This is a genomic window from Streptomyces sp. NPDC029044 (assembly GCF_040637495.1).
In the GTDB taxonomy this organism is placed as follows: Bacteria; Actinomycetota; Actinomycetes; order Streptomycetales; family Streptomycetaceae; genus Streptomyces.
The window spans coordinates 111050-168062 of record NZ_JBEZWN010000003.1 but is presented as its reverse complement, the minus strand read 5'-3'; the positions used below and the strand labels follow the sequence as shown (position 1 = coordinate 168062).

The following is a 57013-nucleotide window of genomic DNA, read 5'->3' as shown; positions in this document are numbered from 1 at the left end:
CGGTGTGAAGCCGGTGAGCAGGATCCGGTCGAGGCCGGTCATGTCCCGGCCGACCTCGGCACAGATGTCGTCGAGCCTCTCCGCCTGCCCGCGAATGGCCTGAATCGACTGTTCGGGCGTGCCGTTCTCGAACAGTTTCGGGTCGCCGGTGGTCACCCACGCCTGGCCGAACCGGGCGGCGAGCCGCATGCCCCGCGGACCGGTCGCGGCCACCGCGAACGGCAGCCGGGGCCGCTGCACACAGCCGGGGATGTTCCGGGCCTCGTGGGCGGAGTAGTAGTCACCCTCGTACGACACGGCGTCCTCGCTGAGCAGCCGGTCGAGCAGCGGGACGAACTCGGCGAAGCGGTCCGCTCGCTCGCGCGGTGTCCACGGCTCCTGGCCGAGCGCGGTGGCGTCGAAGCCCGAGCCGCCCGCGCCGATGCCCAGGGTGACCCGCCCTCCGGAGATGTCGTCGAGGGAGATCAGCTCCTTGGCGAGCGTCACGGGGTGCCGGAAGTTCGGGGAGGTCACCAGGGTGCCCAGCCGCAGCCGGTCGGTGACGCTCGCGGCGGCCGTGAGGGTCGGCACCGCGCCGAACCACGGGCCGTCCCGGAAGGTGCGCCAGGACAGGTGGTCGTAGGTGTAGGCGGTGTGGAAGCCGAGCTGCTCCGCGCGCGTCCAGGCCGCGCGGCCGCCTTCGTGCCAGCGGCGGTACGGGAGGATCACGGTGCTCAGGCGCAGACTCATGAGATCGAGCCTAAGGGAGGCCGGTGGGCCGCCCGTGTTTCACGTGAAACCAGTCACCCTGAGTGTCCGGTCACACCACTCGGTCAGTGCGGCCCGGGGAAGCGCAGGTAGTGCGGCGGGACGGCCTGGGTGAGCCACACTCCGTTGGCGCTGACGTGGAAGACGTGGCCGTCGGCGTGCATCGCGGACGCGTCCACTCCGAGTACGACCGGCTGCCCGCGGCGGGCTCCCACGCGGGTCGCCGTATCCCGGTCGGGCGAGAGATGCACGGCGTGCCGGTTCATCGGACGGAGACCTTCGGCCCGGATCGCATCCAGGTTGCGGGCGACGGTGCCGTGGTAGAGGTGCGCGGGCGGGGTCGCCGACGCCAGCCCGAGGTCGACGTCCACGCTGTGGCCCTGGCTGGCGCGGATCCGGGTGCCCTCGACGGCGAAACGCCGCTTGTCGTTGGTGGCGACGACATGGTCCAGTTCGTCGCGGGTGAACCGGAAGCCGTGCGCGGTGGCTGCGGCGATCAACGTGTCGATCTCGACCCAGCCGGCCTCGTCGAGCGTGAGCCCGATGCGTGCGGGCTGGTGGCGCAGATGCTTCGACAAGTACTTCGACACCTTCACGGTGCGTCTTTCGTCCATCTCCCCAGGGTGCGGGAGAGATGCGCATCACGCGATCGAGTTTCACCCCGGCGGTTTGATCCACAGCCAAATATGGTTATCCACAGGGGAAGGGGTGGTTCTGTGGACAACTGCCCCTCACTGCGGGGACATTGGGCCTCGCTTCACACCGGCGGCTTCAGCCGCGCGATGCTCCGCAGTGCTCCCGGCGCCCACCGTGACAGCCAGCGCGCACCCCGCGCTTCCGCTGTCACCGGCACCACCGCCTCGTTGCGCGTCACCGCCCGCAGGATCGCACGGGCGACCTTCTCCGGCGGGTAGTTGCGCAGCCCGTACAGACGGGCGGCGCGCTTCTGCAGCCGCTTCTCCTCCACGGCGTCGACTCCGGCGAAGTGCGCCGTCGAGGTGATGGCCGTGTTGACGAACCCCGGGCACACCGCCGTCACACCGATCTCCTGACCCGCCAGCTCCGCCCGCAGGCATTCACTGAGCATCAGCACGGCCGCCTTGGAGGTGCTGTAGGCGGGCAGCGCCCGGGACGGCTGGTACGCCGCGGCCGAGGCCACGTTGACGATGTGGCCGCCCTGCCCGCGCTCGGCCATCCGCCGGCCGAAGAGCCGGCAGCCGTGGATGACACCCCACAGGTTGACGTCCAGGACCTTCTTCCAGTCCTCCGGCGTGGTGTCGAAGAAGGAGCCGGACAGTCCGATCCCGGCGTTGTTCACGAGGACGTCCACCACTCCGTACTCGGTGGTGACCTTCTCGGCGAGCTTCTCCATGGACTGCTCGTCGGAGACGTCGACCGTCTCCGCCCACGCCTCGGGGGCGCCCAGCAGGCGGGAGTTCTCGGCGGTGCGGACCGCCGCCGAGGCGTTGCGGTCGACGGCCACCACGCGCGCTCCTGCCGCGGCGAACGCGAGCGCCGTCGCCCGCCCGATGCCGCTGCCCGCCCCGGTGACCAGCACGAGCTGCCCGCCGAACCGCTCGGCGTGCTCACCGCTCGCCGTCACCGTCGACCGGCTGCCCTCGACGGACGTCACGAACTCGTCGATCCAGCCGGCCAGCTGGTCCGGGCGGGTGCGCGGGATCCAGTGTCCCGCCTGGACCGTCCTGCGGGTCAGCTGCGGAACCCACTGCTCCAGATCATCGTGGAGCCGCTCCGAGAGGAACCGGTCCTCCAGGGGCGTGATGATCTGCACGGGCGCGTGGGCGTGCGCGTCCGGGCGGGGCGTGCGCAGCCGGGGCCGGACGTTGTCCCGGTACAGCCAGGCCCCGTGGGCCGCGTCCGACGGGAGCGACGCGGTGGGGTAGTCGCCCAGCGGCACCTTCTCGACGCGCTCCAGCATCCGCGGCCAGCGCTTGCCGAGCGGGCCGCGCCAGGCCAGCTCGGGCAGCGCGGGCGTGTGCAGCAGATACACGTACCAGGACCGGGCACCCTGCCCGAGCAGCTGGCCGACCCGGCGCGGGGTGGGCCGCTTCACGCGCCGGGCGATCCAGTGGCCGAAGTGGTCGAGGGACGGCCCGGACATCGAGGTGAAGGAGGCGATGCGTCCCTCGGTGCGCTGCACGGTGGTGAACTCCCAGGCCTGCACCGATCCCCAGTCGTGCCCCACCAGGTGCACCGGCGCGTCCGGACTCACCGCGTCCACGACGGCCAGGAAGTCGTCGGTCAGCTGCTCCAGCGTGAAACCGCCCCGCAGCGGCCGCGGCGCCGTCGACCGGCCGTGGCCGCGTACGTCGTAGGCCACCACGTGGAAGCGTCCGGCGAGCCGCCCTGCGACCTCGGACCACACCTCCTTGCTGTCGGGGTAGCCGTGCACCAGGACGACCGTCGGCCGCCCCGGATCACCCATCTCGGCCACGCACAGCTCGACTTCGCCGGTCCGCACCCAGCGCTCCCGCGCGCCCGTCAGCAACGTCATCCGGCGAATCTGGCAGTTGTTAGAGAGTTCGTCAATAGGGGCTTCCCGGGCGTGGTAACTCCGGAGGACCAGCTCCCCTAGGGGCCCGTAATACTCAGGGCTGATCCCAAGACAGCTCTGCGGAGTGACGACCGCCACGCGCACGGCCCCTACCTTCGAAGGGTGACTGTGATCGCGACCGAAAGCCTGAGCAAGCGGTTCCCCCGGGTGACCGCGCTTGACCGGCTCTCCGTGGACGTCGGACCCGGTGTGACCGGACTCGTCGGAGCCAACGGAGCCGGCAAGTCCACACTGATCAAGATCCTGCTGGGTCTGTCCCCCGCCACCGAGGGCCGCGCCGAAGTGCTCGGTCTCGACGTCGCCACCGACGGCGCCGCCATCCGCGAGCGTGTCGGCTACATGCCCGAGCACGACTGCCTGCCGCCGGACGTCTCGGCCACCGAGTTCGTCGTCCACATGGCGCGCATGTCGGGCCTGCCGCCCACCGCCGCGCGCGAGCGCACCGCCGACACCCTGCGCCACGTCGGGCTGTACGAGGAGCGCTACCGCCCCATCGGGGGCTACTCGACCGGCATGAAACAGCGCGTCAAGCTCGCGCAGGCCCTCGTCCACGACCCGCAGCTGGTCTTCCTGGACGAGCCGACCAACGGCCTCGACCCGGTCGGCCGCGACGAGATGCTCGGCCTGATCCGCCGCATCCACACCGACTTCGGCATCTCGGTCCTGGTCACCTCCCACCTCCTCGGCGAGCTGGAGCGCACCTGCGACCACGTCGTCGTCGTCGACGGCGGCAAGCTCCTGCGCTCCAGCTCCACCACGGACTTCACGCAGACCACCACGACCCTCGCGATCGAGGTCACCGACACCGACGAGCACCCGGACGGCACCCGCGCGGTCCGCGAGGCGCTGCACGCGCGCGGAGTGACCGCCGAGGACGGCAGCGGCCTGCCGGGCGCCGGCCACGTCCTGCTGCTCACCGCGCAGGGCGAGGAGACGTACGACCTGGTCCGCGACGTGATCGCGGACCTCGGACTCGGCCTGGTGCGCATGGAGCAGCGCCGGCACCACATCTCCGAGGTCTTCACCGGCAACGACGAGCGCGAGCAGCGGAAGGAGGCGGTCGGCCATGGCGGTTGAGCACTCCACGGGGACATCCGCCCCGGCACCGGGCGACCAGACCCGCATCCACAACATCGGCTACCGCAGCTACGACGGCCCCCGCCTCGGTCGCGCCTACGCCCGCCGCTCCCTGTACTCGCAGTCCCTGCGCGGCTCCTACGGCCTCGGCCGCTCGGTGAAGTCCAAGGTGCTGCCGATGCTGCTCTTCGTGGTGATGTGCGTGCCCGCGGCCATCATGGTCGCCGTCGCGGTCGCCACCAAGGCCAACGCCCTGCCCCTGGACTACACGCGCTACGCGATCGTCATGCAGGCGGTCATCAGCCTCTACGTCGCCTCGCAGGCGCCCCAGTCGGTCTCGCGGGACCTGCGCTTCAAGACCGTGCCGCTGTACTTCTCGCGGCCCATCGAGACCGCCGACTACGTCCGTGCCAAGTTCGCGGCACTGGCCTCGGCGCTGTTCATCCTCACCGCGGCGCCCCTGCTCGTTCTCTACGTGGGCGCGCTGCTGGCCGAACTCGATTTCGCCGACCAGACCAAGGGATTCGCACAGGGGCTGGTCTCCGTGGCACTGCTCTCACTGCTCTTCGCCGGAATCGGCCTGGTCATCGCCTCCTTCACCCCGCGCCGCGGCTTCGGCATCGCCGCCGTGATCGCCGTGCTGACCATCACCTACGGCGCGGTCTCCACCCTCCAGGCCATCGCCGACGCCCAGGGCAGCGGCGACGCCGTGCCGTGGATCGGGCTGTTCTCGCCGATCACGATCGTCGACGGTGTGCAGTCCGCGTTCCTGGGCGCGACGTCCGCCTCCCCCAGCGGGGTGGGCCCGAGCACCGCCGAGGGCGTCGTCTACGTCTTCGTCGCCCTCGGCCTCATCGCGGCGAGCTACGGCATCCTGATGCGCCGCTACAAGAAGGTGGGACTGTGACCACGCTCAACATCGACCACGTCTCCCGCTGGTTCGGCAACGTGGTCGCCGTCAACGACATCACCATGACCATCGGCCCCGGCGTCACCGGCCTGCTCGGCCCCAACGGCGCCGGCAAGTCCACCCTCATCAACATGATGGGCGGCTTCCTGGCCCCCTCCACCGGCACGGTCACCCTCGACGGCCAGGCCGTGTGGCGCAACGAACAGATCTACCGGCACATCGGCGTCGTCCCCGAGCGGGAGGCGATGTACGACTTCCTCACCGGCAAGGAGTTCGTCCTGGCCAACGCCGAGCTGCACGGGCTCGGCGCCAAGGCGGCCCAGAAGGCGCTCGCCACGGTCGAGATGGAGTACGCGCAGGACCGCAAGATTCAGACGTACTCCAAGGGCATGCGCCAGCGTGTGAAGATGGCCAGCGCCCTCGTCCACGACCCGTCGCTGCTCCTGTTGGACGAGCCGTTCAACGGCATGGACCCGCGCCAGCGCATGCAGCTGATGGACCTGCTGCGCCGCATGGGCGACGAGGGCCGCACGGTCCTGTTCTCCTCCCACATCCTCGAAGAGGTCGAGCAACTCGCCTGGCACATCGAGGTCGTCGTCGCCGGCCGGCACGCCGCCAGCGGGGACTTCCGCAAGATCCGCCGCCTGATGACCGACCGGCCGCACCGCTACCTGGTGCGCTCCAGCGACGACCGCGCCCTCGCGGCCGCGCTGATCGCCGACCCGTCGACGTCCGGCATCGAGGTCGACGTCGCCGAGGGCGCGCTGCGCATCCAGGCCGTCGACTTCGGCCGCTTCACGGCCCTTCTGCCGAAGGTCGCCAGGGACCACGGCATCCGGCTGCTCACGGTCTCGCCGTCCGACGAGTCCCTCGAGTCCGTGTTCTCGTACCTGGTCGCGGCGTAGGAGGCCCTGATGTACGACCCCACAGTCGCCCGGCTCACCTACCGGGCCCTGCTCGGCCGGCGCCGGGCCCTCATCCTGGGCGCTCTGCCCCTGCTGCTGATCGTGATCGCCGTGGCGGTGCGCGGCCTGGCCGGGGCGGACGACCAGACGGCGTCCGACCTGCTGGGCGGCCTCGCCCTCGCCACGATGGTGCCGATCATCGGCGTCATCGCCGGAACCGGCGCGATCGGCCCGGAGATCGACGACGGCTCGGTGGTGTACCTGCTGTCCAAGCCGATCAAACGGCCGACCATCATCTTCACCAAGCTGATCGTCGCGATCGCGGTGACCATGGTGTTCTCCGCGGTGCCGACGCTCATCGCCGGCTTCATCCTGAACGGCAACGGCCAGCAGGTCGCCGTCGCCTACACGGTGGCCGCCCTGGTCGCGTCCATCGCCTACGCGGCCCTCTTCCTGCTGCTCGGCACGGTCTCGCGGCACGCGGTGGTGTTCGGGCTGGTCTACGCCCTGGTCTGGGAGGCCCTGTTCGGTTCCCTGGTACCGGGTGCGCGCACGCTGAGCGTCCAGCAGTGGTCGCTGGCGGTGGCTCAGAAGGTGTCCGGCGGGGACCTGGTCTCCTCGGACGTGGGGCTGACCACGGCCACGGTGCTGCTGGTGGCGGTCACGGTGCTGGCCACCTGGTTCGCCGGACAGAAGCTGCGCTCCCTGACGCTCGCCGGCGAGGAGTGACGTGCCCCGGCCTTGACCGGGGCTTCACCTCAGTCCGGTGACACTGGGCGAACGGATCACAGGGAATCACAACGGGAGTCGGACGGCCGGGAGGGCGGGATGGCGAGCGAGAAGGACGACTTCGAGGACGTCGTACTGGACGAGGACTTCATACGCTCCGCCGGGTCTTCCGAGCCGTCCGCCCGGGCGCGGATGCTCGCCGCCAAGTGGCGGCGAGAGGAACCTCAGCCGCAGCCCTGGCGCTCCGACGAGCCGCCTGCGGGCTGGTTCTTCAGCAAGTCCCGGCGGCGCAGATGGCGCAGGAAGTAGCCGCACCACCGCGGATCCCACCGCCGATTTAATCGGTGGCGCCCTCTTCACCCGGCGGGCACAGTGGATGTCGTCACGGCCGGGCGAGGAGCCCGGCGCCACGGTCGGGGAGAGGAGCGGGACGATGTCCATGCACGGCAGTACGTCCAGCTCCCTTCAGGGCAGCCCGCGGCGGGATCCGGAGTAGTCGCTACCCTCCGTCGAACCCGCCCCACACGGGGAGCTGCCCGGGGCGGCCGCTTCGAGCACGCGAATCGCACATCGCGTGAGGCCGCCCACCCGGAGGATTGGCCGAGTGGTAAGGCACTGGCTTGCTAAGCCATGGTCGGGTCGAAAGGCCCGCGCACGTTCGATCCGTGCATCCTCCGCCGCGCACACGCTACGAAGGCTCAGCCCAGCAACCGCTCCAGCACCACCGCGATGCCGTCCTCGTCGTGGGAGGACGTCACCTCGTCGGCCACCGCCTTCAGTTCCTCGTGGGCGTCTGCCATGGCGACGCCGTAGGAGGCCCAGGCGAACATCGGTACGTCGTTCGGCATGTCGCCGAAGGCGATCGTGTAGGCCGCCTTCATCCCGAGCCGGCGGGCCGCCAGGGACAGGCCCGTGGCCTTGGACAGACCCAGGGGGAGAAGCTCCACGATGCCCGCGCCCGCCATCGTGACGGTGACGAAACCGCCGGCGGTGCGCGTCGCCACCTCGCACAGCTCGTCGTCGGAGAGCGTCGGGTGCTGGATGTACAGCTTGTTCAGGGGCGCGGTCCACAGGTCGGACGCGTCCGTGAAGGGCGTGGCGGGCAGGCTGCCGTGGACCGCGTAGCCCGGGCCCACCAGCACCTCGCCGTCCAGACCGTCGCGGCTCGCCGCCAGGTGGAGCGGGCCGACCTCCGCCTCGATCTTGGCCAGCGCCACCCCGGCCAGCTGCCGGTCCAGCGTCACCGACGTCAGCAGCCGGTGCGCGCCGGCGTCGTAGACCTGCGCGCCCTGGCCGCAGACGGCCAGACCCTGGTAGCCGAGGTCGTCGAGGATGTGCCGGGTCCACGGGACGGCACGGCCGGTGACGACGATGTGGGCGGCGCCCGCCGCGGTGGCCGCGGCGAGCGCGTCACGGGTGCGCGGCGACACCGTGTCGTCGGAGCGCAGCAGCGTCCCGTCGAGATCGGTGGCGACGAGCCGGTACGGGAAGGCGCCCGGGGAAGCCGTGTCGCTCACTTGGCCACCGGCTCCAGGACCTCCCGGCCGCCCAGGTACGGACGCAGCACCTCGGGCACGCGCACCGAACCGTCGGCCTGCTGGTGGTTCTCCAGGATCGCCACGATCGTGCGCGGGACGGCGCACAGCGTGCCGTTGAGCGTGGCCAGCGGGCGGACCTGCTTGCCCTCACGGACGCGGATCGACAGACGGCGGGACTGGAACTCGGTGCAGTCCGACGTCGAGGTCAGCTCGCGGTACTTGCCCTGGGTCGGGATCCACGCCTCGCAGTCGAACTTGCGGGAGGCCGAGGCACCGAGGTCGGCGCTCGCCACGTCGATCACGCGGTACGGCAGCTCCAGCGAGGTCAGCCACTGCTTCTCCCACTCCAGCAGGCGCTGGTGCTCGGCCTGCGAGTCCTCGGGGGCGACGTAGGAGAACATCTCGACCTTGTCGAACTGGTGCACGCGGAAGATGCCCCGGGTGTCCTTGCCGTGCGAGCCGGCCTCGCGGCGGAAGCAGGGCGAGAAGCCCGCGTAGCGCAGGGGGAGGCGGTCGGCGTCGAGGATCTCGTCCATGTGGTACGCCGCGAGCGGCACCTCGGACGTGCCGACCAGGTAGAGGTCGTCGTCGGCGAGGTGGTAGACGTCCTGCGCGGCCTGGCCGAGGAAGCCCGTGCCCGCCATGGACTGCGGACGCACCAGCGCGGGGGTCAGCATCGGGGTGAAGCCGGCCGCGGTGGCCTGCGCCATCGCCGCGTTCACCAGGGCCAGCTCCAGCAGCGCGCCCACGCCCGTCAGGAAGTAGAAGCGCGAGCCGGAGACCTTGGCGCCCCGCTCGACGTCGATCGCGCCGAGGATCTGGCCGAGCGCCAGGTGGTCCTTGGGCTCGAAGCCCTCGGCGGCGAAGTCGCGGATCGTGCCGTGCGTCTCGAGCGTGACGAAGTCCTCCTCGCCGCCCACGGGCACGTCCGGGTGGACGAGGTTGCCGAGCCTCTGGAGCAGCTCCTGGGTCTCGGTCGCGGCCGCGTCGCGGTCCGCGTCGGCCGCCTTGACGTCCGCGGCGAGCTGGCCCGCCTTCTTCAGCAGCTCCGCCTTCTCGTCACCGGCCGCCTTGGGGATGAGCTTGCCGAGTGCCTTCTGCTCGGCGCGCAGCTCGTCGAAGCGGACGCCGGACGACCTGCGCCGCTCGTCGGCAGACAGGAGGGCGTCGACGAGCGCGACGTCCTCTCCACGGGCGCGCTGCGAAGCGCGCACACGGTCGGGGTCCTCACGGAGCAGGCGAAGGTCAATCACGCGCCCAAGGCTACCGGTGTGGGGTGACCGCCTACGACTCACTATTGCCGGTGTGGCATACGTACCGTTATGGGCGAATTACGTGCAGTGTCAATAAAACGGCCCCCTGTCCCCGACGCGAGGCATCCGGCGGGCGTCGCATTGACGTGAATCCCTTGCGACAAGGGGCACTTGGCCTTGAGTTGTCCACAGGAATCCACACCCCTCGCAGAGTTATCCACAGGCTGTGTGGAAGATCTGTGGACTTCGGAATTGATCACTCCGGACGACTCGGTCACCCCTCGGAATTCCCTCCGCAAACCCGCTTTACCCTCACTTTCGAGTGGAAACGGGTCACCCCTAAGAGTTACGCAAGGGAAAACGGTGGACGAAGGGTGACCTGCCCCTTGATGGCCCCATCAAGGGCCTGTAGGGCGATTTGTCGACTGACCCATGCTTCCTTGTCGACTTGTCCCCAGGTCGAGAAGCGGACCTGTGGAAAACTTCTGTGGATAACGACAATCAGCAGGTACGACCGGCCTAGAAGCGGCCGTCCTGGCACCGCGCGACCCAGTCCGCCGCCGCCATGAACTCGTCGTCGGAGGTCCCCAGGCGCGGCGGCTGCACATCCTCCGGACGCACCTCCGCGCGCGGGTAGGAGCCGAGGTAGCGCACCTGGAGGCAGATCCGCTTCAGACCCATCAGGGCGTCGGCCATCCGGCGGTCGGAGATGTGGCCCTCGGCGTCGATGCAGAAGCAGTAGTTGCCGATACCCGCGCCGGTGGGCCGGGACTGGAGCAGCATCAGGTTGATGCCGCGGGTGGCGAACTCGCCCAGCAGGTCGCGCAGGCCGCCGGGGTGGTCGTCGCGCTGCCACAGCACGATCGAGGTCTTGTCCGCGCCGGTCGGCGCCGCGGGCCGGGCGGGCCGGCCGACCAGCACGAACCGCGTCTGGGCGTTCTCCGCGTCGTGAATCCCGGTCTCCAGGGCCTCCAGACCGTAGCGGGCGGCAGCGAACTCACCCGCGAAGGCGGCGTCGTACTGGCCCTCCTGGACCAGACGGGCGGCGTCCGCGTTCGAGGCGGCCGACTCCCAGTGCGCGTCGGGGAGGTGCTTCTTCAGCCAGTTGCGCACCTGCGGCTGCGCGGCCGGGTGGGCGGAGACGGTCTTGACGTCCGACAGCTTCGTGCCGGGCCTGACCAGCAGCGCGAAGGTGATCGACAGCAGCACCTCGCGGTAGATCATCAGCGGGGCGCCGGCGACCAGCTCGTCCAGGGTGGTGGTGATGCCGCCCTCGACGGAGTTCTCGATCGGCACGAACGCGGCCTCCGCCTCGCCGGCACGCACCGCGTCGAGGGCGGACTGGACGGACACGTACGGGACGAGTTCACGGGTGGCGGCCTCGGGAAGCGTGCGCAGGGCGACTTCGGTGAAGGTGCCCTCGGGACCGAGATACGCATAGCTCGCTGGCATGACCTCACCCTAATGGGCTTGCGGAAGCGCCATCCCCCACAAGCCCGTACAGGGCCCGCGTCTCATCCCTCCAGCAACGTCTGCCCCACGTACTCGCCCTCCGCGGCCCCGCCAGGCACCGCGAACAGCCCGCTGGACTCGTGCCGGATGAACTGCGACAGGGCGTCGCCGCGGTCGAGCTTGCGCTGTACCGGCACGAAGCCGCGCAGCGGATCGGCCTGCCAGCAGATGAAGAGCAGACCCGCGTCGGGCACCCCGTCGGTGTCGATGCCGTCGTGGAAGGAGAACGGCCGGCGGAGCATCGCCGCGCCGCCGTTCTGGTCGGGCCGGGTGATGCGGGCGTGGGCGTTGATCGGGACGACCAGGTTGCCCTTGGCGTCGGTCTTCTCCAGGTCCATCGCGGTCGTCTCCGTCCCTCCGGACAGCGCCGCCCCGTCGGACTTGCGGCGCCCGATCACGTCCTCCTGCGCCTTGCCGGAGAGCTTCTCCCAGTCGTCGAGGAGCATGCGGATGCGGCGTACGACGGCGTAGGAGCCGTTCGCCATCCAGGCCGGTTCGCCCGTCTCGGGGACGAAGATGCGCTGGTCGAAGTCGGCCTCGCTCGGCTTGGGATTGCGGGTGCCGTCGATCTGGCCCATCAGGTTGCGGGCCGTCATCGGGTGGGAGGTGGCGCCCGGGGAGCGGTTGAAGCCGTTCATCTGCCAGCGCACCGTGGCGGCCCGGCCCGCGTCCTTCTGGATCGCACGCAGGGCGTGGAAGGCGACGAGGGCGTCATTGGCGCCGATCTGCACCCAGAGATCGCCGTTGCTGCGGTTCTTGTCGAGGTGGTCCGAGGAGAACTCGGGCAGCGGGTCCAGGGCGGTGGGGCGCTGCTTCTCCAGGCCCGTCCGGGCGAAGAAGCTGTGGCCGAATCCGAAGGTGATGGTCAGCGACGAGGGCCCGGCGTCGCGGGCCACGTCGGTGTCGTCGTGAGGGCTCGGCTCGCCCGCCATCAGCCGCCGGGCCGTCTCCGACCAGCGGCGGAGCAGGGCGGCGGCCTCCTTGCGCCCGGCGCCCGCCGCCAGGTCGAAGGCGACGACGTGGCCGCGTGCCTGGAGGCCGTCGGTGATGCCGGGCTGATGTTTCCCGTGAAACATCGCCCGGTCGGTACCGAGCGAGGTGAGCGGAGCCGCGGCTTCGGAGGGAGCGGCGGCGTAACCCCCGGCGGCGCCGGCCGTGCCGAGGACGAGCCCGGTGGCACCGGCGGTGCCGAGCAGCCGCCGCCGGGAGATGCCCTCGTGGGCGGCGGCCGCTTCCCGCTCCCCCGGGGTGGCCTCGGGGGTGCGGGCCTTCGGAAGGGACTGGTCAGGCATGGTCGTTCAGCCGATCTGCGCGTTCTTGGAGACGGTCACCTCGTCGATGTCGGAGGTCCGCACGGTCACGTCGACCTGCCAGTCGCCGGCCATGGGGATCTGCACTCCGTTCGCCGACCAGTGTCCGGTAGCGATGTGGTCGGGGACGACGGGCAGGGGCCCGAGGTCCTTGGCTTTGAGGGTGAACTCGACCTTCACTTCGGGGATGTCGAAGGCCCGGCCGTTGGGCCGCTCCACGAAGACGTGCATCTCGTTGTCGCCGACGCGCGCGGGGTCGAGGTCGATCGTGACGATGCCCTTGCCGTCCTCGCCGCCGGTGTCGAACGGCATGTTCAGGGTCAGCGCCCCGGACGCGCCCGTGTCGGACGAGGCGGCCGCGGAGGACGAGGAGGCCGCCTTCGCCTCCTGCTCGGTGCGCCCCGGCTCGGTCTGCGTCAGCACGGTGGTGACGGCGAGGAGCACGACCGCGATGCCGGCCTCGGCCAGTACGGAGCGCCGTAGCCCGAAGCGGTTCGGGTCCGCGTCCCGCATCCGCTTCTGCCGTGCGGCGTCCCGGGCGGCCTGCTGCCGGGCGAGCTGCGCGGCACGTTCGGTGCCGGGACGCTCGCCGGAGCCGGAGCCGGAGCCGGAGCCGGAGCCGGAGCCGGAGCCGGAGCCGGAGCCGGAGCCGGAGTCGGAAACGGAGTCTGAGTCGGAGTCGAGGTCGCGCTCGCCTGCGGCGGGGGCGTCTCCATCGCCGGTGGCATCGGTGGCATCGGTGGCATCGGTGGCATCGGCGGCCACGTCACCGGCGGTCCCGGTCCCCGCGCCGACCCGCTCCTTCTCGCGTACCGCCGCTGCCTCCACCGGCGCCGTCTCCGCCAGCCGGCCCGTCCACCGGCGCGAGATCCACGCGACGCCGACCATGACGACGACGAGGCCGATCTTGGCCAGCAGCAACTGGCCGTAGCGGGTGTCGGTGAAGGCCGACCAGGAGCCGAGCTGGCGCCAGGACTGGTACGTGCCGGTCGCGATCAGGACGAGGACGCTGCCGAAGGCGATCTGGGAGAAGCGGCGCACGGCGGGCCGGTCGACGGGCGTGCCCGCGGGCGCGCGGTACAGGGCGACCAGGAGCGCGCCCAGTCCGCCGAGCCAGGCGGCGACGGCCAGCAGATGGAGCACGTCGACCGGCATGGCGATGCCCGCCTGGAGGCCGACCGAGGCGTGCTCGGACATCGCCCAGCTCGCCGCGAGCCCGGCCGCCACGACGACGCCGCCGACCGAGAGCCCGAAGGTCAGGTCCCGCTTCTCCTGGGCGTCCTCGCGCTTGTCGTACGCCCCGAACAGCACGGCGATGAACAGGGCCGCCGCGGCGAGCAGCAGCAGCCGGGACACCAGGGCCGCGCCGCTCTTGGTCTGGAGCACCTGCCCGAGCAGGGACAGGTCGAAGATGTCGGAGACCTTGCCGGAGCCCGTGAAGGAGCCGCGCAGGAGCAGCAGGGCGAGGGTCGACGCGGTGAGCGCGACCCACCCGGAGACGACGAACCGCTGCACCGGCCGCACCCCGGAACCGCGCCGCCAGCAGGCGAGCACGAAGGCGGCACCGCCGGCCATCACGATGAACCCGGCGTACGACACGTAGCGGCCGAAGCCGTACAGCCAGCCCACGACCCCGTCGTCGGCCGACTCCCCGGAGACCGAAACGGACGTCTTGGAGGGGGCGCCGATGGAGAAGGTGAAGGCGCCGGCGACGGGATGGCTGTCCGCCGAGACGACGTGGTAGGCCACGGTGTAGGTGCCGTCGGGCAGACCCGAGTGCAGCGGCACGGCGTACGTCGTGCCGCTGACGTTGGAGGGCTTGCCGGTGTCGACGCGCTTGCCCTCGGGGTCGAGTACGCGCAGCGAGTCGTCGGACATCGCGACCTGCTCGGAGAAGGTGAGCGAGATCCGGGCCGGGGCCTTGTCGACCACCGCCCCCTGCCCGGGGTCGCTGCCGGTCACCGCGGCGTGCGCGGAGGCCGGTCCGGCTCCGGCGAGGAGTGCGCAGGCCGCGGCCAGGAGCAGCAGCACCAGTGTCCGGACGCGGGGGGCGATGGTCAGCGTCACAGTGGTCCCTCCCTCAGTGTCCGGTCTTCGGGGTGTAGGTCGCCGGCTTGACCGGGATCTCGACCTTCACGGGATCGGAGTGGGCGAAGTGCAGCTCGACGGAGACCGTCTGGCCTTCCTTCGGCTTGCGCTTGAGCTGCTCGAACATCAGGTGGTCGCCGCCGCTCCGCAGCTCCAGCCGGCCGCCCGCGGGGATCTTCAGACTCTTGACCTCCCGCATGGCTCCGTCGACGGTCTCGTGGACGGTGACCTGCCCGGCGATGTCGCTGGTGACCGAGGTCAGGTCGTCGGCGGCACCGCCCTTGTTGGTGACGGTGAGGAAGCCCGCCGCCATCTCGTCGGACACCGGCTGCGGCATGTACGCGGAACCGACGGAGAGTTCCGCCTTCCCGGAGCCGCTGCCGCCGGAACCGCCCGAGTCCGAGCCGCCGCAGCCCGCGAGGGCCAATGCTCCGGCTATGACGAGGGCTGCCGGGCCCGTTCGCCGCCTCACGGGTTCTCCCCCTTGACGATCTTGGGGAGGTCCTTGCTGTAGTCGTCGACGGTGGCGTCCTCGCCGTAGAGCACATAGCCGCCGTCGGTCTTCGGGGAGAACGCGATGACCTGGGTGCCGTGCTCGGAGACGAGCTTGCCGTTCTTGTCCTTCGTGGTCGGCTCGATGGAGATGCCGAGGGTGCGGGCGCCGGCCTGGATGGTCGCGAAGTCGCCGGTGAGGCCGACGAAACTGGAGTCGATGCCCTTGAGCCACTTGCCGAGTTCGGCCGAGGTGTCGCGCTTGGGGTCGGTGGTGACGAACACCACGCGCAGCTCGTCCTGCTCGGCCTTGGGCAGCTGCTTCTTGGCGACGGCGATGTTGTTCATCGTCAGCGGGCAGACGTCGGGGCAGTGGGTGTAGCCGAAGTAGATCAGCGTGGGCTTGCCCTCGGTCTCCTTGCGGAGGTCGTACTTCTTGCCCTGCGTGTCGGTGAGGACCAGGTCCGGCTTCTCGAACGGCTTGTCGAGGACGGTGGCGGCCTTGTCGGTACCGGCCTCCTCCGACACCACGGCGACGGGCTTGTTGCTGTCGTCGCCGCTGCCGCAGGCGGTCAGGGTCAGGGAAGCTGCGGCGAGCAGTACGGTCGCCGCGAAGGTCTTGGTGCGCATAGAAAGATGTCCCAGATGTCGGTGACCCGGCGCGCACCGGGGCGCCCCGCCCGGGGCGGGATCCGGCGCGCGCCGTCAACGGAAGCAGCCTCAGGCGGTGGTGCGCCGGCGCCCGGCGAGCACGCCGTAGGCGACACCGGCCGCGCCGACCACGATGCCGACGACGCCCAGGACGCGGGCGGTGGTGTCGGTGCCGTCGGAGGAGGCGGAGTCGGAGGCGGCGGTGTGGGCGGAGGCCTTCTCGGCCGACTTGGCGTCGGAGTCCTCGTCGGCCGCCGAGCCGTGGTGCCCGTTCTCGGAGGCCGCGGACAGCTCCAGCACAGGGGCCGGGTTGTCGGGCTCCTCCTGGCCCTTCTGCGGCACCTCGATCCAGCGGACGACCTCCTTGTTGGAGTACGTCTGCAGGGCCTTGAAGACCAGCTGGTCGGTGTCCTCGGGCAGCTGGCCGACGGAGAGCGGGAACTTCTCGAAGTAGCCGGGTTCGATGCCCTTGCCGTCGGCGGTCCAGGTGACCTTGGTGACGGCCTCGGTGATCTTCTCGCCGTGCATCTCCAGCGGCTTGTCCAGCTTGGACTTGGTGACCTCGATCTTCCAGCCGGGCATGGGCTCCGGCATGACGGAGGCCAGCGGGTGGTCGGTCGGGAAGGTGACCTCGAGCTTGGTGGTCGAGGCGTTGTCACGCTCGTTGGGGACCTTGAAGTCCACGACCGCGTAGCCGCCCTTGGCGGCCGTGCCCTCGGGCTGCACGGTGACGTGCGCGAAGGCGGGGGCGGACAGGGCGAGGACGGTGATACCGGCGGCGGCACCGGCCGCGGCGATACGGGAAGCCTTCATGGAAGGAGCACTCCGCTGTGATTCGGTCTGGATGTGGAAGGAGGGGTGCGCACGCGCGGGACGCACGACGGCGGCCCCTCCTCCGCGGGAGCGGAGTGGTGGTGGTCGCGTCGCGTCAGGCGGCGAGGACGAGTGCGGCTGCGGAAGCCGTGGCGGTCGGCGGGCCGCGCCGGATCACCGAGTGCTGGAGTGCCAGGGTGCGGGGCATCGGGGGCGCGGGCCGCGCGGCGCACGCCGGTCGGGAGCGGACCTCGGGGGCTGCCGGGAGCCCGGCGCGCAGGGCGCAGACCAGCGCGAGAGCGGCCCGCAGGGAGCGCATGAGGGCCCCCTCGGCGACTCCGTGGGCCGACAGTTCGGTGAGCCGCAGCAGCGCCAGATCGCCGTGGCGCAGCAGCCATCCGGCGGCGAGCGCCGCAAGCACGTGGCCGAGCAGCATCGGCAGGGACGGCCACAGCGATGCGGACTCGGACAGGGTGTCCGCGGGCAGATGTGTGTGCGCCCCCGGAGACGGCTGGACCCGGGCTTCGGCGAGGATCCTGTGGGCCTGCGCCGGGCTGATCGCCGCCGCTGTCGTGCCGCACACGAACCGGGCGGCCTGCTGGACCAGCGCTGCGTCGCTTCCTCCCGCCGGCACCGAGGACGTGACGGCGGCCGTACCGTGCTGGCCGAGGCCGAACAACATGTGCAGCACCGTCTGGCCGACCGCGAGCATCCCGGTGATCCCCGCCAGCGAGCGCACGCGCCCGGCGAGCGGAGCCGCTACCGCGGCCACCCCGAGGAACCCGGCGCCCAGCGTCCACAGCGGAATGCCGTCGCAGGAGGCGAGCGCATGACCTGCCCCGGCCAGCACGACGCAGACCGCGGCGAACACCGCGGCCCGCAGGATCCGGAGCGTGTGTCCGGAGCGCGTCGCGCGCGCGTGGGGGGCAGTCATGGCGGGCTCATCATCGCACTGGCCCCGCAGGCCCCGTGCGGCAGGTCCACAAGATGCCCTACGACCGGAACGTCATGCTCTGGCCCCGCACGCCCCCGGATGCGCCGGTGTCTGCCCCCACATACACCGATCAGGACCAGCGCGCATCCGCCGTATGGGCGGCGTCACGTCAACTTCACGCTTACACACGGGCACTGAGGGCAATACGTAACGGTATGTCGAGCCGCAGCCAGGAGGCTGGAGCATGAGCATCTGGTGGTCACTCCATCTGCGGCGCGAGGCTGCGAGCGTGCCGCTCGCCCGCCGTCTGCTGATCGGCACGATGGAGACCGCGGGCGTCGACCCCGACATCTCCTACGACCTTTCCGTCGCCCTCAGTGAGGCGTGCGCGAACGCCGTGGAGCACGGCGGGGACACGGGGCGTGGCCCCGGCTCGGAGGCGTACCGGGTCACCGCCTACCTCGACGGCGAGAAGTGCCGGATCGAGGTCGCCGACGCGGGGCCGGGGTTCCCCGCGGCCTCCGCCGGGCGGTCCCGTCCGCAGATCCGCCCCGCGCACTCCGACGCGGAGAACGGCAGGGGGCTGTGTCTCATCGAGGAGCTCGCCGACCACGTCCACATCGGCAACAAGCCGGGTCGGGGCGGAGCCGTGGTGAGCTTCGACAAGGTCCTGAAGTGGCGTTCCGACGCACCGCTGATGGCGGTCTGACCTGCCCGGCGGGGCGGTGTTTCACGTGAAACACCGCCCGTGACCGGTCCGGTGGGCGTCCTTACAGCGCGCCCCAGTCCAGCGTCGTACGCGCCAGCCCCGCCACCTCCGTCAGCAGCGCCAGCCGCGCCGCCCGGACCGCCGGGTCGGGGTCCATGACCAGCACCTCGTCGAAGAAGGCGCCGACGGCCTCGACCAGCGGGGCGGAGACCTCGATCAGCGCGCCGAGATCGTCCTCCCGGCCCTGGAGCGCCTGCCGCACGGCCTGTGCGCTCTCGGCGAGACGCAGTTCCGCGGGCGCGGTCAGCAGGGACGCGTCCGCCGCCTCGACACCGCCCTCGGGCAGGATGCGCACCACTCGCTGGAACGCGGCGGCGAGCGCCTCGAACGCCTCGCTGCCGACGTGCCCCTCCAGCGTGGCCAGCGTGCGATCGCCGTGGGCGGGCCGGTCGGCCCACACCAGCACGGCTTGGACGAGCCGGTGTTCGTGCCCGGCGTCGGTGAGCTGCTGCTCATAGCGCCGGGTGATGAGCTCGGCGGCCTCGGCGACCCGCTCGGCGGGCACCTCGACGCCCTGCGCGGCATACCGTACGGCCGCCGCGCGCAGCCCCTCGCTCACCCGCACCCCGGCCACGGCGGGCAGGCTCCGCAGCACGTTGAGCAGCCCGATCGCGGCCCGGCGCACCCCGTACGGGTCGGAGCTCCCGGTCGGTGCGGCGCCGATCAGGAACATGCCCGTCACCAGGTCGAACCGGTCGGCCAGGGACAGCACGGCGCCCGCGTCCCCGGCGGGCAGGGTGCCACCGGCGGAGCGGGGCAGCTCCATCTCGGCCAGCGCCCGGGCGACCTCGGTGGACTCCCCGGCCCGGCGGGCGTACTCCTCCGCCATGACCCCGGCCAGCCCGGAGAACTCGATCACCATCTGCGAGGCCAGGTCGAACTTGGCCAGCGCACCGGCCCGCCGTACGACCTCCACCGACTCCTCCGGGAGCCCGGCCCGCCCGGCCAGGTCCTGGGCGAGGGAGGCGAGCCGGACCGCGCGGTCGGCGACGGTGCCCAGCCGGTCCTCGAAGGTCAGCTTGTCCAGACGCCGCCGGAACTCCTCCGGCGCCACCTTCAGGTCCGCCCGCCAGAAGAACGCGGCGTCCTCGTAACGGGCCCGCAGCACCGCCTCGTTACCGGCCCGCACCACGTCGTCGTCGCACAGGGCGTTGGCGAAGGTCACGAAGTGCGGGATGAGCCGCTCCCCGTCCAGCACCGGCAGATAGCGCTGGTGCTTGCGCATCACGGTGGTCAGGACGCTCGCGGGCAGTTCGAGGTAGCGCTCGTCGAACGAGCCCCGCACGGCGTACGGGAACTCCAGGATGTCGGTGATCTCGTCGATCAGCCCGGCCTGGCCCTCGACGTCGATGCGCCCGCCCACCTCGGCGGCGGCCTCCAGGGCACCGCGCACGACCGCGCCGCGCCGGGCCTCGCGGTCGAGCAGGATGCCGTGCATGTGCAGGAAGTGCGGATAGCCCTCGGCGGAGGTCACCCGGACCTCCGGGTAAGGGGCCTGCCGCTGCACCCGCGTCGTGTCGCTCGCGGAGAGGGAGGAGACCACCACGGGCAGGGGAGTACGGCCGAGCAGCGCGAGCAGCCAGCGCACGGGACGCGAGAACGACAGTCCGGGATCGCTCCAGCGCATGTTGCGCCCGGCCCGCAGCCCGGAGACGACCTCGGCCAGCAGGTCACTGAGCACCTCGACGGCCGGGCGGCCCTCCTCGTGCCGGGTCAGGGCCACGTACTCGACCCCGTTGACCTCGACGATCCGCACGTCCGTCGGCTCGGCGCCCTGGCTGCGGGCGAAACCCAGCAACGCGGGGGTGGGCGCGCCGTCCTTGAAGGCGGCGGCCACCTTGGGCCCGCGCACGGTCCGCATGGTGTCCCGCTCGCGCGGCTGCACCCCGTCGACCGTGATCACGATCCGGCGGGGCGTGGCCATCACGGTGATCGCGCCGTGCCCCAGCCGGGTCGCGGCGAGCTTGGCGGTGACCGACTCGCGCACCGCTTCCGTGGTGGCGGGGACGTCGGCGTAGGGCAGTTCCTCCACGCCGATCTCGAACAGCAGCGTCTCGGCGCCGGGCACCTTGGGGAGCACGGCCCGCTCGGCCGGAGCCGGGGCCGCCGCCCGTCCGAGCGGATGCTCCAGCGCGGCCCGCCGCCGCTCCCACAGTTTGGCCGTCTCATGCGTCAGGCCGCGCATCAGCGAGAACGCCTTGGCGCGCTCGGTGGTGCTGATCGCGCCGCGCGCGTCGAGCACGTTGAAGGTGTGGCTGCACTTCAGCACGTAGGTGTACGCGGGGACGGGCAGTTCCAGGTCCAGCAGGCGCCGGGCCTCGGCCGCGTACGACTCGAACAGCCGGTGGTTGGTCTCGATGTCGGCGTCGTCGAGGTAGTAGCGGCTCATCTCGTACTCGTTCTGCCCGAACACCTCGCCATAGGTGATGCCCGGCGCGTACGCGATGTCCTTGAAGTGCGACACGCCCTGAAGGTTCATCAGGATGCGTTCGAGGCCGTACGTGATCTCCACGGACACCGGGTCCAGGGCGACACCGCCGACCTGCTGGAAGTAGGTGAACTGGGTGATCTCCATGCCGTCCAGCCAGACCTCCCAGCCCAGCCCCCAGGCGCCGAGGGCGGGCGAGGCCCAGTTGTCCTCGACGAACCGCACGTCGTGGGCGTTCAGGTCGACACCCAGGGCGCGGAGGCTGCCCAGGTAGAGCTCCTGCGGGTTGCCCGGGTCGGGCTTGAGGATCACCTGGAACTGGGTGTGGGTCTGGAGCCGGTTGGGGTTCTCGCCGTAGCGCGAGTCGTCCGGCCGCACGCTCGGCTCCACGTAGGCGACGCTCCACGGCTCGGGACCGAGCACCCGCAGTGCCGTGGCCGGGTTGGCCGTACCCGCTCCGACCTCGGTGTTCAGCGGCTGCGTGATCATGCAGCCGTTGTCGCTCCAGTACTTCTGCAGGGTGAGGATGGCGTCCTGCATGGTCAGCGCCGTCGATACGTTCTTCATGGTGATCGCGCCCGTTCCCCGAGTCGGCCCGGCAAGGTCGGTCATGATCTCATACGTCAACTAGCGCTGACCTGCTGTTTCTTGACCGACCGGTCGGACACCCCGCCGTCGACGCCCTGGTCGGCCGGCCGGCCGGCGCCGGCGCCCAAGCCGGGCCTGCCCGACCCGCGCGACCTGACGTCCCGCGCGACCTGACGACCCGGTCATCCGCCGGGACCACGGCGCGCCCTGTGCTGGTCGACGAGGGCCCTGCTGCCCGGCCTCACGGCGATGGCCGCCACGGCCCGCGCACCGGCGCACCCAGCGCCCGGCTCCGGGCGGACCCGGGCGCGATCGGCCGCTCCACGGAACGCACGGTGGCGCTGACGGGCGGCGGCCACCGCTGCGCCCTGTGGGCGCTCGGGTTGCTGGTGGCGGCCGCGGCGCTGCGACCGGGAGCCGGACCGGCCGCCACGACGGCTCTGGCCGAACCACTGGCCGCCCACCCGGGCCTGGGGTTCGGTGGCGCCCTGGCCGCGGGCCGCGGCAACGCGGCCGGCCACCGAAGGGCTCAGCGCCCTGGACACCGAGCTGACCAACCGTGCCTGGAGTCCGAGCGGAAGCACCTCTCTCCTGGCAGGCGCGCTGTTCCTGGACGCCCCGGGTTGGCCAGGGGCGCGGGGAACTGCGCGACCAGCCCCCACGCACCCGCACCGGGACTCAGCCCTTGACGGACGCCATCCAGGCCTCGACCTCATCCGACCGCCGGGGCAGCGCGGCGCTCAGGTTCCGGTTGCCGTCCTCGGTGACGAGAATGTCGTCCTCGATCCGCACCCCGATACCCCGGTACTCCTCCGGCACCGTCAGGTCGTCCGCCTGGAAGTACAGCCCGGGCTCGACGGTCAGGCACATCCCCGGCTCCAGGACACCGTCGACGTACGCCTCGACCCGCGCGGCAGCACAGTCGTGCACGTCCATGCCGAGCATGTGCCCGGTCCCGTGCAGGGTCCAGCGGCGCTGGAGCCCGAGCTCCAGTACCCGCTCCACCGGCCCCTCGACGAGCCCCCACTCGACGAGCTTCTCGGCCAGCACGCGCTGCGCGGCGTCGTGGAAGTCGCGGTACTTCGCACCCGGCTTCACCGCAGCGATCCCGGCCTCCTGGGCCTCGTACACGGCGTCGTAGATCTTGCGCTGGGTCGCGTCGAACCGCCCGTTGATCGGCAGCGTGCGGGTGACGTCGGCCGTGTAGTACGTGTGCGTCTCCACGCCCGCGTCGAGCAGCAGCAGCTCGCCCGAGCGCACGGCCCCGTCGTTGCGCACCCAGTGCAGTGTGCAGGCGTGCGGTCCGGCGGCGGCGATCGTGCCGTAGCCGACGTCGTTGCCCTCCACGCGCGCGCGGAGGAAGAACGTGCCCTCGATGTACCGCTCGGAGGTCGCCTCGGCCTTGTCGAGGACCTTCACCACGTCCTCGAAGCCGCGCACGGTCGAGTCGACGGCCTTCTGGAGCTCGCCGATCTCGAACTCGTCCTTGACCAGGCGCGCCTCGGAGAGGAAGACCCGCAGCTCCTCGTCGCGCTCGGCGGTGACCTTGTCGGTCAGGGCCGCCTCGATGCCGGCGTCGTAGCCACGCACGACCCGCACCGGCCCGGTGGCCTCGCGCAGGGCGCCGGCCAGCTCACGCACGTCGGAGGCGGGGATGCCGTACAGCGTCCCGGCCTCGGTGAGGGAGTGCCGGCGTCCGACCCACAGCTCGCCCTGGCCGTCCAGCCAGAACTCGCCGTTCTCGCGGTCGGAGCGCGGCAGGAGGTAGATCGTCGCCTCGTGGCCCTCACCCGCGGGTTCCAGGACCAGGACGCCGTCCTCGGTCTGGTTGCCGGTGAGGTAGGCGTACTCGACGGAGGCGCGGAAGGCGTACTCGGTGTCGTTCGAGCGGGTCTTCAGGTTGCCCGCGGGGATCACCAGGCGCTCGCCCGGGAAGCGCGCGGAGAGCGCGGCCCGGCGGGCGGCGGTCTCGGCGGCCTGGGCGATCGGCTCCAGGTCGCGCAGCTCGGTGTCGGCCCAGCCGCTCTTCATGTTCTCGGCCAGCTCGTTCGACACGCCCGGGTACAGTCCGTTCTTCCGCTGCTTGATCGGCTCTTCGCTCTCGTCCGGGCCCGCTGCGTCAGCAGAATCAGGCACTGCCGGGGTGAGCTCCTCCGCCACGGTCATCCTCCTCGATACGGCACTGGACCGTCCTCCACTGTACGGCGGCGCGGAAGCGGGCCCGGGCCCATGACGAGGGACGACGAGGAGGCCTACTCGAACCGGACCGCCAGCAGGACGACGTCCTCCGCACCCTCCGCGGCGTCCAGTCCGTCCGGCAGCACGCTCCGCAGGACGTGGTCGGCGATCGCGCCGGGGTCGCCGCGCAGGGCCCGGGGCACTCCCGCCGCGGCCGCGTGCAGCCGGGCGAAGGCGCGGTCCGTGGCCTCGCCCGTGCGGTGCAGCAGACCGTCGGTGTAGAGCAGAACCGTCTCCCCGGGCTCGGCGAGGATCTCCACGCTGGGCGCCTCCCAGCAGGCGAGCATACCGAGCGGGGCCGAGACGGACGTCTCCACGAACTCGGTGCGGCGCTGTCCGATCAGCAGCGGCGGGCTGTGCCCGGCACCGGCCAGCGTGATCTTGCGCGCGGCCGGTTCGCAGTAGCCGAACAGGGCCGTGGCCGAGCGGGCCGGTTCGGTCAGCCGCAGCAGCAGCTCCAGGTCGGACAGGACGGCGACCGGGTCCTCCCCCTCCATCACGGTGTAGGCGCGCAGCGACGCCCGCAGCCGCCCCATCGCGGCGACCGCGCTCGGGCCCGAGCCGGTCACGGACCCGACGGCCAGGCCGAGGGCGGCTTCGGGCAGTGGCAGCGCGTCGTACCAGTCGCCTCCGCCGCGCGGGCCGGTGCGGTGCCGGGCGGCGAGCTGGACGCCGGCGACCCGGGGCAGCCGGGCGGGCAGCAGCTCGTCCGACATCGTCGCCATGGACGTGCGGGTGCGTTCCAGTTCCAGGAGGCGGGCCAGGTGCTCGGCGGCGTACCGCGCGTAGAGGCCGACGAGGTGGCGCTGCCGCTCGCCCGGTTCGGCGGGCTCGTCGTAGAGCCACACGGCGACGCCGAGGCGGCCCGTGGTGTCGGTGGTCAGGGGGAGGGCGTAGCTGGCGGCGTAGCCGAGACGGGCAGCGACCTCGCGGTGGCGCGGGTCCAGCCCCTCCACGGCGAACAGGTCCGGTTCGGCGATGCCGCCCTCGACGGTGGTCAGCCCGTCGAGGATCCGGCCGTAGGACAGGGCGCTGCGCGGCACCGTCTCGAGATGGCCGAGGTCGGCGCGGGCGAGGCCGAGGCCGATGGTGGTGTCCGGCCCGAGTCCGTCGCCCGGTTCCAGGACGACGAGGCCGCGTCGGGCGCCCACCAGGGCGGCGCCGGCTCTCAGCAGTTCCTGGAGCGCCTCGTCGAGCGCGGCCGTGCGGGCCAGGCGTTCGGTGAGTTCGTGCAGGGTGGTGAGGTCGGAGACCCAGCCGGCGAGGCGGTCCTGGAGCACCGCGCCGGGAGGGATCGGGGGGTTCGCGGGAGCGGCCGGGGACGCACCCGCCGCGATGGGCGCGACAGTGTGTGCGGGTGCTGGAACCGTTGAATCGATTCCAGCCACTTTCGGAGGGTGCGGAGCGTTCATGGCGTCCGGCCTTCCAACCGGTACGTACTGCTCAAAAGCATCGCAAACCCCCATGTCATTCTGCGTCGCTAGCAGTGTCTCCACATGTACACGCACTCGTGAGGAGATGTCCAGCATTGTCCTGCCGGGATTCCTGGTGTCCATGAGGACCGAGAGAACAACTCCCCTTCCTCTTGCGGAAATGCAAAGTTGGCTTAAAACTGCCTCAGGGGACGGCTTATTGCGGTCGACTGGGCTTGCTCGACGGAGCGTCACAACGGTCGTGATGGGTACGTACTCGGTGAAGGCCAGGGGTGGTTGGGAACCACCCGGAACCTGGTGACGGAACCGGGCGTCCTATCCACCGACGACCGTGCCCCATCCTCCCGTGGCGGAGGCGGAGAGAAATACGCGCGACGGCAAACGCCATACTTCGCCACCCCTACGCCACGCCCGTGCTTTCGGTAGACGCAGTATGGGCGGGACGGCCGCGGAGGCAGCCCGAAGCTCGACCCATAGGGGTTCCCCTTGCTTTCAGCAGGGGTGTGATGCGCCAACAGGTACGCACAGTGAAGTGATCGACACATGATGTGATGTGGACCACGGTGTTGCCAGGCGTGCAACGGAAAGGAACGAGCGCTCATGCGCGAGATCCTCGGAAGGCGACGCAGGCTCCTGTCCCAGCGCAGCGACGGGAGGCCTGAGCTGATCGGCGCGGCCCTGACCTACGCGACGCAATGGCAGTGGCCCGTACTCCCGGGTGTGGCGGCGGACCCGCAGGGGCACTCCCGCTGCAGCTGCCCCGACCCCGACTGCACGGTGCCCGGCGCCCACCCCTTCGACCCCGGCCTCCTCGCGGCCACCACCGACGAACGCATGGTGCGCTGGTGGTGGGGCAACCGGCCGACGGCGCCGATCGTCCTGGCCACCGGCGGCCACGCGCCCTGCGCGGTCTCGCTGCCGGCCGTGCCGGCCGCCCGCGCCCTCAAGGCGCTCGACCAGATGGGCATGCGGCTCGGCCCGGTCGTCGCCTCCCCCGCCCGCTGGGCGATCCTCGTCAAGCCGTACTCCATGGAGCAGCTCGGCGAACTGCTCTACGCCAAGGACTTCGTGCCCGGCTCCCTCCGCTTCCACAGCGAGGGCGGCTACCTGGCCCTGCCCCCGTCCGAGACGGGCCAGGGCGAGATCCGCTGGGAGCGCGCGCCGCTGCCCGGCTCGGCATCGCCGTGGGTGCCCGATGTCGAGGCCGTGGTGGACGCCGTGGTCGAAGCCCTCACTCGTACGGGTGTGAGCGCGCCCGAGTTGTAGGGCTGTCGGGCGCGCCGAGCCCGGCGCCCGCCCCGGCGCGTTAAGTTCCGGAGCCATGCGGCGTCATGCCCGGGGCCGCTCCCGGGACCCCCGAAAGACCAGACTGTTCGCCCTCGCGGGCGTCGTGGCGGCGTGCGCGGCCGCACTGCCACTGGCGGTGGCGTCCGCGGGGCCCGTGGGCTCCAAGGGCTCCGTGGGCTCCCCGGGTTCCAAGGGCTCTGTGGGGGTTTCGGGGCCCAAGGGAGCTGCGGGGGCGGTGGATGCCGATGGCCGTGCGTCCGGTTCCGGTCCCCTGCGTACCGCCCCGGGCGCCGACGACGAGGCACCCGGTGCGCCCGTCCCCGGCCGCCCCGTGTTCGGCCCGGGGCCGTCGACCGTCGTGCGCTGCGGCCCCGGGCTCTCCTCGCCCGACGGCATCGAGGCCCAGACCTGTGTGGTGACGCAGGGTGCCGAGACCTGGGCGCGGACCTACTACCGCAACACGACGGGCGAGGCGCTGGACGCCGTACTGAGCCTGATGGGTCCTGACGACCGGAGCGTGCGGATGACGTGCGCCGTGCGGGCGGAGGACGAGCCGGGGACGTGTGAGACGCCCCGGGAGCCGACGCGCGGGAATCCGGCGCAGTACACGGCTGTCGCGGAGTTCGCCGAACGGGGCGGGCGCGGCCCGCTGCTGCTGCGCTCGGGGAGCAACTCGCCCGAGTGAACGGGCAGTTGAGGAGCTGCTGCTTTCCGCGAACGGAAGCGGATACGAAAAGGACCCGGTTGCTGGCGACGGGGGATGCACCAGCAACCGGGCTACAGGAACGGTAACAAGAGATCGGCGGTTCGCAAATTCGAACTCGCCTTTCCGGTCACCGACTGGCTTGTCCCGGCCGGGAGTTGTGAGCTTTCCGGACGGGACGACCGGCCGGCCGGTGGACCGGCCGACCGGGCGCCGGGGCGGGCTTCAGCTGAGCGTGACCTGCCGGTTGGTGAGACCGCCGCGGGCGCGGCGCTCCTCCGCGGTGAGCGGCGCGTCCGTCGCCAGGGCGGCGGCGAGGCGCTCGGCGAACTCCGCCGCGGGCTTCTCCACATCCTCGGCCGTGACCCCGCTCGGCAGGTCCCAGACCGGCACCGTGAGCCCGTGAGCGCGGAAGGAGCCCACCAGGCGGGTGCCCTCGCCGAGGCTGGAGCGGCCCGCGGCGTGCAGCCGCGCGAGGGCGTCCAGAAGCAGCTCCTCTGCGTGCGGCATGACCCACCGGAGATGGTTCTTCTCCGGCGTCTCGCACCAGTACGCGGCGTCCACGCCCTGGAGCTTGACGGTCGGGATGGCCGCGGCGTTGGCCCGCTCCAGGGAGGCGGTCACGTCGGGCGTGGCGTTCTCCGGGTCCGGGACCCAGAACTCGAAGCCGCTGTGCACTTCTGGCTCGAACGCGCCCTCGGGATCGAGCAGATCCTGCAACCGCGGACTGTCGGCCGGGGCGCGGCGGCCCTGGACGGGCGTGCCGGGCTGGGCCTCCAGGGCGCGCTGGAGCGTGTCGGCGAGGTCGCGGCTGATGTCGCCGGAGGAGGTGTCGTTCTGGAGGCCGATCAGGACCGAGCCGTCGTCGCGGCGCAGGGCGGGCCAGGCCATCGGCAGGACCGTGGCGAGCGTGACCGCGGGGACGCCCTCGGGGAGGCCGTCCTTGAGGGTCAGCTCGACCGTGGCCGCCGGGACCAGTTCGCGCAGGGCCACCCAGTCGCACTCGCCGGGCAGGCCCTCGAAGGGGCGGTGCACCAGCTCGGTCGCGGCGTGGGAGGCGGCCCGGCCGTGACAGGCCTTGTAGCGGCGGCCGCTGCCGCAGGGGCAGGGTTCGCGGGCGCCGACGACCGGAACGTCTCCATCAGCGCCTGCGGTGCGGGCTCCGCCCGTGGTCTGCGGGCGCTTGGCCTTCGTCTGGGGTCGCTTCTTGGCCATCGATGGGTCTCCCGGTTACGGCTCGTCTCGTACGGTCGCGAGCCTAGCCGTTCGTACGCCGGGTCACCGGGCCCTGTGGACAACACCCTCTCAGCGCGGCGTACGCGCTCAGTCTGTGTCGTCGTGCACGTCAGTCCGTGTTGTCGTGTACGTGAGTCCGTGTCGTCGTGAACGTGAGTCCATGTCGTCGTGCACGTGAGTCCGTGCCGTCGTGCACGTCAGTCCATGTCGTCGAAGGCGTCCGCGAAATCCAGCCCGGGTATCCGGGAGACCGCGGGGGCGGCGACCCGCGTCGCGAAGTCGTCGCGGCGGTGGCCCGCGTCCGGGTCGTGGACGTCCTCGTGGACGATGACCCACACGGTGACCTCGCCGCGGATGTCGTCGCGTACGCCCCAGTCGTCGGCGAGCGCGGTGATGATGTTCAGCCCGCGGCCGCCGTGCGCCGTGACCGACGGGGTCGCGGGGGCGGGGCGGGTCGGGCCGCCGCCGTCCGTGACCTCGACGATGAGCCGGCCTGCCGGGTCCACGCGCCAGGCGGCACGGACGTCTCCATCACCGGACAGCGCGTCGCCCAAGGGCCTGCCGTGCTTGCACGCGTTGCTCAAGAGTTCGGAAAGGATCAGTACGGCGTCGTCGATGACCGATTCCGCGACTCCGCCTCCGCGCAACTGCGTACGCATCCGGTGTCGCGCTTCCCCCACGCCCGCAGGGCCATGGGGTACGGCCATGCTCGACGACGTGGGCACCTCCTGTGCCACCACCAACGCCACCCCCGAGACCTCCTTCGCCCCACGCCACGGTGTGGATGCCCCATTGGCCTGTACCGGAAACCGGCCAATCCACGTCCCATGACGCATTCACCACGACCGAATACGGATCGAACGCGCCGGAGCACTCCCTGTAACCAACTGGCCGGAAACCGTCGGTGTGGCCGAGATGGGAGGATCCCGTTCGCCAGGGCGTGGGGTCAAGAGGTGTGCGTGGGTCTGGTGTGACTTGAGAGGTTGGCGAGGTCGCGTCGGCCTGAGACGGACGTCAGCGGCCGAGCTGCTCCAGTACCGCGCGCGGGCGGTTCGTGATGATGGCGTCGACGCCCAGCCCGACGCAGAGATCCACGTCCGCGGGCTCGTTCACGGTCCACACGTGCACCCGGTGCCCCGACTGCTTCAGGCGCTCGATGCAGGTGGGGTGGTTGCGCACGATCCGGATGGAGGGGCCCGCGATCCGCACGCCCGGGGGGAGCCGCCCGTCGCGCAGCCGGGGTGAGAGGAACTGCGTCAGATGGACCGTCGGAAGCGTCGGCGAGGCGGCGCGCACGCGGTGCAGGGAGCGGGCCGAGAAGCTCATGACCCGCACCTGGGACTCCTCCGTGGAGGCCGGGGCGTCGAGGCCGAACCGCTTCAGAAGGGCCAGCAGCCGGTCCTCGACCTGCCCCGCCCAGCGGGTGGGGTGCTTGGTCTCGATGGCCAGTTCCACGCGGCGCCCGGCGTCGGCGACGAGTTCCAGCAGCCGCTCCAGGGTGAGGACGGAGGTCGCCTCGCGGTCCTCCGGGCGGTGCTCCCAGTCGGGCTCCTCGTCGCGTCCCCGCCAGGCCTCGCCCGTCTTCCAGGAGCCGAAGTCCAGGGCGGCGAGGTCGGCGAGCTCCAGCGCGGAGACCGCTCCGCGGCCGTTGGACGTACGGTTGATCCGGCGGTCGTGTACGCACACCAGGTGGCCGTCGGCGGTGAGGCGCACATCGCATTCGAGGGCGTCCGCCCCGTCCTCGATCGCCTTCGTGTACGCGGCCAGGGTGTGTTCCGGGGCGTCCTCGGAGGCCCCGCGGTGGGCGACGACTTGAATCACGTGCTGTCGTGCGTGGGTCACCGCGTCATGGTGCCACCGAGTGCGGGTACGCGTCCGGTCGGACGGACTCGGCGGATGCGCAGGTCCGGACGGAGGCATTGGGATTGCATCCTTTTCGCCAGTAATGACCTATATAAAGAATGGCCCCGGACGCACAGCCACCGCTTATGGTGCTCTGACGGCCGGTGGGAAAAGCTGACGGCATACAAAGGGACAAGCACAGCTCCGTCGCGCCGGACCCGTCGACCGGCGTGAAAAAAGCGTGACCGAGTGCGACCCGGAAACCAGCCGTGGATCTAGGAGAGAAGCTGTGAGCACCGAGAACGAGGGCACCGCGGTACCCCCCGCCCCGTCCGCACCCCCCGTGCCGGTGGACGCTCCCGCTGCTCCGGCGCCCCAGGCACAGGCTCCCCAGGGGCCGTACGGGCAGGACGCCCGGGGGCAGGCCCCTCAGGGTCCGGGCGGATCCGGTGACGCCGGTCACCCCGGCGCCTCCTCCTCCGCCCCCGACCCGTCCTGGCCCCCGCCCCCGCCCCCGACCGCCCCCTACGGCGACGGCGGTTCGGGTTCCGGTCCGGGCGGCTGGGGTTCGTCGTACCAGCAGCCGGCGCCCAAGTCCGGCCGCGGACGCGGTGGTCTGGTCGCCGCGGTCCTGGTGGCCGCGCTCGTCGCGGGCGGCCTGGGCGGCGGGCTCGGTTACGTGCTGGCGAAGGACAACGACGAGAGCACCGGCTCCACGACGGTCTCGGCCTCCGCGAACGGCGGCGACGTCAAGCGTGACCCGGGCACGACCGCGGGCGTCGCCGCCAAGGCGCTGCCGAGCACGGTCACGATCGAGGCCGAGAGCAACAGCGGCGAGGGCGGCACCGGCACGGGCTTCGTCTTCGACAAGCAGGGCCACATCGTCACCAACAACCACGTCGTGGCGGACGCGGTGGACGGCGGCAAGCTCACGGCGACCTTCCCCACCGGCAAGAAGTACGACGCCGAGGTGGTCGGTCACGCGCAGGGTTACGACGTGGCGGTCATCAAGCTCAAGGACGCCCCCTCCGACCTGAAGCCGCTCACCCTCGGCGACTCGGACAAGGTGGCCGTCGGCGACTCGACCATCGCCATCGGTGCCCCGTTCGGCCTGTCCGACACGGTGACGACGGGCATCATCAGCGCCAAGAACCGCCCGGTGGCCTCCAGCGACGGCAGCGGCAGCCAGGCGTCCTACATGAGCGCCCTGCAGACCGACGCCTCGATCAACCCGGGCAACTCCGGCGGTCCGCTGCTGGACGCGCGGGGCAACGTCATCGGCATCAACTCCGCCATCCAGTCGACCGGCAACGGCGGCTTCGGCACCGGCCAGTCGGGCTCGATCGGCCTGGGCTTCGCCATCCCGATCAACCAGGCCAAGTACGTCGCCCAGGAGCTGATCAAGAACGGCAAGCCGGTCTACGCGAAGATCGGCGCGTCCGTCTCCCTGGACGACGGCTCCGACGGCGCGCAGATCACCGACCAGGGCGCGGGCGGCGCGGCACCGGTCGAGCCGGGCGGCCCCGCCGCGAAGGCGGGCCTCAAGCCGGGCGACGTCATCATCAAGCTGGACGACCGGGTCATCGACTCCGGCCCCACCCTGATCGGCGAGATCTGGACCCACCAGCCCGGCGACAAGGTCACGATCACCTACGAACGCGACGGCAAGCAGCGTACGGCCGAGGTCACCCTGGGATCCCGCGTCGGCGACAACTGACCCCCACCCGCCCGCACCGACCCGTTACCCTTGTCCCCGCGCCGCCGATCACGGCCGGCGCGGGGAGGCGTGCCCGAGCGGCCGAAGGGAACGGTCTTGAAAACCGTCGTGGCAGCGATGTCACCGTGGGTTCAAATCCCACCGCCTCCGCGTGGTGAGCAGTAAGAACGGCCCCTGACCAGCCAACTTGGTCTGGGGCTGTTCTCGTGTGATCGCACCGCGATTGCCCGTAGTTCCCCGTAGTTTCCCGCTCGATCGGGCACGTGAGGGGCACGGTAGCCTCACGGCATGACCGCACAGCCACGGATCGGCTCCGTCTGGGCTCGACGCGTCCCGGATTACCCGCAGTACGACCGCGACTTTCGTGTGACTGGGGTGTTCATCAAGGGAGATGTCACTTACGTCGAGGTTGAGGATCTCGATGGCGGCTCACTGAGTAGCGGACTGCTTGAGTACATGCTCGACTACGCGAAGCCCGTGACTGGCGAGGACGGCACGGCGTATTGATCCTCAGCCTGTACCTCGTCGAGACTCCCTTAACCCACCACGCAGCCCGGGAGCTCCCCGCGCACGCCACCAGTCGGCCGGCACACGCGAACGGCGCCCCCGCCATCTCGGAGCCTGAGCGCCCCCGCCGGAGGCATGCTTTGAGCGCTGCCGCGCTCCGCGGTTCCCGACTCATGGCACCGGCCCTATCCACATGTGGGCGCGCGTCGGCGCAGCCCGGGCGGAGCGGGCCGAAGGCAGGAGCGGCGCCCGGAGCGGAGCCGGGAAGCGCGCCCGGCGGAGCGGAGCGCAGCCGGGGCTTGATGAGGTAGAGAAACTTGTAACAGCTTGCGCTTGGGCCTACGCGTCGAAGTCGTACTCGGGGCGGTGCGTCTGAGTATCCGGGCTCATGTGCCGGGTCCGCTGGATCGCCATGCTGACCTCATGCACTCGGCAGACCGCCACCCGACGACGGGACGGCAGAGGACGTGAGACGGGCGAATGATCCATCGACGGGCGGGCAGGCAGGGGTCAGCGCCGTGCTGCTCGTCATCGACTTCCTGGTCATCGCCTTGATGGTGTACGGCTACGGGATGGCGGGATGGGCCGACGGCTACGAGAGCGACGGTGTCATGCCGACGGCGGCCTCGCAGGCGGCGTCGGAGGCGGCGTGGCTGCTGGGAGGCGGCGCGGTGCTCACGGGCGGCGGCCTTCTCGCCGTGGGGTGGCGTATCCCGGGCGTCGTGCAGTTGGTCGTCCTGGGAGTCGCCGCGGCGAGCTTCTCCTCGATGGCCGCGGGCTGACAGGGCTCGCCCGCGGAGCCGGACAGGGCCACCGCTTACGCTGAGCGGGCCGGCAGGGTGACACTTCCGCATGGGGCAACGACCAGCGGCTCTCCACCGTCTTCAGCCCTGAGTCCCCACGACGCAGGAGTGCCATGACGAACACCAAGGCGCGGACGGCCGCGCTCATCACCCCCGTCGGGCAGGAAGCCCAGGACGAGGCGAGGGCGTTGGCCGTGGACGGTCGTACGGGGAAGGCCGCGCGGCGGCTGCGCAGGGGGTCCTGGCTCAAGCGGGGCCCGGCCCGGGAGGCCGTGGAACTGCTGGTCGACGGGCACGCGTTGCCCACGAGCAATGCCCAGGGGCTGGCCGCCCTGCGTGAACTCGACGCCGGGCTGGTCGGGGAGCTGACGGCTCTGCTCGACGACGGCCAGCAGATCGCCGCGGTCAAGCTGCTCCGCGAGCGGACGGGTATCGACCTGGCCGGTGGCTATCACCTCGTCCTGGAACTGGGGGGTCCGCCGGGGGAGGACTGAGCACCACGATCACTCCGGCGGTGGAGGCGCCGTCGGTGTCAGGTCGTGGCAGGTGTACCACTCCGTGCCGAGCAGCCGTTCCCGCTCCGGCGCGGAGAGGGCGGCGATCAGGCCCGGCGCGGCTCCCCGTGCCACCTCCGTGCGGTGGGCCAGGACCGCGGCGACCTTCCGGTCCAGCCAGGGGGTGACGTCGACGGTGGCGGAGACGCGTTCGTCGGGGACCGTGCGCATCGCTTTTCCCGTGGGTGCCCAGTGCCCGCCCCACGCCCGCAGGGCCGAGTGCGGGTGGGTGGCCAGGTACAGGGCGCTCGGCTGCCAGGGCTCTCCGGCGTCCGGGAAGAGGCGTTCCAGACCGGCGGCGTGGACCGCGAGCGTGGTCATGCGGTGGGTGTGCACATGGTCCTCGTGGCCGGTCAGCCCGCCGTAGGCGTCGTGGGTGACGACGATCTCCGGGCGAACCTCGCGGAGGTGTGCGACCAGTTCCCCCACCGCCTCGTCCAGCGGGGCGTCGCACCAGCGCGGTCGGCCCGGGGCCGAGCGCGGGACGCGGGAGTCGGCGTAGCCCAGCATGCGGGGCGGGCCGGCGCCCAGGATGCGGAGCGCCTCGGCCAGTTCGGCGGCGCGCGGGGTGTCCGCCGACCAGGTCGGCGTGACGACGGCCGTGCGAGCGCCCGCGCAGGCGGAGCGGGCGAGGATGCCGCCCGCCGACAGGGACTCGTCATCGGGGTGGGCGAAGACCGCGAGGAGGCTCGGCGCCGGCATCAACCCTCCCTACGGCAGGTCCGGCAGGTCCGGCAGGTCCGGCAAGTCCGGCCGGTCCGGCGGTGCGTGCGGTGACTCGGTGATGCTGATCGCCTGGCTCGGGCACTTCTCCACCGCCTCCAGGAGCTCCGGGTCCGCGCCCGCCTGCTCGCGGCCCGGGCGGACGACTCCGAAGCCGTCGACGAACTCGAAGACGGCCGGCACCCGGTGGGCGCACTCGGCGGAGCCGTAGCAGAGATCGCGGTCGACAGAGACCTTCATGCCGCTTTGTCCCCCTCCTGACGGCGTCGGGAGCCGGTGGCCGTCGGGAGTCTGCCTGCCCAGCGCGAAGTCGGCTGAACCGGCCCGGCTACCGCGTGCCGCCGGCGGTCGTCAGCCAGTGGGCGATCCGGCGTACGGCGGCCTCGTCGAGCCGTTCGACCAGGGCCTGGACGGTCGTGTCGTCCTCGGAGGAGAGGTCGTAGAGGCCGGCGTTGGTCAGGCCGGCCATGAGGACCTGGTGGCGGCGGCCGGTCATCCGTTCCGTCAGGGTGGCCGGTTCGCCGGGGGAGGGCTCAGAATCCGGCCGGTACACGGCGGCCTGCGGCTGCGGGGTGTCGTACCGGTGCCACGCGCCGTCCTTCGGCCCCCACAGGGCCACCGTCACCTCGTCGCCCCGGGCCCGCACGGCCCGGGTCATCTCGCCGAGGGCGTACAGGACGGGCGAGCGGTGGGGCGACTGTGCTGCCATGTGCCAGGAGCCCGCGGCCGGCCGGTGGAACAGCGCGACCCAGCGCGGAGCACCCTGCGGCTGTGGGCTCTCGGGACGTGACTCCACTGCGCTCACCCCTGTACATCGCTCCGAAGCGGTACGGCAGGGGCGACCATAGCTGACGGGTCGTCAGTTATCCAGGGTCCGAGAGCAAGGCCGGCCGGGGTGGAAGAGGACGGTCCGCCGGGGTTGCGGGGCGGGGTTCGCCGGGGAGGATCACCACGTCGTCCGGCACCGGTCCCTCCCCTCGTGGGGACCGGTACCGAACGGTGGGGCTGTCGCCGTCCGGCTCGGACGGCAGCTGACCGGATGAACCCGCTGGTGCGTCCGGATCCTGCCATTTTCGGCCACCGGGGAGGAGGTTCCGGCGTTCAGCGGGCGGTATTACCGCAGGTCAGCCATATAAAGTGAGCTTTCCGGTCCGGACGTCCAGGCGTGGGAAGTAAGGAGCTGAGACCTTGAGTTCCGACTCGGGGGCACGCACCGCCTTCGCGGAACGCCTCGCACTGCTGTACAAGGAAGCCGGCAACCCTCCTCTCAAACGGGTGTCCGAAGCGGTCGTCCGGCTCCAGCGGGTCGACGAACGCGGGCGGCCCGTGCGGGTGTCCGCCCAGCGCATCAGTGACTGGCGGCGGGCCCGGAACGTACCGGCCCAGTTCCCCGCTCTCGCGGCCGTGCTGCACGTGCTGATCCCCGAGGCGCGGCGATCGCGGCCCACGCCGGTCTCCCCTGGCCTGTACGACCTCGGCCGGTGGCAGCGGCTGTGGGAACGCGCGGTGGCCGACCCGGTCGGTGAGCGGCCCGCCGCGTCCGCGGGCGGGGAACGCTCCGCGGACGGGACCGCGTCCGCGCCCGGCGGGGTGTGCCCGTACCGCGGGCTGGCCTCCTATCGCCGGCAGGACGCCCGGTGGTTCTTCGGCCGGGAGCGGAGCACGGACGCGCTCGTCACCCAGCTCGGGGCCGCCGCGGACACGGGCGGCCTGGTGATGCTCGTGGGTGCGTCGGGAGCGGGGAAGTCCTCGCTGCTGAACGCCGGTCTGGTACCTGCCCTGCGGGGCGGTGCGCCGGGCGGGGGCGACGGCGACGGCGGCGGCAGTGGCCGGGCGCGGCACGTCGTGCAGCTCGTGCCGGGGGGTGATCCGCTCGCGGAGCTGTGCCGCCGCATCCCCGAGCTGGCGTCCGTCGTGTCGGCCCGGACGGCGGCCCCGGCCGGGGGAGCCTCGCCCCGGCCGGAAGCGGCGCGATCCGCCGGGTCTCCCCGGCGATTCCCGGAGTCCTCTCCCGGTGGAGTCGCCGGTTCCTCTCCCGGTGGAGTCGCCGGTTCCCCTCCCGTAGGTGGTTCCGGACCGTCCTCCGCAGAGGACCCCGCCGCGCCGGATCCCACTGCCGGACCTGCGGCGCAGGGTCCCGCTGCCCGGCCTGGGGCGCAGGGTCCCGCTGCCCGGCCTGGGGCGCAGGGTCCCGCTGCCCGGCCTGCCGCGCAGGAGTCTGCCGCCGGACCTGCCGCGAAGGAGTCTGCCGCCCGGCCTGCCGCGAAGGATCCTGCTGCCGGACCTGCCGCGCAGGAGCCCGCGGCCCGCCCGACCCCGGCACCCACCACCCGCCCGACCCCACCACCCGACGACCGACCACCCCCGGCCCCCGCCGCCCGGCCGACCCCGGCCCCCGCCGCCCGCCCGACCCCAACACCCACCACCCGCCCGACCCCACCACCCGACGACCGACCACCCCCGGCCCCCACCACCCGCCCGGCCCCGGAACACGACGCCGCCCGTGCCGCCGTCGCCGCCTGGGCCCGGCGCGTGGCTCCCTCCGGGGTCCGTCCGGTCGTGATCGTGGACCAGTTCGAGGAAACGTTCACGCTCTGTCCCGACGAGGCGGACCGGCGTGCCTTCATCGAGGTCCTGCACGCCGCCTGCTCGTCCGCCGGTCCCGGCGACCCGGCCCCGGCGGTCGTGGTGCTGGGCATCCGCGCCGACTTCTACTACCGCTGCCTGAGATACCCGGAGCTGGCCGACGCGCTCCAGCACCGGCACATGGTGCTCGGGCCGCTGACCACCGCCGAGCTGCGCGAGGCGGTGACCGGCCCGGCCAAGGCCGTCGGCCTGGAGCTGGAACCGGGCCTCGCGGAGCTGATCGTCCGGGAGGTCAGTGCCGACGGCCTGCGCCCGGCGCACGACGCCGGCGTGCTGCCGCTCCTCTCGCACGCCCTGCTCGCCACGTGGCAGCGCAGGAAGGGGGGCCGGCTCACGCTGGCCGGCTACCGCGCCGCCGGCGGCATCCAGGGCGCGGTAGCCGCGACCGCCGAACGGGCCTGGGCCGGCCTCGACCCGGCCGCGCGCACGGCCGCCCGGCTGCTCCTGCTCCGCCTGGTCCGGCTGGGCGAGGACACCCAGGCCACGCGCCGCCGCGGAACCCGGGATCAGCTGGCACAGGAGTCGGCCGATCCGGGCAAGACCGAGGAGTCCCTGGAAGCCTTGGTCCGCGCCCGGCTGGTGACGCTTGACGCGGAGACCGTGGAGATCACCCACGAGGCGCTGCTGCACGCCTGGCCGCGGCTGCGCGACTGGATCGACGAGGACCGGCAGGGCAATCTGCTGCGCCAGCGCCTGGAGGAGGACGGCCGGGCCTGGGAGGAGTCGCACCGCGACACCTCCCTGCTCTACCGGGGCTCCCGGCTGGAGCAGGCCCACGGGTGGGCGAGATCGGCCGGGGACCGGTTCCTGACCCGCAGCGCGGTGGAGTTCCTGGCCGCGTCCGTCCGGCTGCGCAGACGGATCACCTGGATCAGCCGGGGCGCGGTGGCGGCGCTGGTCGTGCTGGCGCTGCTGGCCGGCGGGTCGGCCGTCGTGGCCTGGAAGCAGCGGGACGCGGCCGTCTTCGAGCAGGTGCTCGCCCAGTCCGACCGCGTCCAGCACACCGACCCGTCGCTGTCCGCGCAGCTCGACCTCGTGGCGCACGGGCTGCGGCCCGACGACAAAGGCGCGAACAGCCGGCTGATCTCCATCGTGAACGCCCCGCTCTCCACCCCCCTCACCGGCCACACGGGCGCCGTCTACCTCACGACCTTCAGCCCGGACGGACAGGTCCTGGCCACCGCCAGCTACGACCGGACCGTACGGCTGTGGGACGTTCGCGACCCCAGGCGACCGAAGCCACTGGGAGGGCCTCTCACCGGCCATACGAGCTGGGTGAGCAGCGCGGTCTTCAGCCCGGACGGCCGGACGCTGGCCAGTGCGTCCGACGACGGCACGATCCGGCTGTGGGACGTGACCGACCCCGAGCACCCGAAGGCGCTCGGCGAGCCCCTGACCGGCCACGACGGCACGATCTACCTGATCGCCTTCAGCCCGGACGGGCGCACGCTGGCCTCCGCCGGGGACGACCGCACCGTCCGGCTGTGGAACGTGGCCGACACCAGCCGGCCGCGGGCCCGGGGTGAGCCCCTGACCGGGCACACGGCAGCCGTGCGGTCGGTGGCGTTCGGCCCGGACGGCCGGACGCTGGCCGCGGGGGGCGACGACGGCACGATCCGGCTGTGGGACGTCTCCGGCCCGGGGCACCCGGAGCCGGCCGGGGCGCCGCTGACCGGCCACACCGCCACCGTGCACTCCGTGGCCTTCAGCCCCGACGGGCGCACCCTCGCCAGCGGCAGCGCGGACGGGACCGTACACCTGTGGGACATGGCCGGTCCGGGCCGCCCGGCCGCGGTCGGCGCGCCGCTCACCGGCCACACCGCGCCGGTCTGGTCCGTGGCGTTCAGCCCGGACGGGAACATGCTCGCCGCGGCCAGCGCGGACAGCACCGCGAGCCTGTGGAAGGTCAGCGATCCGGAGCACGCGTCGCAGGTCGGAGGGCCCCTGGCGGGCAGCAGCGGCGAGATGTACGCGCTCGGCTTCAGTCCCGACGGGCGCACGCTCGCCACCGGGGCGGGCGACAACAAGGTCCGCCTGTGGTCGCTGCCCACGTCGGACATGACCGGCCGGACCGGAGTGTTCCGGCCGGACGGGCGGCTTCTCGCGACGGCGGCCCGGGACGGGCGGATCCGGCTGTGGGACGTGCGGACGCCCGGCAGGCCGATCCGGATAGGAGAACCGTTTCGCCCTGGCAGGGGCGACGTGCGTTCCCTGGAGTTCTCCCCGAACGGCCGCACCCTTGCGGTGGTGACGGGCGACCGGGTGGTGGAGCTGTGGAACCTCGGCGACCCCGAGCGCCCGGTCCGCCACGGCTCCCCGGCACCCTTGCGCATCCGGTACGCGGACCCGCTGGCCTTCAGCCCCGACGGGCAGATCCTGGCCACCGCCTACGACGACCGCACCATCCGGCTGTGGAACATCGGCGACCCGGCCCGGCCGCGCCCGCTCGGCACCCCCCTCACCGGCCACAAGGGCTACATCAACCACCTCGTGTTCAGCCCGGACGGCCGCACGCTCGCCAGCGGCAGCGCGGACGGCACGATCCGGCTGTGGAACGCGACCGACCCCGGCCGGGTGACCCTCCTCGGAGCGCCTCTGCGCGGCCACCTCGGAGCGGTCAACGCGCTCGCCCACAGCCGCGACGGCCGCGTCCTGGCCAGCGCCGGCGACGACAACTCGGTGCGCCTCTGGGACATCACGGACCCCGCCGAGGCCTCCGAGCAGGCGCGGCTCACCGGTCACACGGAGGCGGTCGTATCGCTGACGTTCAGCCGGGACGGCCGCACCCTGGCCAGCGGCGGCAACGACAGCACCGTCCGGCTGTGGAACGTCTCCGACCCCCCGCACGCCACCGCGATCGGCCCGTCGATGAGCCCCAACGCCAAGACCGGCACCTTCCTGGCGTTCAGCCCGAACAGCCACATGCTGGGGGTGTCGAGCGGCGCGGACACGATCCGGCTCTGGGACCTCGACGTCGACACGGCCGTCCGCCGCATCTGCTCGCTGACCCGGGGCGTGCTGACGCCGGACACCTGGCGGGAGTACCTGCCCCGGCTCTCCTACGATCCGCCGTGCGACGACTGACGAGACCGTCTGGGCCAACGGGCCCGGGAATCACGGTAGTTCAGTGATACCAGTCACAACCGGGGTTTCCTGACGGTCAGTCGGCTCGTGGTGGGCAAGCGCTTGTTACCCTTGGCCATAGCTCGACCGCTGGTGCATCCCCCGTCGCCAGCGGTCGAGCCTTTTTCAGCGCAGGTCGAGGCGCATCAGAATGCGGGGGTGACCGGCCAGCACCGAGGTCGTGTCCGCCGCGTGCGCGAAGCCGGCGCGCTCGAAGTTCTTCCGCAGACCCGCGTACGCCATCGTCAGATCGACCTTGGCGTCGCCGTTGTCCAACGGGTACGCCTCGATCGCCGGTTCGCCCCGGTCGCGGGCGAACTCGACCGCGCCGGCGATGAGGGCGTGCGAGATGCCCTGCTTGCGGTGGCCGGGGCGGACCCGGACGCACCAGAGCGACCACACCGGCAGGTCGTCGAGGTGCGGGATCTTGCGGTTGCGGGCGAAGGAGGTGTCCGCGCGCGGGGCGACGGCGGCCCAGCCGACCGGCTCGGCACCGTCGTAGGCGAGGACGCCCGGGGGCGGTTCCGCCCGGCACAACTCGGCGACGTACGCGCCGCGGGCCGGGCCGCGCAGTTCGTTGTTGAGCCGGGAGGGGATCCGGTAGCTCAGGCACCAGCAGACGTTCGCCGTGGGCGACTTCGGCCCGAGCACGGCACGGACGTCCTCGAAGGCCGTGGCCGGGCGAACGTCGATGCTCATGCCCCCACGATGTCACGCCCCGGGCGGCCGCGCCCCGGAAGCCGGGGACACGGCCTGGCTGAACGCCTCGTAGAACGGCTGGGCCATCCCGGCGAGTACCGAGGCGCCCTGCGCGAACGGGGTGATGGGGTCGATCGCCCCCGACCGTCCGCCGCCCCCTCCGCCGCTCCCCCCTCCCCCCTCGGCGGCCAGCGCGGACGAACCGCCCTGAAGGACGACGAGCGCGACGAGGAGAGCAGCGGCACGAGAGAGCAGACGGAGTCGCATGCATGCTTCAACGAACCGCATCGCGGCAGGTCACAGGCGTGCCGTTAGTGATGTAGACGTACCGGTGGGCCTGGGCGCGGTCTAGGCGGACGCCGCCCGCAGCATCCGCAGCTGGCCGATCTCGCTCACGTTCTTCATCAGCTCAGCGTTCACCCAGGCCACCATGTGCTCGACGGTGTGCCCGGGATCGTTCGGCCAGGGGAACGGGGCCGTGGCGTCCAGGTCCTCGTCGGTGAGGTCGTCCAGGACCTTCAGCCACTGCGTACGCAGGCCCCGCAGCCACTCGACCGTCGGGGCGCCCTCTCCGGGCCAGACGATGTCCGCCCGGTCGCGGGGCGGGCGGCCCTGCGCGTGGTCGAGGGTGACGCTCCACCACCATCCGATGTGCCAGCTCACCCACCCGAGGGTGGGTACGGGGACCGGGTCGGGCTCGGTGTCCGCCCAGTCCGGGACCCAGGTGCCGTCGGGGCCCCGGCGCATCGTCCAGCAGAGCTCCGCGGGCTCCCAGAGGAAGTCCCCGGGCTCCAGCCGCTCCAGGTGGTACTCGAACAGTGTCCAGGTGAACTCGAACTGCCAGCGCGGCAGTTCCGTACGGGAAGCGCTCATCGGCCGACCCTACGGGGGCGCCGGGGCGTCCCGGGCCAGCACGGCCCAGTCGAGGTCGCGCAGCGCGGGCTCGGCGTCGCAGTCCGACGGCAGGCGGGGCGTGGACTGGAACCAGACGACGGTCAGGCGCGAGCGGCAGGCGACCGGGTCGCGGGCCGGGTCCAGGGCCGCCGAGTGGAACGTGCCGAGGCAGGCCACGGCGGGCAGCACCTCGACCGGCCCGAGGCCGCCCGCGTACTGGTCGGGGTACTCGCGCCGGGGCGGGACGAGGTGCACCGGCGTGCCCGGGCGGGACCGCTCGGCGGCGTGCAGGAGGCTGCGGATGCGCAGGTCGTTCAGCGGCTTGCAGGGGTAGCCGTCGAGCAGGTCGCCGTACGTCGACGAGAACCGCAGCTCGGCGAGGTCCACCGGGCGGCCGGAGGCCAGGACGAGGCGGGCGAGCGCCAGGGCCGGCCTTTTCGCGTGGAGTTGCATCGAGGTCTTTCGGTGGTGGTCAGGGACGGAGCCGGGTTCACGGCCGGTGCCCGGTCATCCGTGCCGCCGAGGCGATCGTCGCCCGGGCCTCCCGTTCGGACAGTCCGGTGGCCCGGGCCGCGTCGGCCAGCGGATCCACGAGCGCCGGGCCGATGCCGTCCTCGTAGGCCCGGCAGGCCGCCCAGAACAGGCGGGTGTTGCGCTGGCCCTCGTGGGCGGCCAGGACGAACTGGACCAGGCCCTGGCCGTGCCCGCCGGCCGCGGGAGGCACCGCGTGGTGGGCGCGGGGTGGCGGCAGGAGCAGCCGCAGGAGGGAGCGGGGGCAGGGGGCGGGGGCCAGGTGCGCGGTACCGGGGGCGGCGGCGTACACGCCCTGGCCCGTGCGGGAGCCGGGGCCGACCAGGTAGCCGCCCGCGCCCCGGATGTCGATACCGGGGGCGAGGCGGCCCGCCGAGTTGGGGACGACCACCTCGGACGGTCCGCTCAGCCACAGGTGCCGCCCGCCGGACGGGGTCACCACGACCACGGTCGGCGGGATCGTGAAGAGGTGCCGCAGCGCCAGCTCGCGCAGGGCGGCCGAGGAGTCCGTGCCGGTCTTCACGTCCAGGTCGAGGCCGATCAGGTGGTGCGGGGGCAGGCCGCAGGCGATGCCGTAGCCGGTCGCCCAGGGCGCGGCGGCGAACAGCTCGCGGATGCGGTCCGGGTCGCTGGAGGCGTCATAGACCCCGTGTCCGAGGCGGCCGCAGGCGCCGTGGCAGGGGGAGGGCGCGGGGTCGTCGCGGTGCGGGGAGCGCAGTGCCGGGAGCTTGGAGCGGGACAGGGGGAGGACGGCCAGTCCGCGTTCGGCGGCTGACAGGGCGTGTGCGAGGGCCAGCGTCGTGGCCTGCCGGTCGGTGGTGGCCATGCCTCTAGTTTCGTACGTACGTTCGAAAAAGGAAAGAGGGAACGGGTGCGACGCGCCGGGGCCGGGCGGCGGCCGGAGAAGCTGCTGGAACGCTTCATCCCTTGCGGCACCCGGGTTCGAACGCCCCCTTTCGCTCCCATCCGGTACGGAAGTGACGCATAGGGGTTTATCGACTTGTCCTCACGCTTGCGTGCGAATAGCGGCTTCCGGTGTGGTTCGCCGGGGATTCGGTGGGCAACTCTGGACTCGCGACGTCGAGCACCGCACCGGGGCGGTCGGCCAACCTCCCTGGTGACAGCAGTGGTTCACGCACGAAACGGCCATGAGCCGGTGCGTCCTCGATTCCGAGAAGTCCTGGAGGGACAAGAACATGGCAAGCATCCGTACCGCCCGCGTCATCGCAGCCGTCTCCGCGCTTCCGCTCGCCGCCGCCCTCTTCACCGGCGTCGCGACGGCGGACAACGGCGCCTTCGCGGACAACGGATCCATCGCGGCCGTCACGGAGGCCGAGCAGGGCAACCTCGGCAGCGGCGTCGGCGGCGACAACTTCGGCACCGCGGCCACCACCCAGCAGCAGGCCGTCGGTGACGGCGCCTCGAACCAGAGCAACACCGCCCAGGTCAACGGCTCGGAGTTCACGGCCGTCAACCAGGGCAACGCCAACACCGCCATCAGCTTCGCCCCGCTGTGGTGGTGAGCTGAACGGGACGGTGCGGCGGCACCGTCCCGGGCGCCGTGGGGGGTGTGCTTCGTGGGGTCACAACGTCTGAGCGGCGGTACTCCGGTATCGCCGCGCAGGCGTTTTTCGCGCGTCTGCCGGGTCTTGACGGCGCAGCCGATCTGACGGACAGTCAGAAACCGTGAGAGGTGAGCCGGAGGTCCACGAGGAATTCGAGGCGCGCCTGAAGGCCTACGAGGGCCTCCCGGCCGCCGCCACCGGGGTCGGGCGCGACCCGGTCAACGAGCCGATGATCAGGCACTGGTGCGAGGCCATGGGCGACACCAGCCCCGCGTACACGGGACCGGACGCCATCGCTCCGCCCACCATGCTCCAGGCGTGGACCATGGCCGGCCTCACCCGCCGTCCCGAGCGCACGGCCGCGTACGACGAACTGCTCACGCTGCTCGACGCGTCGGGCCACGACGCCGTCGTCGCCACCGACTGCGAACAGGACTACCTGCGCCCCCTGCGCCCGGGCGACCGGATCACCTTCGACTCCGTGATTGAGTCGGTGTCCGCCCGCAAGACCACGAAACTCGGCACCGGCTACTTCATCACCACCCGCACGGACGTCCGGGCCGGGGGCGAGCTCGCCGGCACCCACCGCTTCCGCATCCTCAAGTACGCCCCCGCACACCGGCCTTCGCGACCGGCGGAACGCCGCCCCCGCCCGGTCGTCAACCGCGACAACGCAGGCTTCTGGGAGGGCGTCGCCCGCCACGAACTGCTCATCCAGCGCTGCACGGCCTGCCGCACCCTGCGCTTCCCCTGGCTGCCCGGGTGCAACGCGTGCGGCTCCCCGGACTGGGACACCGTGCCGGCGAGCGGCGAGGGCAGCGTCTACTCGTACGTCGTCATGCACCACCCGCCCTTCCCGGCCTTCGAACCGCCCTACGCAGTCGGCCTCATCGAACTCGCGGAGGGCGTGCGGATCGTCAGCAACGTGGTCGGAGTGCCGTACGACGAGGTACGGATCGGCATGCCGGTGCGGCTGGAGTTCCGGCGCTACGACGAGGAGCTGGAGCTGCCGGTGTTCCAGGGGGTGGGCCCGTGAAGGCCGGTGACCGCCTCCCGCCGCTGGAGATCCCCGTGACCCGGACCCTGATCGTCGCCGGGGCGATCGCCTCCCGGGACTACCAGGACGTCCACCACGACCCGGAGCTCGCCCGGCGCAAGGGCTCCCCGGACATCTTCATGAACATCCTGACGACCAACGGCCTGGTCGGCCGCTACATCACCGACCACTTCGGCCCGCGGGCGGAGCTGCGCCGGGTCGCCATCCGGCTGGGTGCGCCCAACCACCCCGGCGACACGATGGTGCTCACGGGCACGGTCGAGGAGGTCGACGGCGACCTGGTGACCGTCCGGGTCGTCGGCGCGAACGGCATCGGCAAGCACGTCACCGGCACCGTGACGGTGAGGATCCCGGCATGAGCCTCAGAGGGCGGGACGGTCTCGGCGGGCGCGCGGCCGTCGTCGGGGTGGGGGCCACCGCCTTCACCAAGGACTCCGGCCGCAGCGAACTGCGCCTCGCCGTCGAGGCGGTGCGCGCGGCCCTGGCGGACGCCGGGCTGACCCCGGCCGACGTCGACGGCATGGTCACCTTCACCATGGACACCAGCCCCGAGATCACCGTCGCCCAGGCGGCCGGCATCGGGGAGCTGTCCTTCTTCTCCCGCGTCCACTACGGCGGCGGCGCGGCCTGCGCCACCGTCCAGCAGGCCGCCCTGGCGGTCGCGGCGGGCGTCGCGGACGTGGTCGTCTGCTATCGCGCCTTCAACGAGCGCTCGGGCCGCCGCTTCGGCTCCGGGGTGCGGCAGCGGGAGCCGTCGGCGGAGGGCGCGGCCCTCGGCTGGTCCCTGCCGTTCGGCCTGCTCACCCCGGCCTCGTGGGTGGCGATGGCGGCCCGGCGCTACCTCCACACCTACGGGCTGACCCCGGAGGCGTTCGGGCACGTGGCCGTCGTCGGCCGGAAGTACGCGGCGACCAACCCGGCGGCGCACTTCCACGGCCGGCCCATCACCCTGGCCGATCACGCCGCCTCGCGCTGGATCGTCGAACCGCTGCGGCTGCTCGACTGCTGCCAGGAGACGGACGGCGGCCAGGCCCTGGTCGTCACCTCCGTCGAACGGGCCCGCGACCTGCCCCACCCGCCCGCGGTGATCGCCGCGGCGGCCCAGGGTGCCGGACGCGCCCAGGAGCAGATGACGAGCTTCTACCGCGACGACCTGACCGGCCTGCCCGAGGCCGCGGTGGTCGCCCGGCAGCTGTGGCGCGCCTCGGGGCTCTCACCGGCCGACATCGATGTGGGGATCCTCTACGACCACTTCACGCCGTTCGTGCTGACGCAGCTGGAGGAGTTCGGCTTCTGCGGCCCCGGTGAGGCGGCGGACTTCGTGGCCGGGGAGCACCTGCCGCTCAACACGCACGGCGGTCAGCTGGGGGAGGCGTACCTGCACGGCATGAACGGCATCGCGGAGGCCGTCCGGCAGATCAGGGGGACGGCGGTGAACCAGGTGCCCGGGGCGCAGCGGGTCCTGGTGACGGCGGGGACGGGCGTGCCTACGTCGGGACTCGTACTGACCGCCGCCCCTCAGGGGTGAACCCGCAGTACCCCGGGTCCACCGCTCCACCTACAGGAGGTGCGGCGGACCCTACCCCTACAACCTGAGGGGGACCTCGCTTCGGGACCTGCGGCCGATCCGCTCGGGGTGCCCCCGCTCCTAGCGTTGAGCCATGACCACACTCGTCTGCACGAGCGCTTCGAAGGCGGCCGGACCAGCGGCGCAGACCCTTCCGTACCCGTCGTTCTCGTCGTACGTCAGGGCCCGCCAGCCGGTGCTGCTGCGTACCGCCCGCTCGCTCACCGGCAACCCGAGCGACGCGGAGGACCTGCTGCAGACCGCCCTCACCAAGACGTACGTCGCCTGGGAGCGCATCGAGGACCACCGCGCCCTCGACGGCTATGTGCGCCGGGCGCTGCTGAACACCCGGACCTCGCAGTGGCGCAAGCGCAAGGTCGACGAGTTCGCCTGCGACGAGCTGCCCGAGCCGGACCCCGTGCCCGGCGGTGACGACCCGGCCGAGCAGCAGGCGCTGCGCGACGCGATGTGGCGGGCGATCATGCGGCTGCCCGACCGGCAGCGGGCGATGGTGGTCCTCAGGTACTACGAGGACCTCAGTGAGGTCCAGACGGCCGAGGTGCTCGGCGTCTCGGTCGGCACGGTGAAGTCGGCCGTCTCCCGGGCGATCGGCAAGCTCCGCGAGGACGCTGAGCTGGGACTTGTCCGCCGGTGAGGCGGTGCCCCGCCCGCTTGTGAGACGCCCCTCCGGCATGGCGTGATCTGATCGATCACCCGGTCCTAGTGACATACCACGCGGTATGTGCGCAGAATCAGCGCAACCTTTACCACCGCGTAGGCAAAGTCGCCCCCGGGAGGACGCCGTGCTGAGCACCATGCAGGACGTACCGCTGCTGATCTCAAGGATCCTGACCCACGGGTCGACGATCCACGGGACATCACAGGTGACCACCTGGACCGGTGAGGACGAGCCGCACCGCCGCTCCTTCGCGGAGATCGGCGCCCGCGCGGCCCAGCTGGCGCACGCGCTGAAGGACGACCTGGGCGTCACCGGCGACGAGCGCGTCGCGACCCTCGCCTGGAACAACGCGGAACACGTCGAGGCCTACTTTGCGATCCCGTCGATGGGCGCGGTCCTGCACACCCTGAACCTCCGCCTCCCGCCCGAGCAGCTGGCCTGGATCGTCAACCACGCCGCCGACCGCGTGATCATCGCCAACGGTTCGCTGCTCCCCCTGCTCGCTCCGCTGCTGCCGCACCTGAAGCCGGTCGAGCACGTGGTCGTCACGGGCCCCGGAGACCGCTCCCTCCTCGACGGCGCGGCCGCCGGTGGCATCCACGTTCACGAGTACGAGGACCTGATCGCCGGCAAGCCGACCTCGTACGACTGGCCCGAGCTGGACGAACGCCAGGCCGCCGCGATGTGCTACACCTCCGGCACCACCGGCGACCCCAAGGGCGTGGTCTACAGCCACCGTTCGGTCTACCTGCACTCCATGCAGGTCAACATGGCCCAGTCGATGGGCCTGACCGACGAGGACACCTCCCTGGTCGTGGTCCCGCAGTTCCACGTGAACGCCTGGGGCCTGCCGCACGCGACCTTCATGACCGGCGTGAACATGCTGATGCCGGACCGTTTCCTCCAGCCGGTCCCGCTCGCCGCGATGATCGAGAGCGAGCGGCCGACCCACGCCGCCGCCGTCCCCACCATCTGGCAGGGCCTGCTCGCCGAGCTGACCGCGAACCCGCGCGACGTCTCCTGCCTCGGCCAGGTCACCATCGGCGGCTCGGCCTGTCCGCCCTCGCTGATGGAGGCCTTCGACAAGCTGGGCATGCGGGTCTGCCACGCCTGGGGCATGACGGAGACGTCCCCGCTGGGCACGATCGCCCGTCCGCCGGCCGGAGTGGCGGCCGGCTCGGAGGAGGAGTTCGCCTACCGCCTCACCCAGGGCCGTTTCCCGGCCGGTGTCGAGGGCCGCCTGACCGGCCCCGGCGGCGAACGCCTCCCCTGGGACGGGGAGTCGGCCGGCGAGCTGGAGGTGCGCGGCCCCTGGATCGCCGGTGCCTACTACAACGGCCCCGACGGCGAACCCCTGCGCCCCGCCGACAAGTTCAGCGAGGACGGCTGGCTCAAGACGGGCGACGTCGGCACGATCTCCGCCGACGGCTACCTCACCCTCACCGACCGGGCCAAGGACGTCATCAAGTCCGGCGGCGAGTGGATCTCGTCGGTGGAGCTGGAGAACGCGCTGATGTCCCACCCGGACGTCGCCGAGGCGGCCGTGGTGGCCGTCCCCGACGACAAGTGGGGCGAGCGCCCCCTGGCCACGGTCGTCCTCAAGGAGGGCTCCACCGCCACCTTCGACACCCTGCGCGCCTTCCTCGCCGACGAGGGGAAGATCGCCAAGTGGCAGCTTCCCGAGCGGTGGACGATCGTCGAGGCGGTCCCGAAGACGAGCGTAGGCAAGTTCGACAAGAAGGTCCTGCGCAGGCAGTACGCGGAGGGGGAGCTGGACGTCACCAGCCTCTGACCCGCCCCGGACCGCCGTACGGCAGCACTTCACCGTCGTACGGCGGTCACGCCCCACCCGAGCACCAGCCACACCCCCGCGACGACGCACACCCCGCCCCACCCGAAGTGGCTGTAGGCGGTTCCCGCGAGGGCCGATGCGGCCGCGCCGCCCGCGAAACCGGCGACCACGTAGGCGGTGTTGGCCGTGGCGGGGGTGGAGGTCGCGGTCAGGGCCAGGGTCTGGTTGGCGACGTGGGAGGCGACCAGGGCCGCGTGCACGGCGACCGCGGCGGCGAACAGCGCCCAGAGCACGTGCCCGCCCAGCCAGAACAGCGGCACCGAAACAGCGGCGATCAGATACGCGGAGCGCACGACCCGGGCGGCCCCGAACCGGTCCACCAGCCCGCCCGCCAGCGGCGCCACCGCACTCGCGGTCAGCCCGAACAGGCCGAACAGCCCGGCGGTCGCGATGGACAGGCCGTACTCCGGACCGGTCAGCAGCAGCGCCAGTGAGGTCCACAGCGCGCTCCACGCACCGAACATCCCGGCCTGCCGCACGCACGCCCGCCACAGCTCGGGCGAGCTCCGCAGCACCGACGGCAGCGCGAGAAGCCCCGCGAACAGCGGGCCCTCCCGGCGCCGCCGCGACGGCAGGACCACCGCGGTCGCGAGGCCCAGGGCGAGGGTGAGCACGGCCGCGCCCGCGAACACCCACCGCCAGCCGAACGCCTGCCCGGCCGGCCCGCCCACGACCCGGGCCGCGACGATGCCGGCGAACAGGCCCGCGATGACCGCCGCGACATGCCTGGCCCGCCGCTCGGCGGGAGCACGCTCGGCGACCAGCGGGACGAGCAGCTGGGGGATCACGGTCGCCGCCGAGGCGACGAACACCGCGGCCGCGAGGGCGGCGGCGCCCGGGGCGGCCGCACTGGCACCCAGCGCGAGCGCGGTGACGAGCGTGAGCCCGGCGACCAGCCGGCGCCGGTTCACGCTGTCGCCGAGCGGGGCGAAGAACAGCAGCCCGACCGCGTAGCCGAGCTGGGCGACCGAGGCGATCCAGGCGATGGCCGAGGGCGCCGTGCCGAAGTCGCGGGCCATGAGCGGGAGCAGCGGCGCGGCGAGGTAGATGTTGGCGGCGGTCACCGCGCTGCACACGGCGAGCAGCGTGAGGAAGAGGCCGGGGGCGGGTGTACGGGCCTGCCGCACCGGGGCCGTGGCCCGGGCGGCGGTGGCGGTCGCTGACGGCATGGGAGGGGACTCCTTGGAGTCGGCTCTAACAACTAACTGGTTGGTTGGCTGACGGGGGAACAGTGTGAGCCGCCCCTTCATTCCCTGTCAACCAAACAGTTGGTTACCCGGCGCGCTACCCTCTCCCCCATGGCAGCAAGGGACCCCGAGGCCACCAAGGCCCGGATCTTCGAGGCGGCGGTCGCCGAGTTCGCCCGGCACGGCATCGCCGGCGCCCGCATCGACCGCATCGCCGGCGCGGCGAAGGCCAACAAGCAGCTCATCTACGCCTACTTCGGCAACAAGGCCGAGCTGTTCGCGATCGTCCTGGAGAAGAAGATGCTCCACCTCGCCGAGGCCGTCCCCGTCGACCCGGACGACATCGAGAGCTGGGTCGACCGCCTGATGGACTACCACGCCGCCCACCCCGAGCTGCTGCGCCTGCTCTTCTGGGAGGGCCTGGAGTACGGCAGCACCGAGCTGCCCCACGAGTCCCACCGGCAGGAGCACTACGCCCGCAAGGTCGCCGCCCTCCGCGAGGGGCAGCGGCGCGGAGCCGTCACGGACGCCATTCCGGCGGCCGACCTGCTGTTCCTGCTGACCGCCCTGGCCAACTGGACCGCCGTCGTCCCCCAGATGCGACGCATCCTGGTCGGCGACGGCGCGTCCGAACGGGACCGCCTGCGCGCCTCGGTGAAGGAGGCCGCGCGCCGGCTGACGGCCCGGTAGGACGACCGCCCGGTGCTCAGTTGGTCCCGATCCGGCTGAGCAGCTCGACGATCCTGGACTGCACCTCGGAGCTGGTGGACCGCTCCGCGAGGAACAGCACCGTCTCCCCGGAGGCCAGCCGCGGCAGGTCCGCCTGGTCGACTGCGGCGGTGTACACGACGAGCGGGGTGCGGTTGAGCTGCCCGTTCGCCCGCAGCCAGTCGATGATCCCGGCGTACCCCTCCTGCCGCCGGTGCACCTGGAGCAGGTCCATCACGACCAGGTTCGGCCGGAACTGCCCCGCCAGCGTCACCGCGTCCGCGTCACTCGCGGCCCGCGCGACCTGCATGCCGCGCCGCTCCAGCGTCGCCGTCAGCGCCAGCGCGATCTCCGCGTGCTCCTCGATCAACAGGACCCGCGGCGGGTGCTGCTCGCTGTCGCGCGGCGCCAGCGCCTTCAGCAGCACGGCCGGATCGGCGCCGTACGCCGCGTCCCGCGAGGCCTGCCCGAGCCCGGCCGTGACGAGGACGGGGACCTCGGCGGCCACGGCGGCCTGCCGCAGCGACTGGAGTGCCGTCCGCGTGATCGGCCCGGTCAGCGGGTCGACGAACAGCGCGGCGGGGAAGGCCGCGATCTGCGCGGCGACCTCCTCGCGCGAGTTCACGATCACCGGCCGGTAGCCCCGGTCGCTCAACGCCTGCTGGGTGCTGACGTCCGGCGCCGGCCACACCAGCAGCCGCCGCGGATTGTCCAGCGGCTCGGGCGGCAGCTCGTCGTCCATCGGCTGCGGCCGCGGCGGATCGGCCACCTCGACGGCCCCGCCGGGCCCGTCCAGCGGCTCCGGTCCTTCGGCGGCGTTCTCGTCCGGTGCGCCTATGGCGTACGACCGTCCGCCGCCCTCGGTCAGCTGCGCCAGGCGCGACTGACCGGCGAGGGACGGCTGCGCCGGCACCGGTGCGGTGGCCGGGGCGGGCACCTGCGCGGCGACCGGCGGCGGCGTGTGACCGGCCGTCGGATGCGGCCGCGCGGCCTGCTCCGGACGGGGTGCCTGCTGCTCCGGACGCGGCTGCCCCTGCTCCGGCCGGGCCGTCTGGTCCGTACGCGTCGCCGGGTCGGGCGGGGTGCCGAGCTTGCGGCGCCGTCCCGATCCGCCCGGCTGGTGCGGGGGCGGCGTCGCCGTCTGCTGCGGATGCGGGGCGGACTGCGGGGCCGGTACGGCCGAAGGCTGCTGGACCTGGACCGCCTGCCGGTTGAACGGCACGCCCTGGCCCAGCGTCCGCACGCTGATCGCACGGCCTTGCGTCGAGTTCGGGTCGACCGGCGCGGGCCCGGCGGCCTCCGCGGGCAACGGCTGAGCCGCCCGCGGCGAGCCCTCCGGCGGCAACGGGGTGCCCGGGGCGGGCGTGTGCTGGCGCGCGGCCCGGGGCGGTGTGCCGTTCGGAGGCGCGGGGTGTACGGCACCGGCCCCCGACGTGTCGTCGGCGCCGGGCCATGGATGGGCACCGGGCTGCTGAGCACCGGGCTGGGCAGCGGTTCCCTGGGCGGGCGTGCCCCCGGGCGGAGTGCCCTGCCCGGGAGCGGCCTCGGCGGGAAGCGGCCCGGCGGGGGGCTGCTGCGGCAGGGGCTGGGCCGGGGCGGGGGGCTGCACGGCCTGTCCCGGAAGGGCCGCCTGCACGCTCTGCCCGAGCCCGCCCTGCGCGGGGACGGACACGCCCTGCGGCTGGGCGACGTGCGGGGCGTTCGCGTGGGGGACGTTCCCCTGCGCGGGAACGGGCACGCCCTGTGGCGGTACGGCCGTACCCGGCGCGAGGGGGGAAGCGGCGACGCCGGCCTGGACCGGATCGCCCTGGCCCGGCCCGCCAGGCACGGGACCTGTGGCCGTGGAATCGGCAGGCACGGGACCTGTGGCCGTGGATCCGGCAGGCACGGATCCGGCAGGCAGGGGACCTGTGGCCGTATATCCGGCAGGCACGGATCCGGCAGGCACCGGACCCGCCTGGCCGGCATTCACCGGCGCCTGCGCTCCGGCTCCCTCGGCCGGCTGCGGCACGGCGACGGCCCGTCGCCGACGGCCGGTCGGCGCGCTCGTGGGATGCGGCTGCGGCGGAGTGTGATCGGCGGACTGGTCGTGCGGGACGGCGTCGTGCCGCCCCTCCTCGACCGCCCCGTCACCGGCGGCGGCCACACCGGGGACCGCACCGGCACCCTGCTCCGGAACCGGCACCTGCCCCTGAGCGGGCACCACACCCGGCGCCCCCGCGGGCCCGTCGGCGACCGGTTGCCCGGCTTCGGCCGGAGCCTCCTCCTGAACGGGCGCGGACGCGGGCGCGGTGGCGGGGGCCGGTGTCTGATCGGCCTCGGCCGGCGGCAGCGCGAACACCGGACGCGGCCCGGCCGCCTCCTGGGCTGCCGCCGCCCGCTCGTTGGCGGCGGCCAGCGCACGCCGCCGGCGCCCGGTCGGCTGCTGGGCCTGCCCCTGCGCCGCGTCGGACGGACCGGCGGCCTCACCACCGGACGACGGCGCGGGCAGCGCCGGCGGCAGCGCGGCCTGCTCACCGGGTTCACGTCGGCCCCGCCGGCCGGACGGCGCGGGCACCCCCTGCGGCGGCACGGTCCCGCCCAGCCCCGTGTTCGAGGCGGCGGCACCCGCCGCATGCTCGGCGGCCGTCACCACGGCCCCCTCGGCGATCCCCTGGACGGCACTGCCGACGGCACCCGCACCGGCGTCCTCCGCAGCGCGCCGCCGTCGCCCGGTACCGCCCGACGCGCCGCCCTCACCGGACGCCTGCGCGGGAAGGGCCGGCTGCTCCCCGGCGGCCCGGCGCCTGCGCCGCCCGGTGGGCGCGGCCCCGTCGGCTCCGGGACCACCGGCCGCCTCGTCCTCACCACCCGGGACGTCTCCGTCCAGGAACGCGTCGGTGGTGGCGCGCCGCGCCCGGCGCCGCCCCACGGAAGTCTGCCCGGCGGGATCGACGGCGGCCGGACCGCCGAGAGCCGGATCGCCGAGAGCCGGATCGCCGAGAGCGGGGTCGACGAGTGCGGGGTCGACGAGAGCGAGCGCGGCGGACTCGTCCACCGGCTGGACGGCGACCGCCCCGGCCCCGCCCCCGATCGGCACTTCGAGGACGTACGCGCTCCCGCTCATCCCCGGCACGTCGTGCGTCTGTAGCACGCCGCCGTGGGCCCGGACGATCCCGCGCACGATCGGCTCGTGCACGGTGTCGCCACCGGCGTACGGCCCGCGCACCTCGATGCGGACGACCTCACCCCGCTGCGCCGCCGCCACCACGACGGTGTTGTCCAGGTAACCGCCCGCCGACACGGGCGTGTTGCCGGTCGCGTCGACCCCCGCCACGTCCGCGACGAGGTGCGCGAGGGCGGTCGCGAGCAGCCGGGGATCGACCTCGGCCTCGATGGGCGGCGCGTGCACGGCGAACTGCACCCGCCCGGGCCCGATGAGTTCGACGGCCCCGTCGACCCCGGCGGCGACGACGGCGTCCAGCATCACCTTCGTACGGGCGATGTCCTCGCTGCCGGCGTCGAGCCGCTGGTATCCGAGGACGTTGTCGATCAATGTCGTGATGCGCGCATAGCCCGCCGAGAGGTGGTGCAGCACCTGGTTGGCCTCGGGCCACAGTTGCCCGGCGTCGTCGGCGGCCAGCGCGGCCAGCTCGCGGCGCAGCTCGTCCAGCGGGCCGCGCAGCGACCGTCCGAGCAGGGTCAGCAACTGCTCGTGCCGGGCGGCGAGCGCCTCGAAACGGTCCTTCTCCCGCTCCCCGAGGGCGGCGTACCGCTCCTCGTTCGCGGCGAGCTCCTCGGCGTGCCGCTCGGTGAGCTCCTCCACCTCGGCGACGTGCTGCTGGCGCAGCGCGGTGAGCTCGGAGGCGTGCTCCTCGGCGACCCGCTCCAGTTCCTCGGCGTGCCGCTTCTCCGCCGCCTCCTTCTCCTCGACGACGGCGTCGTAGGGCCGCCGGTCGGTGAAGGTCATCACGGCGCCGACGAGCTGGTCGCCGTCGCGCACCGGCGCGGTCGTCAGGTCGACGGGCACCTTGCCGCCGTCCTTGGCGTACAGCACCTGGCCGCGCACCCGGTGCTTGCGCCCGGAGCGCAGGGTGTCGGCGAGCGGCGAGTCCTCGTACGGGAAGGGCGAGCCGTCGGCGCGCGAGTGCAGCACGAGGTCGTGCAGTTCGCGCCCGCCGAGATCGCTGGCCCGGAAGCCCAGTATCTGGGCGGCGGCCGGGTTGACGAGCACGATCCGTCCGTCGGTGTCGGTCCCGACGACGCCCTCGGCCGCGGCCCGCAGGATCATCTCGGTCTGCCGCTGGGACCGGGCGAGCTCGGCCTCGGTGTCGACGGTCCCGGTCAGGTCGCGCACGACGAGCATGAGCAGCTCGTCACCGCTGTACCCGTAACCGTCGTAGGCCTGCTGCCCGTTCTCCAGATTCGCACTGGTGACCTCGACGGGGAACTCGGTCCCGTCGGTCCGGCGCGCGATCATGCGGGTCGGCTTGGTCCGGGCGTGCGGATCGAGGTGTTCCGGGCGCCGCATGGAGCCGGGGATGAGCTTGGAGTCGAACTGCGGCAGCAGATCGAGCAGCCCGCGCCCCACCAGGGCGGTCCCCGGGGTCTCGAAGGCCTCCAGGGCGATGGTGTTGGCGTTGACGACCGTCCCATTGGCGTTGACCAGCACCAACGCGTCGGGAAGCGCGTCCAGTATGGCTGCGAGGCGAGCAGCGCCTCGGGATGGCCTGCTGCTCACGAGACGCTTCCTCCCTGTTACCGCACCTTGCCGACCGCTCGGGCCATCTTGCCAACCGTCCCGCAGCGTGTCACGCGAGGGAGTCTAAGGGCTGCGGTTGCGCTCGCGACGCCGGATGAGAGCGAGGTCGCTCAAGGAAGTGACCCCGAACTGACGAGCGAGTAACCGTCAAACACCCGCCCTCCTGCGACGACGTCGCGGGACCTTCGCGGGACCTTTACGACGACGGCGTTTCTGTACCTTTTGGCCAGACTGGCGTGATGAGGGCGGAGAGTGGCGCAGAAGGAGGCGCCGGGATGCCCGCCCTGTCTGCCGCGCAGGAGCCGGCGGACGGCTCAGGCCCTGGCGCCCCGGTCTCCCCCCATGCCCGGCAGCAGCGGCACGAGCCGGTCCCAGCGGGAGATCTGGCAGCCGTCACGGCGGTCGTACGTGGCGTCGACGGGCCGTCCGGCCCAGGTACCGGTGACGTGTGCGGTGGCCGGGCCGCCGTACTGCATGGTGCAGAAGCCGCCTTCCGGCGCGGGCGCGAAGACGTCCTGGCCCCACCGCGTGTCCCGCTCCAGGGCGGCACAGGCGCCGCGCGGGTCGGGGTGGCTGCCGCCGTCGGGGCCGCAGTACAGCTCGAACGTTCCGTCGGCCCCGCCGCCGGCGTTCCGCACGGTGACGGTGAGGTGATCGCGGTCCGGGCCGGCGCCGGGCCCGGCCGGGGGCAGCAGGTCGATCACGTCGGCCTGGGCGTAGGCGGCCGGGGGCACGGCGGTCAGCGACCCGGCGGCGGCGACGGAGGCGGCGGCACCGATGAGGAGGCGTCGCAGGACGGGGCGGGCGGTGGCCCGGGGGGTGGCACGCAACATGCCCTGACTAACGCCGGGCGGCCCGGGATGTTGCGCGCCGCCATGCGAGCGGGGCCCGCACGGGCCTGACAAGGCCTTTGCCCTGCGCCCTTCCCGCCTAGTACCGTGGGGGTCGATTGGTGACAGCACGCTCGACTGTGTCATCATCGGCACGCACCGCTCGCGCTCGCGCGGGAGTGATGCTGGAGGCGTCGCCTAGTCCGGTCTATGGCGCCGCACTGCTAATGCGGTTTGGGCCTTAAAGCCCATCGAGGGTTCAAATCCCTCCGCCTCCGCACTCGATCACGAAGCCCCGGTCACCCGACCGGGGCTTCGCTGTCGTTGCCCTCCGGGAGAGCGCCCGGAGGAGCGGCCGGAAGTGCCGTTTCCGCAGCTCACAAGGGGTATGGCTAACGGATTTCACATGGCGGCGGCAGTCATGTAATGTTCTTCCTGTCGCCGCGAGCGAGCCGGAAGGCCCGAGAGCGGCGAAAAAACAGAACAAGCACTCGTAGCTTAACGGATAGAGCATCTGACTACGGATCAGAAGGTTGCAGGTTCGAATCCTGCCGAGTGCACACAGATCAGAG

At 72.4% G+C, this 57013-nt stretch carries 49 protein-coding genes, 4 tRNA genes and 1 pseudogene (1 of these 54 only partly in view); 25 read left to right on the top strand and 29 right to left on the bottom strand.

Going from position 1 to position 57013, the window contains the following annotated elements; genetic code table 11:
* The 3 genes from AB0E85_RS04250 to AB0E85_RS04240 form a co-directional block, all read right to left on the bottom strand.
* On the bottom strand, positions 1-729 hold the 5' portion of the coding sequence (locus AB0E85_RS04250; RefSeq protein WP_361922205.1) for an LLM class flavin-dependent oxidoreductase. Its footprint begins 174 nt before the window's first position; only the first 729 of its 903 coding nucleotides appear in the window; its start codon is at positions 727-729; its stop codon lies beyond the left edge, outside the window.
* Between the two features lie 83 nt (positions 730-812).
* The gene (locus tag AB0E85_RS04245; RefSeq protein WP_361922203.1) at positions 813-1361 is read right to left on the bottom strand and encodes an RNA 2'-phosphotransferase; all 549 of its coding nucleotides are present in this window, start codon (positions 1359-1361) and stop codon (positions 813-815) included.
* A gap of 143 nt (positions 1362-1504) precedes the next feature.
* A complete protein-coding gene (locus tag AB0E85_RS04240) occupies positions 1505-3262 on the bottom strand; it encodes an SDR family oxidoreductase (RefSeq protein WP_361922201.1) in 1758 nt (585 codons plus the stop codon).
* A 168-nt stretch (positions 3263-3430) separates the two neighbouring features.
* On the opposite strand from AB0E85_RS04240, the gene AB0E85_RS04235 reads away from it, so the two are divergent.
* From AB0E85_RS04235 to AB0E85_RS04210, 6 genes are all read left to right on the top strand, one after another.
* A complete protein-coding gene (locus AB0E85_RS04235) occupies positions 3431-4399 on the top strand; it encodes an ABC transporter ATP-binding protein (RefSeq protein ID WP_361922390.1) in 969 nt (322 codons plus the stop codon).
* Positions 4389-5306 (top strand): ABC transporter permease, encoded by a 918-nt coding sequence (locus tag AB0E85_RS04230; RefSeq protein ID WP_361922200.1) that lies wholly within the window; start codon positions 4389-4391, stop codon positions 5304-5306. Before AB0E85_RS04235 ends, AB0E85_RS04230 begins: the two co-directional genes overlap by 11 nt.
* Positions 5303-6214, top strand: a complete 912-nt coding sequence (locus tag AB0E85_RS04225) for an ABC transporter ATP-binding protein (RefSeq protein WP_361922198.1) — start codon at positions 5303-5305, stop codon at positions 6212-6214. The genes AB0E85_RS04230 and AB0E85_RS04225 overlap by 4 nt, the downstream gene beginning before the upstream one ends.
* 9 nt (positions 6215-6223) lie before the next feature.
* Positions 6224-6943 carry an ABC transporter permease gene (locus AB0E85_RS04220; RefSeq protein WP_062927848.1) on the top strand — a complete coding sequence of 240 codons (720 nt, stop codon included), beginning with the start codon at positions 6224-6226 and terminating at the stop codon, positions 6941-6943.
* A 99-nt stretch (positions 6944-7042) separates the two neighbouring features.
* The gene (locus AB0E85_RS04215; RefSeq protein ID WP_361922196.1) at positions 7043-7252 is read left to right on the top strand and encodes a hypothetical protein; all 210 of its coding nucleotides are present in this window, start codon (positions 7043-7045) and stop codon (positions 7250-7252) included.
* A 281-nt stretch (positions 7253-7533) separates the two neighbouring features.
* Positions 7534-7620, top strand: a tRNA-Ser gene (locus AB0E85_RS04210).
* A 21-nt stretch (positions 7621-7641) separates the two neighbouring features.
* Here the strand turns inward: AB0E85_RS04210 and AB0E85_RS04205 are convergent.
* The 9 genes from AB0E85_RS04205 to AB0E85_RS04165 form a co-directional block, all read right to left on the bottom strand.
* Positions 7642-8460 carry an HAD family hydrolase gene (locus tag AB0E85_RS04205; protein WP_361922194.1) on the bottom strand — a complete coding sequence of 273 codons (819 nt, stop codon included), beginning with the start codon at positions 8458-8460 and terminating at the stop codon, positions 7642-7644.
* Complete coding sequence (gene serS, locus AB0E85_RS04200; RefSeq protein WP_033309842.1) at positions 8457-9734, bottom strand: serine--tRNA ligase; 1278 nt, start codon at positions 9732-9734, stop codon at positions 8457-8459. Before serS ends, AB0E85_RS04205 begins: the two co-directional genes overlap by 4 nt.
* Before the next feature lie 519 nt (positions 9735-10253).
* Entirely contained in the window at positions 10254-11186 is a 933-nt protein-coding gene (gene pheA, locus AB0E85_RS04195) for a prephenate dehydratase (protein ID WP_361922191.1), read from the bottom strand.
* A gap of 62 nt (positions 11187-11248) precedes the next feature.
* Entirely contained in the window at positions 11249-12538 is a 1290-nt protein-coding gene (gene efeB / locus AB0E85_RS04190) for an iron uptake transporter deferrochelatase/peroxidase subunit (RefSeq protein WP_361922189.1), read from the bottom strand.
* Between the two features lie 6 nt (positions 12539-12544).
* Positions 12545-14623 carry a copper resistance protein CopC gene (locus AB0E85_RS04185; protein ID WP_361922188.1) on the bottom strand — a complete coding sequence of 693 codons (2079 nt, stop codon included), beginning with the start codon at positions 14621-14623 and terminating at the stop codon, positions 12545-12547.
* Between the two features lie 13 nt (positions 14624-14636).
* On the bottom strand, positions 14637-15116 hold the full coding sequence (locus AB0E85_RS04180) for a copper chaperone PCu(A)C (RefSeq protein WP_361922186.1): 480 nt from the start codon (positions 15114-15116) through the stop codon (positions 14637-14639).
* On the bottom strand, positions 15113-15766 hold the full coding sequence (locus AB0E85_RS04175) for an SCO family protein (protein WP_361922184.1): 654 nt from the start codon (positions 15764-15766) through the stop codon (positions 15113-15115). The genes AB0E85_RS04180 and AB0E85_RS04175 overlap by 4 nt, the downstream gene beginning before the upstream one ends.
* Before the next feature lie 90 nt (positions 15767-15856).
* Positions 15857-16600 carry a YcnI family protein gene (locus AB0E85_RS04170; protein WP_361922182.1) on the bottom strand — a complete coding sequence of 248 codons (744 nt, stop codon included), beginning with the start codon at positions 16598-16600 and terminating at the stop codon, positions 15857-15859.
* A gap of 115 nt (positions 16601-16715) precedes the next feature.
* A complete protein-coding gene (locus tag AB0E85_RS04165; protein WP_361922180.1) occupies positions 16716-17534 on the bottom strand; it encodes a hypothetical protein in 819 nt (272 codons plus the stop codon).
* A 244-nt stretch (positions 17535-17778) separates the two neighbouring features.
* On the opposite strand from AB0E85_RS04165, the gene AB0E85_RS04160 reads away from it, so the two are divergent.
* The gene (locus AB0E85_RS04160; RefSeq protein WP_361922178.1) at positions 17779-18243 is read left to right on the top strand and encodes an ATP-binding protein; all 465 of its coding nucleotides are present in this window, start codon (positions 17779-17781) and stop codon (positions 18241-18243) included.
* Positions 18244-18304: 61 nt separating this feature from the next.
* Here the strand turns inward: AB0E85_RS04160 and AB0E85_RS04155 are convergent, their stop codons facing one another.
* A complete protein-coding gene (locus AB0E85_RS04155) occupies positions 18305-21298 on the bottom strand; it encodes a glycine--tRNA ligase (protein WP_361922176.1) in 2994 nt (997 codons plus the stop codon).
* An 81-nt stretch (positions 21299-21379) separates the two neighbouring features.
* On the opposite strand from AB0E85_RS04155, the pseudogene AB0E85_RS04150 reads away from it, so the two are divergent.
* A pseudogene (locus tag AB0E85_RS04150) lies at positions 21380-21937 on the top strand (hypothetical protein); the annotation flags it as partial.
* A 60-nt stretch (positions 21938-21997) separates the two neighbouring features.
* Here AB0E85_RS04150 and AB0E85_RS04145 read toward each other — a convergent pair.
* Both AB0E85_RS04145 and AB0E85_RS04140 read right to left on the bottom strand, forming a co-directional pair.
* The gene (locus AB0E85_RS04145) at positions 21998-23479 is read right to left on the bottom strand and encodes an aminopeptidase P family protein (RefSeq protein ID WP_361922175.1); all 1482 of its coding nucleotides are present in this window, start codon (positions 23477-23479) and stop codon (positions 21998-22000) included.
* Positions 23480-23571: 92 nt separating this feature from the next.
* Positions 23572-25086, bottom strand: a complete 1515-nt coding sequence (locus AB0E85_RS04140; protein WP_361922388.1) for a PP2C family protein-serine/threonine phosphatase — start codon at positions 25084-25086, stop codon at positions 23572-23574.
* 504 nt (positions 25087-25590) lie between these two features.
* Here AB0E85_RS04140 and AB0E85_RS04135 point away from each other — a divergent pair.
* A complete protein-coding gene (locus tag AB0E85_RS04135; RefSeq protein WP_361922173.1) occupies positions 25591-26256 on the top strand; it encodes a bifunctional DNA primase/polymerase in 666 nt (221 codons plus the stop codon).
* Positions 26257-26512: 256 nt separating this feature from the next.
* Positions 26513-26962 carry a hypothetical protein gene (locus AB0E85_RS04130; protein ID WP_361922171.1) on the top strand — a complete coding sequence of 150 codons (450 nt, stop codon included), beginning with the start codon at positions 26513-26515 and terminating at the stop codon, positions 26960-26962.
* 243 nt (positions 26963-27205) lie between these two features.
* Here AB0E85_RS04130 and AB0E85_RS04125 read toward each other — a convergent pair whose 3' ends face one another.
* The 3 genes from AB0E85_RS04125 to AB0E85_RS04115 form a co-directional block, all read right to left on the bottom strand.
* The gene (locus tag AB0E85_RS04125) at positions 27206-28195 is read right to left on the bottom strand and encodes a DUF5926 family protein (protein WP_184847918.1); all 990 of its coding nucleotides are present in this window, start codon (positions 28193-28195) and stop codon (positions 27206-27208) included.
* A 218-nt stretch (positions 28196-28413) separates the two neighbouring features.
* A complete protein-coding gene (locus AB0E85_RS04120; RefSeq protein WP_033309828.1) occupies positions 28414-29052 on the bottom strand; it encodes an ATP-binding protein in 639 nt (212 codons plus the stop codon).
* A 178-nt stretch (positions 29053-29230) separates the two neighbouring features.
* Positions 29231-30058: a glycerophosphodiester phosphodiesterase gene (locus AB0E85_RS04115; protein WP_361922169.1), complete on the bottom strand. Its 828-nt coding sequence runs from the start codon at positions 30056-30058 to the stop codon at positions 29231-29233.
* Between the two features lie 289 nt (positions 30059-30347).
* Between AB0E85_RS04115 and AB0E85_RS04110 the strand changes: the two genes are divergently transcribed.
* From AB0E85_RS04110 to AB0E85_RS04090, 5 genes are all read left to right on the top strand, one after another.
* A complete protein-coding gene (locus tag AB0E85_RS04110; RefSeq protein WP_361922167.1) occupies positions 30348-31775 on the top strand; it encodes a trypsin-like peptidase domain-containing protein in 1428 nt (475 codons plus the stop codon).
* 63 nt (positions 31776-31838) lie between these two features.
* Positions 31839-31925: transfer RNA gene (locus tag AB0E85_RS04105), tRNA-Ser, on the top strand.
* Positions 31926-32063: 138 nt separating this feature from the next.
* Positions 32064-32282 carry a hypothetical protein gene (locus tag AB0E85_RS04100; RefSeq protein ID WP_361922165.1) on the top strand — a complete coding sequence of 73 codons (219 nt, stop codon included), beginning with the start codon at positions 32064-32066 and terminating at the stop codon, positions 32280-32282.
* 518 nt (positions 32283-32800) lie between these two features.
* Positions 32801-33064: a hypothetical protein gene (locus AB0E85_RS04095; protein ID WP_361922164.1), complete on the top strand. Its 264-nt coding sequence runs from the start codon at positions 32801-32803 to the stop codon at positions 33062-33064.
* Between the two features lie 134 nt (positions 33065-33198).
* A complete protein-coding gene (locus AB0E85_RS04090; RefSeq protein ID WP_361922162.1) occupies positions 33199-33579 on the top strand; it encodes a hypothetical protein in 381 nt (126 codons plus the stop codon).
* A 9-nt stretch (positions 33580-33588) separates the two neighbouring features.
* Here AB0E85_RS04090 and AB0E85_RS04085 read toward each other — a convergent pair whose 3' ends face one another.
* The 3 genes from AB0E85_RS04085 to AB0E85_RS04075 form a co-directional block, all read right to left on the bottom strand.
* Complete coding sequence (locus tag AB0E85_RS04085; RefSeq protein WP_361922160.1) at positions 33589-34341, bottom strand: PIG-L deacetylase family protein; 753 nt, start codon at positions 34339-34341, stop codon at positions 33589-33591.
* A 9-nt stretch (positions 34342-34350) separates the two neighbouring features.
* Complete coding sequence (locus AB0E85_RS04080) at positions 34351-34602, bottom strand: ferredoxin (protein ID WP_361922158.1); 252 nt, start codon at positions 34600-34602, stop codon at positions 34351-34353.
* An 88-nt stretch (positions 34603-34690) separates the two neighbouring features.
* Positions 34691-35071: a hypothetical protein gene (locus AB0E85_RS04075; protein ID WP_361922156.1), complete on the bottom strand. Its 381-nt coding sequence runs from the start codon at positions 35069-35071 to the stop codon at positions 34691-34693.
* A 479-nt stretch (positions 35072-35550) separates the two neighbouring features.
* Between AB0E85_RS04075 and AB0E85_RS04070 the strand changes: the two genes are divergently transcribed.
* The gene (locus AB0E85_RS04070; RefSeq protein WP_361922154.1) at positions 35551-40092 is read left to right on the top strand and encodes a hypothetical protein; all 4542 of its coding nucleotides are present in this window, start codon (positions 35551-35553) and stop codon (positions 40090-40092) included.
* A 165-nt stretch (positions 40093-40257) separates the two neighbouring features.
* Here the strand turns inward: AB0E85_RS04070 and AB0E85_RS04065 are convergent, their stop codons facing one another.
* The 5 genes from AB0E85_RS04065 to AB0E85_RS04045 all read right to left on the bottom strand — a co-directional run bounded on the left by AB0E85_RS04065 (position 40258) and on the right by AB0E85_RS04045 (position 43081).
* Positions 40258-40830: a GNAT family N-acetyltransferase gene (locus tag AB0E85_RS04065; RefSeq protein WP_361922152.1), complete on the bottom strand. Its 573-nt coding sequence runs from the start codon at positions 40828-40830 to the stop codon at positions 40258-40260.
* Positions 40831-40842: 12 nt separating this feature from the next.
* Positions 40843-41097 carry a hypothetical protein gene (locus AB0E85_RS04060; protein WP_361922150.1) on the bottom strand — a complete coding sequence of 85 codons (255 nt, stop codon included), beginning with the start codon at positions 41095-41097 and terminating at the stop codon, positions 40843-40845.
* An 81-nt stretch (positions 41098-41178) separates the two neighbouring features.
* The gene (locus AB0E85_RS04055) at positions 41179-41703 is read right to left on the bottom strand and encodes a DinB family protein (protein WP_361922148.1); all 525 of its coding nucleotides are present in this window, start codon (positions 41701-41703) and stop codon (positions 41179-41181) included.
* Between the two features lie 9 nt (positions 41704-41712).
* Positions 41713-42177, bottom strand: a complete 465-nt coding sequence (locus tag AB0E85_RS04050) for a hypothetical protein (RefSeq protein ID WP_361922146.1) — start codon at positions 42175-42177, stop codon at positions 41713-41715.
* 37 nt (positions 42178-42214) lie between these two features.
* Positions 42215-43081: a bifunctional DNA primase/polymerase gene (locus AB0E85_RS04045; protein ID WP_361922145.1), complete on the bottom strand. Its 867-nt coding sequence runs from the start codon at positions 43079-43081 to the stop codon at positions 42215-42217.
* 370 nt (positions 43082-43451) lie between these two features.
* Between AB0E85_RS04045 and AB0E85_RS04040 the strand changes: the two genes are divergently transcribed.
* The 6 genes from AB0E85_RS04040 to AB0E85_RS04015 all read left to right on the top strand — a co-directional run bounded on the left by AB0E85_RS04040 (position 43452) and on the right by AB0E85_RS04015 (position 48915).
* Positions 43452-43778, top strand: coding sequence for a hypothetical protein (locus AB0E85_RS04040; RefSeq protein ID WP_161366759.1), 327 nt, complete (start codon positions 43452-43454; stop codon positions 43776-43778).
* 163 nt (positions 43779-43941) lie between these two features.
* A complete protein-coding gene (locus AB0E85_RS04035) occupies positions 43942-44856 on the top strand; it encodes a bifunctional MaoC family dehydratase N-terminal/OB-fold nucleic acid binding domain-containing protein (protein WP_361922143.1) in 915 nt (304 codons plus the stop codon).
* Entirely contained in the window at positions 44853-45236 is a 384-nt protein-coding gene (locus tag AB0E85_RS04030; protein WP_361922141.1) for a MaoC family dehydratase, read from the top strand. Before AB0E85_RS04035 ends, AB0E85_RS04030 begins: the two co-directional genes overlap by 4 nt.
* The gene (locus AB0E85_RS04025; protein ID WP_361922139.1) at positions 45233-46405 is read left to right on the top strand and encodes a lipid-transfer protein; all 1173 of its coding nucleotides are present in this window, start codon (positions 45233-45235) and stop codon (positions 46403-46405) included. Before AB0E85_RS04030 ends, AB0E85_RS04025 begins: the two co-directional genes overlap by 4 nt.
* 133 nt (positions 46406-46538) lie before the next feature.
* Positions 46539-47099 (top strand): SigE family RNA polymerase sigma factor, encoded by a 561-nt coding sequence (locus AB0E85_RS04020; protein ID WP_361922137.1) that lies wholly within the window; start codon positions 46539-46541, stop codon positions 47097-47099.
* Positions 47100-47247: 148 nt separating this feature from the next.
* Complete coding sequence (locus tag AB0E85_RS04015; RefSeq protein ID WP_361922135.1) at positions 47248-48915, top strand: long-chain fatty acid--CoA ligase; 1668 nt, start codon at positions 47248-47250, stop codon at positions 48913-48915.
* Between the two features lie 29 nt (positions 48916-48944).
* Here AB0E85_RS04015 and AB0E85_RS04010 read toward each other — a convergent pair whose 3' ends face one another.
* Complete coding sequence (locus tag AB0E85_RS04010; protein ID WP_361922133.1) at positions 48945-50144, bottom strand: MFS transporter; 1200 nt, start codon at positions 50142-50144, stop codon at positions 48945-48947.
* Positions 50145-50273: 129 nt separating this feature from the next.
* Between AB0E85_RS04010 and AB0E85_RS04005 the strand changes: the two genes are divergently transcribed.
* Positions 50274-50852: a TetR family transcriptional regulator gene (locus AB0E85_RS04005; protein WP_361922131.1), complete on the top strand. Its 579-nt coding sequence runs from the start codon at positions 50274-50276 to the stop codon at positions 50850-50852.
* Between the two features lie 16 nt (positions 50853-50868).
* Here the strand turns inward: AB0E85_RS04005 and AB0E85_RS04000 are convergent, their stop codons facing one another.
* Positions 50869-55590, bottom strand: coding sequence for a PAS domain-containing protein (locus AB0E85_RS04000; RefSeq protein WP_361922129.1), 4722 nt, complete (start codon positions 55588-55590; stop codon positions 50869-50871).
* A 335-nt stretch (positions 55591-55925) separates the two neighbouring features.
* On the bottom strand, positions 55926-56444 hold the full coding sequence (locus AB0E85_RS03995; RefSeq protein WP_361922127.1) for an SSI family serine proteinase inhibitor: 519 nt from the start codon (positions 56442-56444) through the stop codon (positions 55926-55928).
* Between the two features lie 184 nt (positions 56445-56628).
* Here AB0E85_RS03995 and AB0E85_RS03990 point away from each other — a divergent pair.
* Both AB0E85_RS03990 and AB0E85_RS03985 read left to right on the top strand, forming a co-directional pair.
* Positions 56629-56719, top strand: a tRNA-Ser gene (locus tag AB0E85_RS03990).
* A gap of 209 nt (positions 56720-56928) precedes the next feature.
* A tRNA-Arg gene (locus AB0E85_RS03985) sits at positions 56929-57001 on the top strand.
* The last annotated feature ends 12 nt before the right edge of the window (positions 57002-57013 follow it).

Coding starts and splice junctions, on each gene's coding strand:
- AB0E85_RS04045 (WP_361922145.1), bottom strand. CDS start 43,081: ATGGCCACCACCGACCGGCAGGCCACGACGCTGGCCCTCGCACACGCC.
- AB0E85_RS04125 (WP_184847918.1), bottom strand. CDS start 28,195: ATGGCCAAGAAGCGACCCCAGACGAAGGCCAAGCGCCCGCAGACCACG.
- AB0E85_RS04100 (WP_361922165.1), top strand. CDS start 32,064: ATGACCGCACAGCCACGGATCGGCTCCGTCTGGGCTCGACGCGTCCCG.
- AB0E85_RS04020 (WP_361922137.1), top strand. CDS start 46,539: ATGACCACACTCGTCTGCACGAGCGCTTCGAAGGCGGCCGGACCAGCG.
- pheA (WP_361922191.1), bottom strand. CDS start 11,186: ATGCCAGCGAGCTATGCGTATCTCGGTCCCGAGGGCACCTTCACCGAA.
- AB0E85_RS04245 (WP_361922203.1), bottom strand. CDS start 1,361: ATGGACGAAAGACGCACCGTGAAGGTGTCGAAGTACTTGTCGAAGCAT.
- AB0E85_RS04230 (WP_361922200.1), top strand. CDS start 4,389: ATGGCGGTTGAGCACTCCACGGGGACATCCGCCCCGGCACCGGGCGAC.
- AB0E85_RS04040 (WP_161366759.1), top strand. CDS start 43,452: ATGGCAAGCATCCGTACCGCCCGCGTCATCGCAGCCGTCTCCGCGCTT.
- AB0E85_RS04075 (WP_361922156.1), bottom strand. CDS start 35,071: ATGGCAGCACAGTCGCCCCACCGCTCGCCCGTCCTGTACGCCCTCGGC.
- AB0E85_RS03995 (WP_361922127.1), bottom strand. CDS start 56,444: ATGTTGCGTGCCACCCCCCGGGCCACCGCCCGCCCCGTCCTGCGACGC.
- AB0E85_RS04050 (WP_361922146.1), bottom strand. CDS start 42,177: ATGCAACTCCACGCGAAAAGGCCGGCCCTGGCGCTCGCCCGCCTCGTC.
- AB0E85_RS04055 (WP_361922148.1), bottom strand. CDS start 41,703: ATGAGCGCTTCCCGTACGGAACTGCCGCGCTGGCAGTTCGAGTTCACC.
- AB0E85_RS04240 (WP_361922201.1), bottom strand. CDS start 3,262: ATGACGTTGCTGACGGGCGCGCGGGAGCGCTGGGTGCGGACCGGCGAA.
- AB0E85_RS04215 (WP_361922196.1), top strand. CDS start 7,043: ATGGCGAGCGAGAAGGACGACTTCGAGGACGTCGTACTGGACGAGGAC.
- AB0E85_RS04160 (WP_361922178.1), top strand. CDS start 17,779: ATGAGCATCTGGTGGTCACTCCATCTGCGGCGCGAGGCTGCGAGCGTG.
- AB0E85_RS04140 (WP_361922388.1), bottom strand. CDS start 25,086: ATGCTGGACATCTCCTCACGAGTGCGTGTACATGTGGAGACACTGCTA.
- efeB (WP_361922189.1), bottom strand. CDS start 12,538: ATGCCTGACCAGTCCCTTCCGAAGGCCCGCACCCCCGAGGCCACCCCG.
- AB0E85_RS04085 (WP_361922160.1), bottom strand. CDS start 34,341: ATGCCGGCGCCGAGCCTCCTCGCGGTCTTCGCCCACCCCGATGACGAG.
- AB0E85_RS04170 (WP_361922182.1), bottom strand. CDS start 16,600: ATGAAGGCTTCCCGTATCGCCGCGGCCGGTGCCGCCGCCGGTATCACC.
- AB0E85_RS04120 (WP_033309828.1), bottom strand. CDS start 29,052: ATGCGTCATGGGACGTGGATTGGCCGGTTTCCGGTACAGGCCAATGGG.
- AB0E85_RS04065 (WP_361922152.1), bottom strand. CDS start 40,830: ATGAGCATCGACGTTCGCCCGGCCACGGCCTTCGAGGACGTCCGTGCC.
- AB0E85_RS04090 (WP_361922162.1), top strand. CDS start 33,199: ATGACGAACACCAAGGCGCGGACGGCCGCGCTCATCACCCCCGTCGGG.
- AB0E85_RS04165 (WP_361922180.1), bottom strand. CDS start 17,534: ATGACTGCCCCCCACGCGCGCGCGACGCGCTCCGGACACACGCTCCGG.
- AB0E85_RS04155 (WP_361922176.1), bottom strand. CDS start 21,298: ATGAAGAACGTATCGACGGCGCTGACCATGCAGGACGCCATCCTCACC.
- AB0E85_RS04010 (WP_361922133.1), bottom strand. CDS start 50,144: ATGCCGTCAGCGACCGCCACCGCCGCCCGGGCCACGGCCCCGGTGCGG.
- AB0E85_RS04135 (WP_361922173.1), top strand. CDS start 25,591: ATGCGCGAGATCCTCGGAAGGCGACGCAGGCTCCTGTCCCAGCGCAGC.
- AB0E85_RS04175 (WP_361922184.1), bottom strand. CDS start 15,766: ATGCGCACCAAGACCTTCGCGGCGACCGTACTGCTCGCCGCAGCTTCC.
- AB0E85_RS04060 (WP_361922150.1), bottom strand. CDS start 41,097: ATGCGACTCCGTCTGCTCTCTCGTGCCGCTGCTCTCCTCGTCGCGCTC.
- AB0E85_RS04025 (WP_361922139.1), top strand. CDS start 45,233: ATGAGCCTCAGAGGGCGGGACGGTCTCGGCGGGCGCGCGGCCGTCGTC.
- AB0E85_RS04220 (WP_062927848.1), top strand. CDS start 6,224: ATGTACGACCCCACAGTCGCCCGGCTCACCTACCGGGCCCTGCTCGGC.
- AB0E85_RS04005 (WP_361922131.1), top strand. CDS start 50,274: ATGGCAGCAAGGGACCCCGAGGCCACCAAGGCCCGGATCTTCGAGGCG.
- AB0E85_RS04080 (WP_361922158.1), bottom strand. CDS start 34,602: ATGAAGGTCTCTGTCGACCGCGATCTCTGCTACGGCTCCGCCGAGTGC.